Raw genomic sequence first — 41,527 nt, 5'->3', positions numbered from 1 at the left:
AGTCTACTATTAGGTGTGAGAGTAATTTTGAGAATACGTAAGTATTCAGGAGATATTTTAACTTTATAGAGGGAGGTAGAAAAATGAATGCACTAACCGAACTGAAATCTTTTATTGAGAAAGTGAATAAGAACCCTGAACACATAGAAAACGAGAAAGATCGTGTGTTTCAATTTGACTTAACGGATGCTGGTTCCATTCAAATTGAATTTAAAGAAGGTCGCGCACATTTGTATGAAGAAGTTTTAGCGGAAGCAGATGTTGTATTAAAATTGTCGGAGAAGCACTTACTTAGGTTATTAGCGAATGATTTAAATACGACAATGGCTTTCATGACGGGTCAATTAAAAGTAGCTGGGAAAATGGGGCTTGCTTTAAAGCTTCAAGAAATAGTGAAAACGTATCAAGCGGGTTAATGTATAAATGTATCGCTAGTGGAGAAAAACAAACTAATTTTAGTTTGTTTTTTTGCTTACTTGAGAAAGTTGTGCGGATTAGCTATGATAATAAAAAGAAAAGAAAGGTCCTAAGGTAGGCAAAATGAGAAATATTTTAATCATAGTAGGACTATTAGCTACATTATTACTTATGCCTTTTTCAACCTATCAAGTGGAGTCTGTAGATGCTCGTTCGTTCGTTTATTTAAACAGTTTAGATTCATGTACATTCATGATTGAAATGAACCAACCTTATTTTCCATCAATCATAAAAAGTATAGTAATAGAAAATAACAACGTTCTTGTTGATATAACTGTATATATGAATGAATTTCTACGTTCATTTATAGCGACATTAAAAACAAATTTCAACCTTTTAACAATAAAATATCAAAGTACCTTTATGGTTTCCTCGTTTGTTTGAGAACGAAATCGTAAAGGAGCTAAAGAGAAATGTTAAAAAAAAGAGTGAATCGTGAATTAACTGAACCAATGATTGGGTTACTTTTTGGGCTGGTAATGATGATTATCGTTTTTTTAATTGTACATTTTGTTTTTGGATTTAAAGCTTTTTCTTGAAAAAGTCAATAAAAAAGGGTGACATAGATTCAATCTCTATGTCACCCTTTTATATTCTTATATTAAAAATAAAGCAAACACAACCCCGACAACCCCAACTAGTGAAAGGATATAAACTGGTTTCACTGGCATTTCTCCATTACGTTCCATTGCTTTACCGAACATATAGAAAACTAACGGGTGAACCAAAAATGGCATTGAGAAAATAAACGGAATAAGTAATGCAGCATCCATACCAAACATTTCACCTTGTATGGCAGCAAATAGACCAAAATGTGATATCGCCGATGTTTGCGCCATTGCCGTATATTCAAATGACATCGAACTTAAACTTAGCAAGGCAAGACCACCAAAAACGGCACAGATCTGCCAACCAAAAGAAAACTGCATTAATGCTTTTACTTCTTTACGGTCATCTCCATTTGCTTTTCTTAAATTGATTAAGGATAAGGCGGTTAAGCCAACACCAATGGCTACAATAATAGCTGTTGGTCCAAGCCATAATGAACCACGCTCAGCACTAATTGCTAGAATGGAAAAGACAAAAATATGACCAAAAAACGGAATGTTAATCATAATCGGGGCACGTTTTGCCGCGACTTTCCCAAAATCTCCAGCTGTGCAAGCTCCGGTTAACCCAGAGTGAGAAAGAGAGCCTGCCATACCAGGTGCTAAATTGCGAGTATTGGCCGTTTTGGCAATGAACATAATGAGTGAAATTCCACCAAACATCCAAAAAAGTTGACCGAAAAATCCGTATGCTAACACGGAGTTCATCCCTTCTATGGCAAAGGCATCTCCAATTCTAGAACCTCCGACCATAAAGTTAGCTGCGAGGACAACTGGAATACCCGCAAATAAAAGGGCACGAACGGTTGGCCCGAAAGTCCAATTATAAAAGATCGCTCCAATTGCTGCTGAAATCATCATAGCGAAGAAAATTTGCGGAAGCGCAATGATAGAACTAAATAATTGTGCAATATGATAAGACAAAATTAATACAATAATGATTAGAGCTAATTCTATAAGCCCTTTACGGATATAAGCATGTTTGTTTTTTATTTGAGCACGGTTATCAATTAAGATAACGGCTAATACAATCCCGATATAAGCGATCAAAGGGTTATAAACGTCTATTCCTTGTGCTTGTCCCTGAAGGATCATTCTTGTGAAGCCTTCAATTCCAAGTAATAAGAAAAATGCTCGGATGATAAATATGAATTGAGTGCGACTAGTTCCTAAAAGCGTTTCTTCATCAGAGGCTACAACAATATCATCGACTTCTAAATCTTTGTTACCTAGAATCTTTCTAAGCTCTTGCCCACCAACAAAAAAGGAAACAATTAGAGCGATGATAGTCGTTCTCGCCATTAAGTCAACAAAAGGGAATTCAACTAATCCAGGTGTAGCAATCCCAACATTGACTAATATAAATCCAAGTAATAGTCCAAAAATAACAATAATTAAAATAGGAGAAAATCTCGTACCTGCTACAACCGTTCTAGAGATGAGAACCATAGGCACGAGGAAAAATAACAAAATCCAAAACTGGTTAATAACTTGTAAATGAGTAATTTGTTCAATAATTTCCATTACATAAACTCCTTCAATCAAATTTGCTTATAAATCTTACCCCATTACGTTAAAAGAGTAAATTCGTGAAAGCCTATACACGTATTACACAGAATAGTAAATTATCTTGGTTGTAACTATTACCCAACTTTGTTCGTTTTATTACAAAAAAAGAGGTGGGTTATGAGTAAATTAAGGTTAATATTAGCGTTGTTTGGATTAGTATTTGTTATATTAGGATGCAGTAACCAAGATCAATCAACAGAGTCTCGTGCTTTATCAATGGATGGTGGGACGGAAGACTCTTATAAAGCTGTCTCGAATATGAAAGAAATGGATATGGAAATGGAGATGGCTGCGGATGATGGAGCCTTACTCACAACGGATTTCAGTAGTGATCGTATGGTTATTCATCATGGAAATATTTTGATCGAAGTGAACGATTACCTTAAAGCTAGAAATGAAATCCAGGGGAAAGTAAAAAGCATTGGTGGCTATGTCGTGGAATCCTACTATCATGAAGGCATAGATGGTCAACTAAATGGCTCCATGATTGTCAGAGTGCCAAAGGGAGATTTTCAACCTTTACTCGAACATTTGGCTACTCAACAGTGGAAAGTGATCGAACAACAAACATCAGGAAACGATGTAACCGAAGAGTTTGTGGACTTAGAATCTAGGTTGAAAGCAAAAAGGGTTGTGGAAGAACGATTATTAGGTTTTATGGATAAGGCCGATAATACTGAGAACTTATTAAAGATCTCTAATGAGTTAGCCACTGTGCAAGCAGAGATTGAGCAAATGCTTGGAAGAAAACAATACATTGAAAATCAAGTGGAATTTTCAACCGTTTCGATTCATATTCAAGAAAATAGTTTGTCTGCGACCATTCAAGGGGAAAATTTAAATACATGGGAGCGCGCACAGAAGCTCTTTATTGAGACGATTAATGCAATGATTCGAGTAAGTTCAGGTATTGTTGTTTTTTTCGTTGGATTAAGTCCTATTCTGCTACCCATTGCTTTGTTTATAGGGGCATTCCTTTTATTTATGAAAAAAAGAAAAAATAGGAGTTAATGAATGAAAGCTGTGGAGGACAATTCTAGTTCTCGACAGCTTTTATCTGTGGTAAGGTTAAAAATATAAAGGGGAGAGATGAGTGACAAAACAAAAAACGTTCATCATAATAATGCTCATTGGTTTAATTAGTGTTCTTCCTCTTCTAAATAAAAATGAAGAAGTTGTAGAAATGAAGGAAGTCGAAAAAAACGACCAACATCTGATCGACTCTTCCCTCCATATCAAAAAAGCGACGCAACAAGAGTGGGATGCAATAAAGCTTGATAAAACACCAGGACTGAAATGGGCGCGTGAGCAAGGCTTAACCAGAGAATACGAAGAAGAATGGCTATATGAAAATGGAGAAGGAACATTACGAATAGAAGAAATTTGGTATACACCTCACCAAATACATGTATTCTATAGTGTTGACATTACTGAAGAGATCGAAGAAGAGTTTGACCTACCAACATGGACGGCTACATTAAGCCTACCCGGCGATGAAGAAGTCCCGAACTGGGGAGGGTATGATGATAATTGGACAGTGGAAGATAATCGAATGGTTGATGGACGATATCATAGTCGTGTAACTTACGCACCCTTGCTGGCTAAAAATGGTGAAGTGGTAGAAGAAATAGAAGAAATGTCTTTTACCAACATGATCGTTTTTAATCGAACGAAGCGTCATATAATTGAAGATCAAACTATTGCTGTTAGTTACAATTCTAATGAAGTAAACATCATTGATGTTGAGATTAATGAGGTTTTTTCAACGGAGGAAGTTGATGTTCATTTACACTCGTTCATGGTAAGCCCCGTACATATGATGTTGAATCTTGATGTTGAAAATAAAAAGATCGATCGAATGGAGCACTTGGGGTTTACACTTTCAACAGATAAGGGTGAGCAGAGATATGGGTATTTTTTTAGAGGAATGGATGATGAATCGACACTCATCTTTGCACCGTTCACTCAATTACCTAATGAAATTGAAATCGAGTTACATACGGCTGGATTTATGAGCGAAGAGAAAGTAGAATTCACGATTCCAATTGAGAAAGATGATTTAATGGTTCATTTACAAATGGAAAAACAATTTGAATTGAACGAAGAGATAGGCTCTGTTTTAGGAATAGAAATGGGGTTACGTTCAGTGTCTTATCGAGAAGGGAGCTTATTTTGGGAGGTTCAATTAGAACACGAGGGTTCTGCTATTCATCTTTTGCCTTCTTCGCTTAGGACAAGAGCTATGTTAAACGATAATGATCAAGAAAAACTCGCTAATTATTTGTCTTATTCCATAAATGATTATGAACCACTCGGAGATGAGTTTTATGGTTCGACAGGGATTGGGCCTGATTTCGTTACCGCTGAGGTAATGAATATCTCTTCGATTGAAGCGGATGATCTTCAAGTGAAAATTGATAATATTGGATATGAACAAATGATTGAACAAAAAAAGGTAATTAAGATCGAGTAGGAGTTGTGCATACTTCTACCCTTATTTTCAAACGATATAATGGAGGTGAAGCCTATGAATCGTCCAATGATAACAGCATTAGCAACAATTGGGATCGCACAATCTTTAAAGATTCCAATCAATAAAGCACAAACTGGTGAATGGGATCCTCGTCTTCTGTTTGAAACAGGAGGGATGCCTAGCTCACATTCAGCAGGGGTAACCGCACTAGCAACCTATGTAGCATTAGACCGTGGTGTACCTTCTGTCGATTTTGCCTTGTCTACAGTATTTGGATTAATTGTCATGTATGACGCGCAAGGCATACGAAGACAAACAGGTGAACTAACACTAAAAGTAAATAAAATGGATGAAGAACTACAGCAATTAAAAGGGATACATGAACAAGTTACGAACCGAGAAAAATCGGTCAAATTACGTGAACGATTAGGTCATCTGCCTGAAGAAGTAGTTGGAGGAGCCATGTTAGGTGTGTTAACTGGGACCCTTAGTTATTTAATGTCACGTTAGTGAAACCATTTTAAGATGTTGATCGTTCTATAAGTGAAAAGAACAACATCACTTATGGAGGAACTAAATATGAAAAAATTAATAATGGTTAGCTACATGGCATTTATGTTAATAGGTCTAGTAGGTTGTGGCACGGCTACAACGGATGAAACCGAGGAAGAAGATGTTGTTTCAGGTGATGTAGGAGTAGAAGTGGAGAACGATGTTGGAGAAGATCCTTTAGCTTCAGGTGGAATAGATGCCTCCGAGATCAAAGAAATTTCAGTAGAAGTAGAAGGCGAAACTGAAATGAGAAAAGCTCAATTCAACAGAAGTGGTCTAGGTTACTCCATCTATGTATTAGAAGATTACCAATTGGTTAGTGAAGAACCTGAACGTGATGTGATTTTCTCTACTTATGATGATCGTTTTTTTACTCGTATTAACGTACATGGTGCTGGTGCAGACGCAGATCAAATTAAGAACACAATCATGGAGCATGCGAATGGAGAGATCGAAGAAGATGTTGAGATCCCCATAGCTGATGCTGAATTTGCTTTACATGAATTAGTGGAATCCAACGGAGAGATTACATCTATTACGTATGTGGCAAAAGAGTATAACGGTCAGTTAATCGAATTTACGATCTTCCTTCCTAATAAAGAACCAGCAGAAGGCGCTGGTCCGAGTATGTGGGCGATGCTCGAGACGGTTGATTTTTAAGATTCATGTAAAAAGGCCAAATCGTATGAGATTCGGCCTTTTTTCGGTGTGTCGTAGACCGAAAAAAGAGCGTTGACCGATATGTAAGCAGAAGTGTCTGATATATGAATTAAAGTGATCGAAATAGTTTGGGAAAAGGCCGATAAAATAAAGCGTAAAACTGTTAACTTCTAACGATGCACCCGTTCTGTTTAACCTATAGTAATAAATAAAAAAAATAACGCTCACATGTATGAGCGTTAGTAATCAGAATTCCACACAATTTCTCCGTATTTTTGCTCATAATCAACCTCAACATCAAAATCATGCTTCTCATAAAAATGGATGAGTCTGTCAAGATGGATTTCTAGTATTGTTTTTATGGAAAATGTTGATTTATCAGGGGTTACAAGGTTGTATATAAATGGGCTGACATCTACTTAATAGAGGAATTTAATAGTTTTAAAGACAAGTTTGTGATTTTTTGTGACTTGAATTTTGATAAGAGTGCCTTTCTTAGGTGCTCTTTTTTTTATTCTCAAAAGGAGGCATTAATAATGAATTCAATAAAAGGCTATTCATCTTTACCTGAGGTACTTAAAGAATTGTTTAATCGAACTTACAAACTTCACATGGGGGCTATGAGCACTGCTTCAAGAGAAAAGTACACTATTGATCAAATAAAGCACGTTAAATGGGATAACACCATACGTTGCCTAAAGGTTTTCTTTAAAAATGGAGATTGGTGGCATTACAACACTAGCGGAGAGTGGTATTGAGAGGCAGGATATTTAATAAAAAAGGATTGTAGAAGCTGCAACTTCTGCAATCCTACATCTGCAGTACGAGCAGACATCCATAAACTAACCTTATTTTATAAAACTATAAATATAAGGTCAAGTCTTGCTCGTATTGTGTTCATTTTTAAGATCACAATTACAGGAGGGCTTTTTATTATGCAAAAAAGAATCATGATTTCACAAAACGAATTTCAAAAGCTACGTCAGTTCAAACAGTTTACTAATGTTTCAGAAATGAACAAGCATATCAACGCACATTGTAAAAATTCATCTCTTAACCGTAATGAACGTCAATTCTTACGCTTATTGTCTCAATACTCGACTTTTGAAGCGCACACAGGAGTTAGTTGGAGGAAAGTTTCAGAGTTAGCTAATGAACTAGAATTGTCAGAGCGTTCAATCTCTAGATACACGGCTAAATTAGTTGATATGGGTGTGCTTCAAATTGTCGAGACATATTCCCTTACCAAATCAAGAAGAGCCAAGCAGGGGGCTAATATCTACGTTATATTGCAATGTGAAAGCATTAAATGTGAAAAGAAGCTAAGGGATGACAATAAGGCAAGCTTAATTAAAACTCAAAAACAATCTAATACTTCTAAAGCAATACGTAAGCCAGAACCGACTATTCAACAATTAGATGAGTCTTATGTTCCTAACCACATACCTAAAGACTTCGTTACTGCTTTGAAGCCCTATTACAATGCTGACATGATATTTAAGTTGTGGGGTAAAGTTCTTCTCGCAGCTACCAAAACAGGCATACATGACATTCTAGGCATGTTAAACACTATTATTAGCACATTTAAGGGCTGTGTATTCTACAAGAAATCGAATCGCATCAAAAAGGACTTTGTGGGTTATGTGTATTCAGCGTTTGTGAGAGTCATGGGTGAACAAAAGAGACGTGAGGTAAATAACCTTCCTAGTTGGTTAGAGGTGTCAGCATGAGACTCCTAGGACGCTTAAAATCAATCGAAACAGATAAGGTAATCGTTGTTGTTTCTGCTGTCATTGTTTCACTATTTATTTTTTCAGTTTGGTCAATGGAGGTCTTACTATGAATAAACCACTGGCTATATTATATGAAAATATTGAAGAGGACTATGAGGAGTTTTTAGCGTAACACTCTGTGGCGCTAAATTACAGTGAATGAGCGTTTTGACATCTTGTAAAATTGCTACTTATCAAACCGACACATTGTAGGAATGTTCAATTAGCTTTATCTTTCCACCCACATACTTATCGGTGGGATCAGTATGTCATTCATTAAAAGGGTTGTTTTATTGAAAATTGAAATACATTTATGTCTTTATGAAATGTGCAAGTGTCCACTCTAATAATACAAAATGAACTATCAACCCTTTAGCAGCTAAATTATTCGGAAAAGGTCATTCTGATTGTTGAACCGTTGTATTTTCAATTGGGCGAAATCAGTAAAAACCGAACAATAAAGAATGTTGTTATGTTGTATTCTATTAAAAGTTTAGCGAAACACGAATTATTTAATTTATTAAATGAAATAAAGTTCGGAAATAGCTTGCTTTCTATTTTGAGGGATGGTATATTTAATTCACAAGCAAAGTTCTTATCTGCAACATTACATAGTGTAAAAATATACGACAAAACAATAGGAGGTTTTATGACAGTAGATCAAGCGTTGGAGAAATTGAAGGAAGCAGGAGTAACTGATAGCATCCAAACGGTAAGACGGTGGCTTAGGGAAGGTAAGATCAAGGCTCATAGGAGTGAATATAGAAAAGCGGGGTTTCTTGTTGATGCAGAGGATTTGAATAGGTTCATCAATGAGAGAACTGGAAGAGATAAGGTTGCTGAAATTAACACTCTTAAAACAAAGCTCAACCACTACACAACGAAATATAGTCAATTGCAGAATGATTATGAGCGATTAGACAATGAGCATACTGAACTATTGAAAAAACAACTTAACAAAAAGAAGATGTTAGTCAGTGAAGATAGATACACTAACGAGTTTATAAATGTTTTCTACAATCTGATTGACTCAATTAAGAAAAAGATTATGAACGATAGGATATCAATTGATCTTGCCTTCTTAATTGCCAATCATTTTGAAATAGACGAGCAACAGGAAGTTGACCTTTCAATATGGTGGATTAATGAACAGAAGCACTTTAAGAAACATATAGCATTCTTTAGTAATTTTGTTAAGGTAGGAGCTAAGTTGACTCATGTTGAGCGTTATATGGGTATGATCAGAAAATACGATTTAACCCATTTCCTAAAAGTTGATACTGTTGATTGGGATAAATTTCATACCATATTAATCAATTGGGCTACTGAAGATCGTGACGTTCATGAAGCATTAGATATAATCGAAAAACAGTTTAAAGAAGATAAAGAGAAGTCAGAGAAGCAATATGATGAGTGGTATAAAAACGCTTCAAGTGGTATTAGTAGCTTTTCACCTGAAATCAATTATCGTGAAAAACTTGGTTTATCCTCCACAGCTACCAATGAGGATATTAAAAGGGAATATAAAAAGTTGATTAAAATACTTCATCCTGATAAGGGTGGGAATGCGAAGATGTTCCAGAACATAAAGGAAGAATTTGATGAGTTTAGGAGCAGTATCTAACATTACATAATGAAATATTACACAATAAAACAATTAGAGGAGTGATTGAATGGCAGATGAATCTAAAATTTTTAAGTTGCAGCTATTATCAGATGAAGTAGTAAGAAATCCAAAATTAAACTCAAAGGCATTTGTTGCTTTCGCTAAACTCTGTGAGATGTACGGAAAGAGTAAGAATGACATATTAGAAGTTGATCACAAGGCATTCAAAGGCTATTTATCCGTATCAGACAATAGAAGCTTCAAAGCGGTATTGCATAATTTGTACGAAAACAATTTGATATTAAATGAGATTGAAACTCTGCCTAGAAGGTCTGCTCTAGAGATCCACATCAATAAGGATATGACACCATTACATAATAAAAACATGTTCACACAGCTTGATATAAGGCTCTTAGACAAGAAAATACTTGATGAGATAGGTACTATTGGTATTCGTTTAATGTATTACTATGAGTCGCGTATCAACCGTTTAGAGTTACATAAAGATCATGCTTATGCTTCTATTGAAACAATATCTAAGGATACAGGGTTTGCTAAGGATACGATTGGAAAATATAACGAGATCCTAGAGAAACGTAAATTAATTTGGATTAAGAAATTCAAATTAGAGCATGTTGGTTGGTATGACGAAGGAAATTATATTGATTTTGCTAGGTACGCAAATCACACCTATGTGAAAGTGGGAAACATACCAAAATTACTTACTGGATTGTATGCTACAAGCAGTTTTTAAAACCCTTATGTAGCAAGGGGTTGAACCATGTCCTATTTACTACTATATAACATAATTCAACTACCATATAAAAAAGATGAACTACTACATAATGAAGATGAACTACTAGACTCTGTCCTATTCAGTACCGTAGTAGGTAGGCGCTAAGAAGAGTATAGATATATAGATACAGTAATAGATACAAAGTAGATACAGTATAAGATACATATTGTATTGTCGCGCGCACAGTCGTGCTTACGTCAATACGGAGGATTGATTGTTATTATTAATTTTAAATTTGAGGAGTGGTGTTATTGTCAACAAATTTACAGAAGCAGGTTTATATCATGAGTTTGGAAGGTGCTGATTTATATTCACATATGCACAGAGGAACATACATAAAACGTGATTATAGTGGAATGATACCATATTCACTTGAATTGATTCAATTACATAAAGAAGGAATACAAACGTTTCCTAGCAGTCGCAATGAGAATAAGCTACTAAGTAATGATGTTATCAATGTCAAATTTAATCAAAAGGTGAAATCTGCTTCAAACATGATTAAAGACTGCAAAAAGAAATTGAAGAAATCCAACCTTGAAATTAAGAAAATGAAGGATAAATATAGAGGTGATAGTAAATTAACGATTAGTCAATTTAGAGAAGATCTTAAGCCTAAGTTGAAACCTAGACGTAATTTAGAGAGACGTATAGCTCAATTAGAGGGTGTGGTTGGATTAGATAATTGGCAAGAGGTTAAGAATGAACCACTTAGAAAAGAATTGTATGAGGATGGATTCTCTATTACAAATGTTGATAAAGATAACAACATTACTATTGATAAGTACGTAGTATACAAACGATCTAGTGCTAAGAGCAGAACAGGGCAATGCTTGATGATCAAGAAGCACCTTTACGATAACATGATTAATTGGTCTCGAATGGGATTAACATTTCCAGAAGATAAAGAGATTGATTTGGCTTCATTGACTGCTTATGAGTCTCTTGTCGGCTCAAGCATTGAATCAACAGTAACAATCGATCCTAACAGAATATTATTAATATCTGATGTTAAATCAAATTTCACTGAGGAAGCAAATGTAGTACGTAAAAGTGATGATGGTTTCTTAGAAAGCTTTACAGAGTCAACTAAGATTAGTAATGACTTGTGGGATGGTCAATCATTACTGGATGTTAAATACTTTGAAGAGGGTAAGGGTATGAAGCTATTGCGTAATCACTTCTTTAAGTCAGCAGCGTTTAATACTAATATTCAAGAGTTTCTTCAAGCTAAGTGTCCAGAGCATATTGATTATGAAGAGTGGGAATTAACAGATATGCCAGGAAATGGAATTAAGGCTATTGACGTGGACATGATTACGACTCCTAACTCATTAAAAGCCTTAAAATTCAGTAGTGTTATTGGCTCGAATAATGATATGTGGGATTACTGGAAAAAAGTTGTTGAAGCAGATGGTAATGCATTTGGTGTCTGTAAAAATGAGAAGGTTTCAAAGTATATTATTGATGGTAACATCATGCAACAGACTTCATATCAAATGTTGAATAGTACACCTCTTAGCAAAGGTGATATGGATGAGCTTACAGTTTTTGAAAAGGAGTACATAGAGCGACTCAAGAATGATGATGATGTTTTCATTAAGCATATAAATTCGGCAAAGACTAGTCAGAATAGCAATGAAATGTTTGTTGCTCTGTATGAGAAAAACAATAAAATTGTAAATACTAAAGTGTTTAAAGAGTTTCGCAAACGTATCATTAAGGATCATGTAAATCATGTTAAAAAAGGTAAGGTGAGATTATCGGCAGATTATGTAGTTATGATTGGTAACCCTGTTGAAATGCTTTATCATGCTATTGGTCAATTTGATACGGTAAATGTTGAATCATTATCATTAAAGGATAATCAAATACATACAACACTTTTTGATTTTGATAAGAAGCTGGTAGGCTATAGAAACCCACATACCAGTCCATCTAATATTCTCGTAAGTAATAATAAAAAGGTAAAAGAGATAGAGGATTATTTCAACTTTACAAAGAATATTGTTGCGGTCAATGCAATCAAGTTTCCTATTCAAGACATACTTAGTGGTTGTGATTATGACTCCGATACTTTGCTCTTGGTCGATTCTAAAGGTGTATTGCTACCGATTGCTGAGGAATGTAGACGTAAATATAAAGTGTGTATTAATAAAGTCGAATCAGAGCCGAAATATTACACTCCAACTTGGACTAGCATGTATGAAATTGATAAAGAGCTTGCTAAATCAAAAGACACTATAGGAAATTGTATTAACGCTGGTCAACTTTGTATGAGCCGATATTGGGATTTAAAGGCTAATAATGGAGATAAGAAACAACTGGAGAAACTATTGAAAAAGATAGATGTCGCAACTGTTCTCTCAGGTATCTGTATAGACTTAGCAAAGAAGATGTATGACATTGAAATTAGTGACGAGATTGAGAAAATAGAGGCAGAATTAGAGCTTAAAACAGATAATGAAGGCAACATAAAGAAACCTAACTTTTGGGTTAAAGTGAGCAAGAATAAAAATACTAAACATAATGTCATGGATTATGATACACCAATGGATTATTTAGTGGCAGTTATGGATAGTTTACCAGATGCAGAAACTAGAAAAACAAGTCAGTTATCTAAATTACTGAATGATAACAATGACAGAAAAGCCAATTACAAACAAAAAGAAAAGGTTGAAGGTTATGTGAAAGTGATGCAAAAGGAAATTGAAGGTGTACATAAAAAATATGCAGGCATTAGTGATGATGAGGATCTAAAAGAGAAGAAGAATGAACAATTAGAAGAAGTTGGTCAAGAATACGCTTCAAAAATCTGTAAGTTGAAAATCAAGCCTAATACAATGCATTCGCTTCTCATTTCAATTGAAAGCGGTAATAGTGATATTGCAGTTCGGTTAATGAATACATTATATACTACGCAAAAGGACACATTTCTAAACGCATTCAAAGAGGCAAAATAAAAAAGTCAGACACTACTAAAATAAAACTATCAAAAAACATAGTTAAACACTTGCTTTTTTGATAGTTTTTTAGTAGGGAAAATGGTGTGCATATGGGTAGAGGTCGGAATGCGAAGCGTGCATTTGTCGCAGTATTGAAAGTCTATAAAGATGAGTAAATGACTTCCTCTAGTGAAAGGAGTGGATGAGAGATCATCTACTCTTTATTTTTTTGTTATAATTGAATGAAATTATGGCTAATTATAGTATAATGCGTGATTGTCAGAAATGCAAGTGTGGATTTGTGTATTTATTGGGGACTCCACATCCCTTTTATTTAGCGCATATAGGATTCATTAACATTATGTTAGTGGGTCTTATTATGCGTTAGATACTGTGGATTCTGCAATAAGTACATAAGAGATTATGTGCTAAATAATAAAAGTGGAGGTTTTATATTATGATGAAGACGTTTGAAAAGGTGTTTAGTTTTGATGGTGTTAATGTAAGGACGGTTGTTGTTGATGAAGAGGTTTATTTTGTGGCGAAAGATGTTTGTGATGTTTTGGATATTAAGAATACTACCCAAGCTATCCAGAAATTAGATGATGATGAACGGGCTATGTTTAACATAGGTCGTCAAGGTGAGGCTAATGTAGTTAATGAGTATGGTATTTACAACCTAGTTTTTTCTAGTCGTAAAAAGGAAGCTAAGGAATTTCAACGTTATGTAAGACATGAGATTTTACCGTCAATCAGAATTAATGGAATGTACGTTGATGATGATGCTACGAGCGCTCAGAAATTGTTTAACTATAATATGCTAGATGAAACATTTATGAATTGCTCAATTGAAAAATTAGCGGATACGTATAGTGACTGCATTGAGTATTACACTGATAATAAGGTTCGTTTACCTTACATGAAGTCTCGTGACAATAGACGTTCTGATAAAAAGCATACACTTGCTGACAGTAAGATTATGATCATGAAGAAGATCCAGAAAGTATTAGAACAACGTGAAATGGAATATAAGAAGAAGCTTACATTTGAGTTTGTGAGTGTGGTTAGTGATGTCTTGAAGTTGATTATTGAGGATATTAAAGAAACGCAGCACAGAAAGACCAGAGGGAAGTTGTCTGTGCTTAATAAACAATTGAAAGAGAAAGACAAAGAGCCAGTAATGTAGTTTTTTATTATATTGAAAATGTACATACTTAAGACGAATTATACAGTTATCATAACATATAGGTTAATACATAGCAAGGACGTTTCACAAAAAAGTGGAGCGTCTTTTTATTTTGATAATCTCTGCTATTTCAAAAGGAATATGAGTTGAAAAAGTGGACATGATACCTATTACTATTTAACAGGAAATATGTCACAATAAAATAAATACTTCGCTGAGACTAATGGGAGGAAGTTGCCCCTCTCCTCATATTGACATTAATACATAATAAAAACTATACCAATGTGAATACTAAAGGAAAGGGAGGTTTATCATGTGTTTTACAAAGAAATTCGTTAAAAAACCAGTTATTGTTGAAGCTTATCAAGTTTTTGAAGAAGTAAAAATTGAAACATTAGAAGGAACTATGATAGCCTCTCCGTGCGACTGGATAGTAATTGGTATTCATGGTGAAAAATATCCAGTAAAACCAGATATTTTTGAAAAGACTTATCGAGCCATCGAATAAACCTTAACTATTTAATGCTTTCTTGATTGACTCATACGTGAAGCTCATTGCCCAAACAGCTCCAACACCATAAAGGTTTGTAGGAGTCTGGTATGTACTCTTAATCTTTACAGCAACAATTTTTTTGCCTAATTCAACAGCTTTATCAATTTCCCACTTAACCCAATCACTGTTATGTGTATTTTCACCAACTAGACATAGGAATACGGAACTATCAGAAATTTTCTTTTTTATTACACTTTTTATGTAAGTTGCATTGTCTGAATTAATTGACACTCCAACAGAAGTATCGTCAAATTTAATATCGAAAAAACCATTATCGTTACTAGACCATGCCACCAATAAGTTTTTATGGTTTGTGTCTTCTTTGGCGGAATGATAACTTACGAATACTTTTTTAGCCATTTTATTTTCCTCCATTTTCTCTGTTATTTAGGTTTGCCCAGTTTACATTTTCTTTTGAGATAATGCTTTCGACTCGCTCAACTAATGATTTAAATGAGTTTTCTGTATCATAGACTCCTGTCTTTGTAAGATACATGTATTTCTCTTGTCTTAAAGTTTCACAGATGCTTCTATACTCAATCCAATTTTCATGATACTTTGATAATCCAAGCCACGCTTCAATGCCAGTTATTGCTACCCCTATTATGCTAACAACTATAACCAAAAATTTAAAATCTGGAACAAAACTAACAAATAAAGGAATGGAAGCAGAAAGTATAATTACGATACCTTTAAGGCGTTTATAAAGCTTCTGTGCTGAAATACTCTTGTTGTCGTACCAATTAATCTGGTCCTCAAGTCTTATTTGGATATATTCTTCTTCAGTAATGTCCAATTGTAATCTTTCACACCTCCTATATATTTGACAATATAATTCATTTATTACTATTATCTTACAAATTATAATAAAGAGGAAGTGCTTTTTGAAAGAAGAGGTAAATTTAAAATTATTAGTATACAAATGTAAGGGAGGTTTAATTACGTGTTTTGTTGTGGGTTAGTTATTAATAAAGACTTTGTTCTTGGAATCTACCGATTTTTTCTATGAGTTCGTCTGATAAAAGGTTCTGTAAGTCTGTTACAGATGAGCTTTCACAGTAAGTTGCAAGTGCATAATACTTAGCGAATAGACCTTCAAGTTCTTCAACTTCAGTACGTTTGCGAGACAAATGATAATTCATTAATTCGATAGCTACATCAAATGAATTTCTTTGAATAGGTGTTGGATTAACTTTAATTTGTTCAGCCATACATAATCACCTCCTTAATTTACAATATTCTACAAAAAACAAGGAAAATCCTTCTTGGAAGTCGAATTATTAGTTTTTAGGAGGTGAAGTTTTTGATGGAAGTAATTATAGAAACAACTGAAGAATTAAATCAGGAATATGCTAATGCTATTAAACAAACGTTAGTGAAGGAAATCAATGACCGTTTTTCATCACAGCTAAAACTTAATGATTTGGATAAGATTGTAGCGTCATTAAATTTTGGAGTCAGCCTTAATCAATTTCAAGAAGAAAATGGCTTGCCTGTCGAACACACAAATGATAAGTTAGCACAAGCGGTGGCTAAGACTCTTCATCTAAGAAAAGATAATCAAGTTAAAAGTGTAATATTTATTCGATTAGAACTCATCTTAGAGATGTTTCTTGAAGAGAACACCGGGTATGGGTATCACTTTTTACACCATGAATTATGTCATGTTCATGATGATTGGAATAAAGAATACTTGATGAAAGATTTTATAGATCAATATCGTAAAGATACTGGTAGTGAATTGCAGAATATTTTACTTAGGCATTCTATGACTATATGGAGTGAGTACATAGCAGTGAGACTGTCTTCAGAATCCTATCCTAGAAAGGAATTTGATTTTTTTATTCCACATTTATTCAACCTCATTAGGAGAGCTAAAGAAGAAATTCCGAATGAAATAGATAATTATAGATTTAATGGAGACATAAACAAGTTATTCATAAGAGCGCAAGAGCTTATAAATCCAGTAATGAAATTTACTGCAACTGTCTTAGGATATATTCATGGATTGAATATAAATAATGAAGCAATTCTAGATGGATTAGATAATACGTTTATTATTGACATCTGGACTCAACTAGATAAAGAATTTAATAGACTGTTTAATTCTTATCCAGATTGGGAAAGTATTGATCAATTTGACATTTTAAATTCGTTAATTTTAAGTGTATTAAATGATTTTGGGATTTATCCAGAAGACACAAGCGTAGGATTGTATATTAGTGTTCCGTAAGCATCCATTCATTAAGTGGATGCTTTTTCTATTTGTGGTGATTTATCCCTACTTTTGTTAGAATGATAGTAATGAAAAAGGAGGGGTTAAATTGAACTATGATGCTATGATAGCTGAAAAGAAAGAGGAAAAACAAAAAGTATTAGATCAAATGGAAATTCAGAAAGAAATTTTTCTTGATGAGCTCTCAAAATTTACTATTGAATGGTTTGAAAAAGAAACTTTATCTACAATAAAAAGTAACTCGGAAAAAGTTATTGAATTAGGTGAAGATCAGGCGAGAGAGTTGAAAAGCAAGATAGAAGAGCTAAAAAAAGGGACTCCAGAATTAGTGAAGCAGTATTTAGAGGAAGGTCACCTATGGTGGCACAGTAATGAAGACAAATTTTCCTATTATTCGGGCAGTCGAAGACTATTAGAAGCACATGATAAGAAAATAAGATTAATGCTTGGAGAATTAGGAATTATCTTAATTGAATATGGGCTAGCTAAAGCAAAATCAGAATTCGGTAGCAACTTCTCTACAAGTAGCTGGACTCAATCAGGTAGCTCTAAAGTTAAATTTTCTTATGGTATGGATTATTCTGATAAATTATACAGTATTAATAACCAATATATAGAATTAATAAGAAAAGCTCAAGAAATTAATGATCAAATCAAAAAAGTAGAAGAAAAGAAAAATAGAGAAAATGTTGAAGGATGGTGGAAATCACTTTAACAAAATCAATATTTAATAGTCACTCTTAATGAGTGGCTTTTTCTTTGGACGAAATTAAGAATTATCTCTTTGAATTGGGGAAACATGAATAAAAAGGGAGATGATTCTAATGGATATTAATAAAATTATCGCAAAATTAGGAATGGAGCTTGTGGAAAATAGGATTGAAACAGATGCTTTAAAAGAGCTTCTAGTTAAAAAAGAAATATTAAACGAAGAAGAATTCAATTCCTTCTATGAAGAAATTCGTGAAGAAAAGATTGAAGCTTATTCTGCTGAATTGTTAGAGTTGAGTATCGATGAGTATAATGCAATGACTAGGGCTGAAGATGAATAAAGACGGTGAGAGCATCTATTCAAACGAGTGGATGCTCTTTCTTATTTGAGAGAAACTGTGCAACAGAAATATTAGTCTGTTCAAAATAAAAAAGGTGAATTCAGCTTTTAATCTGAAACTTCACCTAAGACAATTACCAATAAAATTAATAAAATGCGTATTAAACGATCTTTTGTAACTGTTTTTAAAAGAGCAGTAAGAACAATTCCTGTAATAGGATGGACCTCAGCCTGAACAATTACCAATATGTCTAACAAAGTAATAATAGTATCAATTATGTGATAATCATGTTCATTATTCATATAGATTTTCCCTTTTTTATTAGCGTATTTTATTTTAGAAAAAAAGTGTGTACTTTTCTAATTTGAGGGCTAAATAAAATGAGGTTTTACAATATTGTTGCACAGTACGGATATTATGCTCAAAGTTAGGAGGTCGAATAATGGAAAGTGTAACTAAAAGATTAGATAAGATGCTGGATTATTACCGTCAGCGTGGAGTGGATGTTGATAATACATTGGAGTTAATGAGAGATGATGATTATAGGCGAGAGTGGTTAGATAAGAGATATGCTGAAGCTTTGGGGAAATGTAAGTGAAACCATTTGCTGAGAAATTCTATAAGTCTGTAGCGTGGCGCAAATGTCGTGACGCTTATTTTGTTTCTCAATATGGAGTGTGTGACAAAAGAGGGGAAGAATTGCTACTTAGTCGCTGATATTCGTTTAAGTAATCATCTAATTTTTGGCTAAGTATAATAGTTTTAGTATGATTAAGTCCATTCTGTTGAGCGGTTAAAATCATTAGGTTTCGTGTTGACTCAATTTTATTTTCTAAGTCCGTAATAATGAACTGTTTATTTTCCATTACAAACCTCCTGTTCCAAATTATAGGTCGTCTACCTATCTATACGCAGGAGTATTTCCTTTTAAGGGGGTAAAGAGAAAAAAGATGATAAAAAATTTTAATTTAGGAGTTAATTAAGATCAGATGAAGAGGAGGCTGAATGATGATTACTGATGAAAGGTATGATCAATACATAGAGATGTTCGATAAGATGATAGCTAAGAATCATGAGCATATTGCAGTGTTGCATGAGATGAATGCTAATTTGGATAAGATGTTGGAGAGATTGAAGTGAGTTATGAATTAGTTTGTGATCACTCTAACTGTGGTGAGAAGTTTATTCTAACATCCGATGATATTAAACGAGAAAAATTAGGTGTTTATAACGGTGAAGTCTGTTATAAATGCTTTTTTATTTGCCCTCGTTGTGGTACTCAATATATTGCTCAAATTGAAAGCAATAGCATTAATGGACGTATTGAAACAATTGAGAATCTATTAACAAAGAGACGTAGACAAGTAGAGGATGATGAAATAAGTAAAGCTAAGCAAACAGATAAGACCATTCAAAGTAAGAAAGAAGCTTTATTGATGAAGATGAATAAGATTCGTGAGCAATTTGGAATTGATACTTTAGGAGGTTAGTAATGTACAATCAAATATTCGGTAGCAAAACTGTAGCCGAGAAGATATTGACCGTTGTTTCAATGCTTATGAGCATGTGCTTGTTTATTGCTGTTCCGTGTGGAGTTGCTTGGTTAATTAGTTTATTTGGTGTGAGTATTAATTATCTTATTCCTACTGGGATAGGGTTGTTTTTCTATGCCTTCTTATTGGTAATTGCAATGTTGAAGCTTAAAGCATTTAAGCGAATTACTCAGAACATGGATGAAGAGTTTGGTAAATTCTAATGATTATTCTTGGTGCAATTCTTACGTTGCTTGTGACAATTCCTATCCTGTTTTTCTTAGTTATACAGAATGGAAAAGCAAGAAGTAATGGCAATGTTGAAGCTATGTGGCTGTGGTAGAAAGATATCTATCGCATTGAGTAGGTGTGATGATTGTCAGAGTAAGCATGAGGATAAAAAGAAGGATAGACATAAGGCTTATGACAAAGTGAAGAGAGATAAGGATACACAAGCATTCTACAATAGTAAGTCATGGAAGATTGTAAGAAGAGATGTAGAAAGCAGAGACAATCATCTCTGTCAGTTGTGTTTGAGTAAGAAGAAGATAAAGACTATGAACCTTGTACATCATATCAAGGAACTAAGAGACTATCCGAAGCTAGGATTAATGAGAAGTAACTTGATTAGTTTGTGTGCAGTGTGTCACCAGTATGTACACAGAGAATACGAGAATGGAAACAGAAAAGTAATGGAAACGGAATTACAGAGAATTGTAGAGAGAAAGGAAACGTAGGGGGGAGTTGTGTGAACTTTTGACACAATTCTATGAAACCGCCTGCCCCCCTTTCTCTCGCAAAATATCCGTTTTTGGAATCTTTTAAAGGAGGTGTAATCAGATGTCAGGAAGAAACAAGCAGCCGTTGTCCGTTATTCAAGGAAAAGGTAAATCTCATCATTTAACAAAGGAAGAAATTATGAAGCGTCAAGAGCAAGAAGAGGCTGTCAGAGGCTTTACAGATAATATTTCTTCACCAAGTTATTTAACAGCTACTCAGAAAAAAGAATTTGATAATTTAGCTACCGAGTTAGTTAGATTGGAGATATTCAGCAACTTAGATATTGATAATTTAGCACGTTATATTGATTCAAGAGACCAATATATAAAGCTAGTTAAGCTAATCAGGAAAGTTAAACCTACTGACGATTTTAAGGAATATGCAACAATGCAACGTACAAAGAATTTACTCTTTAATGAATGTCGTTCAGCAGCTAGTGATCTAGGATTTACAATTACATCTCGCTTAAAATTGGTCATCCCAGATAAGGGTGAAGATAAACCTAAAAATAAGTTTGACAGGTTTGCGAAGTGATGACAATGCACAGAACAACACAATATGCAATTGATGTAATTGAAGAGAAAATAGTTGCTGGTCGCTCTGTGAAATTAGCTTGTCAAAGACATTTAGATGATATTAAAAAATCTAAATTAGCACCTTTTATGTATAGGTTTGATGAGGAAAAAGCATCGGTTATCATTGATTATGCTGAAACTTTAATTATCGGTGAAGGTGAGGAAAAACAACCTTTAATATTAGAGCCTTTTCAAGCATTTATTTTTGGCTCTTTACATGGTTGGGTACATAAAGAAACAGGCTATAAGAGATTTCGTTCTAGCTATATACAAATTGGAAGGCAACAGGGGAAGAGTATGCTTAATGGTGTACTTGGTACTTTCTACGGTAACTTTGATGGTTATAATTATGGACAAATTTTTTGCACGGCAACTAAGCAAAAACAAGCTATGATCGTTTTAAATGAAATGATTAAGTTTATACGATCTGATGAAGACTTAGACGAAATGTTTAATATCAAAGAGTACAAGAGTGAAATTGATTGTTTGATTACTAATTCAACTATTACTGCGTTGAGTAGAGATACAAATTCAATTGATGGATTTCGACCTTTACTAGGGATTGTTGATGAATTTCATGCTCACAAGGATAACCAAATGTATAAGCTGCTTGAAGGTGGTACAGGTAACTTAAATGAGTGTCTCATTTCTGTTATTACTACCGCTGGATTTGATTTGAATTCACCTTGTTATGAAATGTACGAATACTGTAAGAAGATTTTAGAGGGTGTGCACTCTAATGACTCAAGATTTGTCTATATTGCAGAACTTGATAAAGATGATGACATTTGGGATTCGAGCAATTGGATCAAGGCTAACCCTTTAACATGTAAAATTCCTGAAGGTGTAAAGCGAATGGAGGATATAGCAAACACAGCCAAAGAAATGGGAGGCAGTGAGCTAAGAGATTTTATGACCAAACGTTTAAACACTTGGGTTCAGTTTGCCGACAATCAATACATGAATATGGAACATTGGAAGAAATGTGAGTCAGATAAGACATTAGAAGATATGCGTGGAAAGACTGCTGTATCTGGATTAGATTTAAGCTCAGGTGGGGATTTAACAAGTTTATCTCTTGTGTTTCCTTATAATGATGATAATGTTAGAAAATACTTTATCCATTCACATTCTTTTATTCCTAAAAATAAAGTAGCCGAACATATACAAAGTGACCATGCACCTTATGACATGTGGATTCGTGACGAGTTGTTGACAATCACTGAAACTCTAGGTGGTATTAAAACAGATTACAAATATATAATTGCGTATCTTAAAAAAATCATAGAAGAATACGATATTGATTTAGAGCTGATTTGTTATGATCCACATAATAGTTCGGCTTTTTTGTATGACCTTGAAGAGTTAGGCTATGACTCATTGTCAATTGTTCAATCTGCAAGAAATCTTAATGATGCAACTGTTGATTTTAGATTAGAAGTGGAAGCTGGAAATGTTGAGTATGATAAGCGAAATAAATTACTAACGTGGTCAATAACAAATGCTAAAACAGTGTCAAACTCATTTGGAGAAATAAAGATTGATAAGGATTTACAAACAAAGCGCATTGATCCAGTTGATGCAATAATCGATGCGTGGACACAAGCAATGCAACAAGAATTAGATATGTCTCAATTTGTTACGGATGATTATCTTGATAAATTGGGATGGTAGAAAGGGGGTGAAATATTGGGGATTAGAGACTTTTTTAATCGTTTTTCACCTAATAATGCAGTGCAATTGAATTCACCAGACCTCTTAAAGATGTTGGGACTTGATTCATCCGTTTCAAGTAACAGACTAAGCGAAGTTAGTTATTTTACAAGTTTGCGTCTCTTGTCTGAGAGTTTAGCGAAGCTACCATTGAAGATGTATCAAGACACAGAGGATGGCACAGAAGAAGTACATGGTAATGACCTATACAATCTCTTAAAGAATAGACCGAATCCTTACATAACACCAAGTTCTTTCTGGGCGGCAGTTGAGTTAAACCGAAATCATCATGGAAACAGTTATGTTTATATATCAACAAGTGGTTCAAAGATTAAGAGTCTATGGATACTTCCATCTGATCAAGTTGAAATTTGGGTGGATGATGCAGGGATTTTTAATAAGGAACATGCAATTTGGTATATCTACACTGACAAACAAACCAGTCAAAGGTATAAGTTTAGACATGATCAAGTCTTACATTTTAAAACGTCAATGAGTTTAGATGGTATTAGTGGTTTGGCAATAAAAGATATCCTACGTTTGACTGTGGAAAATGCTCAGAGGAATACTAGCTATTTGAATAACTTTTATAAGAACGGACTGATGGGTAAAGCGGTTGTTTATTACACAGGTGATTTGAAAAATGCTCGTAAAATGGCTGAGAAAATTGAAGGATTTGCTTCAGGTACTAGTAATGCAGGAAGGATTGTTCCTTTACCTGTAGGATTTCAACTACAACCATTAAATATCAATATGACAGATGCTCAATTCTTACCAATTAGTAAGTATACTGCTCTACAGATAGCTGGAGCCTTTGGAATTAAACCGTCAATGATTAATGATTACGACAAAGGTAATTATGCCAATGTTGAGTCACAACAGCGTGACTTTTATGTTAATACTTTGCTTGCAATCTTAAAATCTTATGAGGAAGAAATTCAATTTAAACTTTTGACAAATGATGAAATAAAAAATGGTTACAAGTTTAAATTTAATACTCATGCTATCCTACGTGCCGACTTTGAGAAACAGATGGAAGGGTTAACCAAGGCTGTAAATAGTGGTATCTATACCAGGAATGAAGCACGTGAGAAGCTTGATTTACCACGTAATGAAAACGGAGATGATTTAACTGTTAACGGAACGTTCATTAAAGTTGAAGACGTTGGTAAGCAGTATGGAATCGATAATTCTGTGGAAGGAGGTGATAATGAGTGAATTGGATGAAGATCAAAAATGAAACTGAAAAGTCTGCTGACCTTTATTTTTATGGAGATATCGTTTCATCTTGGATGGGTGCATGGGATGATACAGACCAGTATCCTGAACAGATTAGGGACTTCCTTGATGGAGTGAAGGGTAAAGACTTAAATATCTTTGTAAACAGTGGTGGAGGCTCTGTATTTGCAGGGTTAGCCATTTACAATATGCTTAAAAGACATCAAGGATATAAAACGGTGTACGTTGATGGTTTAGCAGCGAGTATCAGTTCTGTCATTGCATTAGCTGGTGATAAAGTTGTTATTCCGTCAAATTCCTTTCTCATGATACATAAGCCGTGGTCAGGTATTTCAGGAGATGCAAATGCTTTTCGTAAAATGGCTGATGACCTTGACGCTATTGAAGAAGGTATTATGAATGTCTATTCTGACAACATCAAAGAAGGTGTTGACGTTGAAACAATTAGACAAATGGTACAAGACGAGACATGGCTTAATGGAAATGAAGCATCTAAATATTTTAATATTGAAGTTGCTGAGGAAAATAAGGCTGTTGCATGTGTGTCTGATCTATTTAAAGATTACAAGCACATACCTGAAAACATAGTAAAGAGCAAGGCTGATGAGAAAGAAGAATTACATAACAAAATTAAAGCATTGGAATTGGAGCTGGAATTAATCTAGGTCTATTTTTTTTATGTCAAAAAACAAAATTAAAGGGGAAATGAAAAATGCCGAAAGAATTACGTGAACTATTAAACAAGATTAATGCAAAGAAAGCTGAAGCAAAAGAATTGTTGAATGCTAAGAAAATTGAGGAAGCAAAGGCTCTAACTGAAGAGATTAAAGCACTTAACTCTGAATTAGAACTAGCTACAATCATTTATGAAGAAGCAAAGAACGCAGTACCAGATGAGCCGAAAGCACAGAAAGCAGCAGCGGATATGTCACTAGTATTTGCTAAAGCTGTTGTTGGAACTGCTACAGAAGAAGAGGTTAAAAACCTTATGTCTGAGGGTGCACCAGAAAAAGGTGGAGTAACTGTTCCTAAGGACGTTCAAACACAAATTATTGAATTACAACGTAAGTCATTTGATATTCGAAACTATATCAATGTTGAACCTGTAAGCACTATGAAAGGTTCTCGTCCAATTGAAGCTAATCAACCAGAAGCTGTTGGTTTTGCATCTACAGATGAAGGTGCAGCAATCCAAGCACTACATGAGCCAGAATTCGATGAGTTAGAGTACATTATCCGTAAATATGCTGGTTTCATTCCACTTACAAACGAGTTACTTGATGATACTGCTGAGAATATCCTTGCTTACATTATTAAATGGATGGCAAAGAACGAATTGAATACATACAACTATCAATTCTTTAATGGTACTGGAGTTAAGTCTTCACAAGGTATCATGAATGTTGCAGAACTAGATGGAGCAAAAGAAGCCGTTGACTTCACGGGAACACCTCATTCAGTAATCAAGAAAGTTAAATCTACATTGAATGTGGATTTAGAAGATATTGATAGTGATAGTGTTGTTATTATGACAAATGCTTCTGGTTATGACTTCCTTGATAGTCTTGAAGATAAGCAAGGTAAGCCTTACTTACAACCTGATGTAACGAAAGCTTCAGGATATTCTTTCTTAGGAAAAGAAATTGTTAAAGTACCTTCTAAATTCTTAGCAAATGTTGATGATGGTGTAGATATTCGCACGCCATTCGTTATTGGTGATTTGAACTTACTTTACACAATGTTTGACCGTAAGCAAATGAGTGTTGAGTCATCTAAGATTGGTGGAACTGCTTGGAGAGAAGATAAGACAGAGGTTAAAGGCATCTTCCGCTTTGATGGTCGCTTAGTTGATACAGAAGCAGTTAAGATCCTTATGGGTAAATTAGCTTAAAGAAAGCAGGTGAATAACCTTGACTGAGGAAGAGGTACTTGCACTGGTGAAACAATATTCTAGGGTAGATTTTGAGGAAGATAACTTTTTGTTGTCTTCCCTAATTTCATCTGCTGAAGAATATATTTTTAATGCAACAGGGTATACGATTATTTATGAAAAAGAACTTGAAAAGTTGGCTGTGGCTTTGTTAGTTAATCATTTTTACGAGAATAGAAATATAGTTGCTGATAAATACATTTATCAAATGCCTAAATCAATAGAGTCTATCTTACGACAATTAGAATATTGTTATGATGACGATGAATAGTGGCAAGTTAAATAGACGTATCTCTATTAAAGAAGAAAAGAAGATTAAGGATATTGGTGGAGGTCAAACGACACAGCCTTTACCTATTGCCGATACATGGGCAAGCATTAATACACTAACAGGTCGTGAATTTTGGCAAGCGCAACAAATGGAAGCAGAAGTGTCACATAAGATAACCATTCGATATAGAAAAGGTATCAAACGTTCGCAAGTAGTTTTCTATAATGAGAGAAAGTTTGATATTGAATATATCTTTAATCGTGATGAAGCTAATAAATTTCTCGAATTGTATTGTTTAGAGCGAGTGTGATTGTATGGCTAGAAATATTACTGTTGTAGTTGAAGGTCAAGCTGAAACTGTTAGAAATATTGGTATTTTTGATATGGAGTTAAAAAGAGACTTCACTGGATTAGTAAAGACCACCTCTCAAACTGTATCAAAAACAGGTAAAGCAAATGCACCTGTTTCTAAGGTTCCAAAGTCAAAAGGAAGAAATGGAGATTTAAAAGCTTCTATTCGTCCTAAATATTTTGATAATGGGCTATCCTCTACAGTTGTTCCAAGAAAACCAAGGGGAGCACATAGACATTTAGTTGAATATGGTACTAAGCCACGAAGGAATAAACGTGGTGCGAACAGAGGGAAAATGCCAGCTAATCCTTTTATGTCAAGTGCTGAGAGCGCAAGTGAATCTAATTATAATAATGAAGCAAGGAGAATAGTTGATCGTGACAAAACTATATGACGCACAAGTGTCTGTATTTAAACGATTGGAATCTAATCTTGAATTAATGGAACAAATTACAGACACTTATGATTATGTCCCTTCAGAAACAGATTTTCCTTATATCGTTTTAGGACGTGCATATTCAACTCCTGAAAAAACAAAAACGACAGATGGAGAGCGAATTGAAATCACCCTAGATATTTGGAGTATATATCAAGGGAAGAAAGAAACAGTCGAAATTATGAAATTAGTAGAAGCATCTTTAATTGAGGATTTACTCATTGAGGATGCTCTTGTTATTTCTCAAGAAGTGAAAAGTAGAGAAGTGTTAGAAGAAGCTAATGATTTGTATCATGGCACAGTAATTTTTGAAATTTTATTAGACTTGGAGTGAAGTGAAAATGGCAAAGAAAGTACAAGGGGTTAAATGTAAGGTATATATTGTTGAGAGTTTAGACGAATTAGACCGAAAAGTTTTAGGTGGGCAAAGAAGCGCTACTTTAAATAGATCTGCTGAAACACTTGATGCAACATCAAAGGATAGTGCAGGAGGTTGGAAAGAAAATGAGGCAGGATTTAAAGAGTGGTCTGTAGATACTGATGGTTTGTTAATTCAGTCTGATGAAGCTTATGACCTCTTGGAAGAACGTTTCAATAATTCTGAGAAAGTTGGAGTTATTATTGAATTACCAAACGGTAAAACATACGAAGGAATGTCAGTTATTACTGATTTTCCGATTGACTTACCTTATGATGATTTAGTTACTTATACGGCAGCATTTACTGGTGATGGAGAATTAGCTAAAGTCGCAACAGCACCAACAGGAGAATAAATAAAAAAGGGGATAATTTGAATGAATAAAACAGCGATACAAACAAACAATGACACATATTTACTACGTTTTTCAATTAATGCTCATTGCGAAGCAGAGCAACTTCTTGGATTTCCTATTACACAATTAAGTGAGGATACAGCAGGAATGACAACGTTCCGTACTCTTTTATTTGTAGGGCTAAAATTTGGTGGAAATCCTGTTCCTATGGATAAAGCAGGAGATATCATGGAAGAGGTAATTCAAGATCAAGGAATGGATTATTTCTCAGATAAAATTAGTGAGGCTATTAATAAAGGATTGGCTCAACAACAAAATTCAAATTTCAAGCAACAACATAATTCAAAAAAGAATTAACTCACGATGAGATCATTGCCGAGGGTGTTCTTTCTTTTGGATTATCCCCACGAGATGTCGGCAATTTAACTTATCGTGAGTTTAATACAATGATGGAATTACATAATGAACAAATGAAAAATAATTACGAGATGCAGAGGAATGTAATGTATAATGCATTGATTAATTCTAAACGTGGAAAGAACTCACGTATTATTCCTCTTTTCACAGAAAATGATGAGAGAACAACACTTGAAATTATGGATGAAAGAAAAGAACTATTCGGTGATGAAATACTCACTAGATAGTTCTTTTTATTCCTCAAAGGCAAGGAGAATCGAGGGACAATATATTGAACGAAAATAAAGAATTAGAAATTATAAAATGTACTAAATGTGGGAAGATGCTTGGTAAATTAAATGGAAGAGCCGAGATCAAATGTCCACGTTGTAAAAAGACAAATCTATTTAATAAAACAAGTTAAATTAACTAATTTTTAGAGGCTCTAGAAGCCCTTATCACATATCGTGAGGGGGCTTCTTTTCTTTTCTCCCTCATGTTAGAGGGGGTGAAAAGAAATGGCTTTAATTGTAAAGATTGGTGCAAATCTCTCTAACTTTGACAAACAGATGAAAAAGTTAACCAAAGACGTGAACACCGTTGGTAGCAAATTAAAAGATGTAGGTGGTAAGTTAACCGCTGGTGTGACTCTTCCTTTAGTTGCTATTGCTGGTGCATCCATCAAAACAGGTATGGAATTTGAAAAGTCTATGTCAAAAGTTGCAGCGATTTCAGGTGGAACAGCCTCAGAAATGGAAATTCTAGAGAAAAAAGCTAGAGAGATGGGGAGTTCAACACAGTTTAGTGCATCCGAAACAGCAGAAGCATTTGGATTTATGGCAATGGCTGGTTGGAAAACTGAAGAAATGCTAGGTGGTATCGGAGGTGTTATGGCTCTTGCAGCCGCATCTGGTGAAGACTTAGCAACAGTATCAGATATCATGACAGATTCATTAACGGCTTTTGGGATGTCTGCACAAGACAGTGGTAAGTTTGCTGATATTTTAGCAGCCGCTTCTAGTAACGCAAATACAAATGTAGGATTGCTGGGCGAGAGTTTTAAGTATGTAGCTCCTGTTGCTGGTGCTCTAGGTTATTCAGTAGATGACACAACAAAAGCATTATCATTAATGGCGAATTCAGGTATTAAAGGAAGTCAAGCAGGAACAGCATTAAGAACAATGATGACTAACTTAGCTAGTCCAACAAAGGCAATGAAAGATGCTATGGACGATCTAGGAATCTCTTTAACTAATAGTGATGGTTCCATGAAGACATTAGACGAGGTTATGCACGATTTAAGAGGTTCTTTTGACGGATTAGACGAAAGTCAACAAGCTTCTTATGCTTCTACCATCTTTGGTAAAGAAGCTATGTCAGGTGCTTTAGCTATTATTAATGCAAGTGAAGATGATTACAACAAATTGTCAGATGCAATTGATAATAGTGAAGGTTCAGCTCAAGAAATGGCTGATACTATGAATGATAATTTAGCTGGTCGATTAAAAGAGATGCAGAGCGCTTTACAAGAGATGGGGCTTGTTATTTATGAGAGACTTCAACCTGCTCTTGAAAAGGTAGTAGAAGTTGTTAAAAGTTTGGCTGATCGCTTTAATAGCCTATCACCTAGAACGCAAACTCTGATTATAGCTTTGGCAGCAATAGCAGCGGCAATCGGACCAATTTTAATGGTCGTTGGAATAATGATTATATTGTTTGGTAAGTTGTCTGCAGCATGTGCAATTTTAGGAATAAGTATGGCAGCGGCTTTTTGGTGGGTACTTGCAATTATTGCGGCATTTGCAGCTATAGTTGCTGTAGTGGTTTATTGGGAAGAAATAAAGACTTTCTTTATAAACTTATGGGATAAACTCAAACAGTTGTTTTTCAGTTCAGTTGAATACTTACGTGGAGTTATTCAGAGTTTGCACGAAAAAGCAAAACCCATCATAGATGCCATAGGTACTGCTTTTTCTAAAGGGTGGAATTTTATAAAACAAGTGACGATGGCTGTATTTAGCTTCATCCTTTCTTATTATAAGGCTATTTGGAGTGCTATTTGGTACTTCATTGAGCCGATTGTCACAAAGATAACTAACGTAATTTCAAAAAGGTGGAATAAGGCGAAAGAAACCACGTCAAATGTGCTTTCAGCAATGCGCATAACGGTTTCTAATATTTTCCAGTCAATCAAAACAACAGCCCAGACAATGTGGAATTCATTAGTTTCAGTAATAAGTAAACCGGTAGAGAGTATCTCATCTAAGGTGTCTTCTGCGTTCTCAGGAATGAAAGAAACAGCTTTAGGAGCTTGGGAAGGCTTAAAATCTGGTATGAAAACGGCTATCAACGGAATTATTAAGCTAGTGAACAAGTTTATTGGTGGATTCAACACACCTGCCAAATTACTTAATAAATTGCCTGGTGTTGATGCACCAATTATTCCAAACATTCCAATGCTTGCTACTGGAGGAAATGTAACAGGAAGTGGGGCATTTATAGCAGGGGAAGCTGGTGCAGAATTAGTACAAAAGAGTGGCTCATCTGTAAAAGTAACACCTCTATCTTCTCAGGAAAAATCAGGTGGTATTGGTGGAGCTTTGGGTGGTAGAAGCAATGGTGGTTCTACATCTATTACTATTCCACTGATCGTTGCAGGAAGAGAGATTGCAAGAGCCGTAGTTGGCGATTTAGACACTGAGCTATTCAACAAACGAAGAGTAAGTTCAAAAGCGAAAGGAGCGTTCAGATGATAACTTTTAATGGTACCGACTTGTCTGAATACGTAATCATCCGAGATATTAAACGAGACATTTCCCCACCTAAGAACCTTGTAACACAACATGTTTCAGGGATGCATGGTGTTTATCTTACAAGAGTGGATACGCTCCCTCATATGGTAGAAGTTTCAATCATGTTTTCTGAACGTGACCTTCCCACCCTTCGTAAGAAAGTTCGAGAGTTTTCAGGAATTATCAATACTGATACTCCAAAACCAATTGTATTTCATGATGAACCAGACGTTTACTACAACGGAATTCTTACAAACGAGACTCCTTTAAATGAGCAATTAGCAATTGGTCAAGCCACTATTACATTTTTATTACCTGACCCTATTGCATGGGGAGACACACAGGAAAGAGCATTAAATGTGTTTTCCAACTCTGTTGACTTTAAAAGAGACAGTATTGCATATACAACTGATTATCAGCTTGTTAGTGTAAACACACCAAGATATGCACCAAGTAATTTTGGAAAGGCGATATTAATTGAAGAAGGTACTACTAATATTATTCCTAATGCTGACCAATTATTTGACTACACATTTAAAGTATTTAATGTAGGTCAGCAAGGCTCTAATATAAGTGGAGGGGTAGCAACAATTGAATTTACAAGAGATGGAGTGAATGGTGATTGCAGATTGCAGTCACCTTCTTTTGTTGTGTCAAAAAATCAAGGACACATTTACTCTTTTGACATTAAGCATGATGTTGGAGATTTTGAGTTGTATGCCATAGGTAGTGCTGTTGATGACTTTGCAGAAGGTGAAAAGCCAATTGGCATTCTTTCTGTGAATGGCACTTTTACAGGTAACTATGGTGTGACCTTAATTAACACAAAAGACTTGGGAGATGGCTTTAAAAGGCTAGTTATTTCTTTTCCTTCTAACTTCTTCTCAGCAGGTAGTGGTAATGAAGTTAGAATTAGTCATTGGCATGGTTGGGCAGGTACTGCTTCTTATCAATATCAATTTAGAAAGCCACAGATGGAAATAGGAAAAACAATGCCTACTTCTTTTACAGAGGAAACAAGAGCAGGTGAAAAGTTAGAACTTCCTACAGGCTTCAACATTAAGCATGACTCAGGAACATGGGAACACAGATTTTATGTTTATGACAAGTTGCTTTCCTCTGCAAATACAGGTGATAGGTTTATATGGAATGTAAGAGAAAGTAATAACAATAATGCCTTGTCACTAGCTGTAAATGCAGGACAATTCAAGGTGATGGCAGGTAGCAAGACATATAACATTTCTGTCACTCAAGGATGGAATGAATTAGCTGTTTCTTGGAGTGGAAGTACAATGATTGTAGTTATGAATGGTATTGAGGTTGTTAATGTCAATGATATTTCTATTCCTAGTAACTTAAGTAATGTCATGTATGTTGGTGCTAGTAATGAAAGTCAACAAGCCAATACATTGCATGATTGTGTAAGGATTTCTAATGTATCAAAAACAACAGAGGAATTGCAGAATGCTTATAACACAGTATGGGAAGTTGATACTGCTACATCAATGCTGATGAAGTTTGATGGAAACCTTAACCTAGATAGTGGTGATTACACACAAGTAAACACCTTTGAAGTTGGTGGCACATACAACCCTAGACCTGTATTTACAATCACAACACTTAACCAAACAAATGAATTTGTAATTACATTAGATACAGGTGAGTTTTTAAGGGTGCAAACCACTATCAACCCTTATGATGTAATTGCTATTGATTGCAACAAAAATCTTGTAACAATTAATGGGCAGAGAGCCTTAGAAAACTTGGACATTGACAGTCAATTTTTTGACTTAAATCTTGGTGAAAATACTATCACATTAACAGAAGGATTAAATGCAGAAGTAATTATTAATTACACAGAAAGGTGGGGGTAATCATGACAGTAAAATTACAGATTTTAAATTCTGATTTTAGGTTGCTCACTGTCATCGAGAACACAAATAAAAACCTGCCTTTGCTGTCTGCTACACAAAATGAAAGTCTGCAACCACTAAATGAGTTACTCTTCACAGTACCTGAGAAAGAAGAAGACAGTGTTTACATTAAAATTGGCAACTATGCTCTTTATAGAGATATAGATAGTATTGAGCATCTGTTTATTATTTCAATGGTAGAAGAAGTGGATGCTAATTATAAAAATGTACACTGTGAACACATTAGTACAGAGTTAGCAGATGAACACATAACAGTTATTGAGAAGACACTCACCACAGCTAGTGAGTGTCTTCATTCTATTATGAGTGGCTCTGATTGGAAAGTAGGCATTGTGGAAGATTTTGGATACAAAAGTTTCAATTTGTACTACACCAATAGGCTTCATGTGTTAAATGAGTTTGCTAATACATTTGGTGGAGAGCTGATGTTTGAAACAAGTATTACACTAGGACAGGTTGAAAAGAAAGTACACTTAATAAAAGGCAGGGGAACTTACACAGGGAAGAGATTTGAATATGGAAAAGACATTTTAAACATTAGAAGAACAGTTGATATGTCAGAAGTGAAAACAGCAATCTATGGTTATGGTACTTCCTCATTAGATGATAATTCAAACAAACAAAGGCTGACCTTTAAAGATGTAGTTTGGTCTACTTCCAATGGACACCCTACAAATAAGCCACTTGGTCAAACATTTGTAGGTGACAATACTGCAAGATCTTTGTATGGCAAAAATAATGGACAAACACACAGGTATGGTATGTTGGATGCAGGTGAAGTAACAGACCCTGAGATACTAATAAACTTATCCTATGCCTATCTGAACAGGGTGAATAAGCCAAAAATCACTTATGAAATGTCAGTAATTGAGTTAGAAAGAATTGCAGGGTATGAACATGAAAAGGTAAGATTAGGTGACACAGTGGTGGTACTTGATTATGAATTTAAAGTGCCAATAAAGGTGACTGCAAGAATTATTGAAATAAGAAGAGATTTGCTCAACACCGAGAAAACAGAGATTGTATTAGGGAACTTCAAAGAAATTTTTTCTGATATTTATGACAAGATTAATGACTTGGAAGATGCAATTAATAACAATACAGGTATTTGGAATAACAAATTAGACTCACTTGATTTAGACCATTATGGTGAATTTGGAATGTTGATATACGAAGGTACTACAAGCACTGTGATGGAGTTTAATTTTGCACAGGTCTACATTGAAGTACCTGTTATACATGTGCAGATGCAATTATTAGATGAAGAAATTGATAGTGTAGATGAAGTTGTTACGTTTACAGTGAAACCTATTAATCAAGGTGCATACTACACAGGTGGTAGTATTAAGGTGAACAGGGCAGATAGCACACAAAGAAGATTTGCTATCAATATTCAGTCATTCTGCTCTACTCCATTAGACACTATAAACTAAAGGAATGATGGAAAAGTGACAAAATATGATGATGCAAAGCAAAAGTGCTTAAATTTCATAAAAAATATGCAGGATTTCACAAAGGATTTGGTTAATGTTGAATTTAACCAATCCTATAATGACTTTCATACAGGCTTAGTTACAGGCAGGGTATCTGACTTCTACAATTTCACTTACACCACAAAAGGACAGGAGTACATCAACCTGTTCTCTTCTTTTTATGAGGACTCTTATACAGGCTCAGTCAATGGTACATGGCAAAATATAGACAACCCCGATGATTATCATATTGAATTGTATACATTGGCTGATAGCTATTATCTACAAGCTATTTGTGAATTAAATGCAGATAGTACATGGCATACAAAACAAGCAGTATTAAGTGAAGATGGGGATGTGATAGAACCAGCAGAGATTGTCAGAACAGGACCAAAGGAATATAGGCTAGTCAATAAAACAACAGGAGAAATATTGGATTATGGCAGGAAGTACATTGTTGAATACGCAGCAAGAATTATTACACTTACTGATGTTGAGTACCAACTAGGTGATGTGAAAATATGGGCAGATAATTTATCATTCAATTTTACACCTGTCACAGAAGGATTGAAGATAGCAAGAATAATCAGAAACAGCAATGATGAGACAATTGGTGATACTTCTTATGGTTTAAGTGCATTTATTGGAAAACTTCCTTCCTCTTATTTAGTGCCTGAAGATGACCCACAGTATGACAAAACAGGTTCAACAGCACTTGGGCAGTATGGATACAAACTACAAGAGAGGGTATTTATTTATGATGTTGGTTTAGCATTGATTGTGTTTACCTTATCAAAGGATTATGAAAGATGTAACTTGATGCTAGACAGAATGAAAGCAGAGCAGAACATGGATGGCTCATGGAACTTCTCTTATGACAAGTACATTGGTAGATTATTTCATGATTACATTCGAGTTGGTGCAATTGGTTGGCTTGGGTGGGGTATGTGTTACTACATGCTTGAGTCTGGAAACAGAGTCTACATTGATATAGCTGTAAAAGGTGCTAATTACTTGCTAAATAGACAAGTGACTGACCCCAATGATCTCAGATATGGACTGCTGAGAGGTGGCTTTGGTGCTTATGGTGCAGACTATTCTTATAATGAAATTGAGATTGAGTGGTGTTCTACAGAGCATAACTGTTCTTCCTTGCAATATTTGTGGGGCATTTATTGGCTAACAGGTGATAATAATTACAGAAAAAGTGCTGAAATGATTGAGTATGCACTGAAAAATACATTGTATGACAATGAAGAGAAAAGGTTTTATCAAGGGGTTAATGCAACTGCACTTGATAAAGCATGGGCATTAGACTGTACAACATGGGCAGGAATGGCTTGTTTATCTTTCAGTGATGTAAACACTGCTGATACTTGTATGAATACTGCAAATGAAGTTTATTTGACATCTGACAATATTAGATTGAATGACCAATTAACTCATTACAATATGACATATCAATTAGAGGAAGCTGTAAAAGGGCATAAGCCTTATGCAGACATTACAGCTGATTATGCTAATGCACCTGATATTGTTTGGACAGAGGGAACATTAGGGAGTATTGCTTTGTTGCTGAAAGTGGGCAGAAGAGAAGAAGCATATAAACTAATAGATGAAATGATTAGACTTTTGGAAATGGAAGGTACTAATGGAGGTCTTGTGTACGTAACTGAGACATGGGGTGAGTTACCTTGGGAATTTCATGTGTGGGAGTCTGTAGTTAGTTCTGCATGGCTATATATTTGCTTAGTAGATCCGAATGCTATTTGGTCATTTCATACGAAGAGGGTTATACCGATTCAAGCTTCTAAAGATCAACGAGTTTTCAAAACAATGACTACTAAAAAAATACCGAATGAGTAAGAGAAGCTTTTACTCATATTTCAAACGTGAGGAGGAGTAATAGCTTACTCTAAGAAACGGAATGAGCAGAAAGACAAAACAGAAGCCGAATAAGGCTTTTTTTTATTTTGTGGAAAATTTTAATTTAATGAGGAGGAATAAATATATCAACTGTATTATGTGGGTTAGTTAATATTAAAGTAGATAAGATTAGGTAAAATAAGCAGGATAAATGCTTCCTTTTGGTGAATGATTTGTTGAAAGGTGGCGATTATACATGTCTAGTCAGGAAGAGTCAAATTATAGCTTTATTATAGGAGATAAGAAGTTTGAAGAGTTCATCGATGATTTGAACGACGGTTCTGTTCTTGCAATTATTTTGAGAGCACATCTATATATCGAATCAAAGTTATTGAGGTTATTAGAGCTTTCTTTTAAGAGACCGAAAGAACTAGATCTAAATAAGATGAACTTTTCCATGAAAGTGAAACTTTTAGCTGCTATGGATGTTCTAACTATCTTTGAGAGAGAATCTATAAATAACTTAAATAAAATCAGAAACAAGTTGGCTCATGATTTAAATTACGAAGTAAGTCAAGATGATATTGAAGATTTATTAAAGTTTGAACATGTCACTCGAAAACAGTTAATTTCTACCTTGGGTTCAAACGACGATCTATTATTAACGTTAAGAGCACTTTTATCTTTTATCTATGTAGATTTAGAGTATAAAATAACCAAGTATGAAAACGGAGAACATTTAACAGATCAATTCTGAACCGATTAATAAAGTTAGACCAATCCTTCGGGGTTGGTCTTTTTATTTTGCCGAAAGGAGTGAAGACGTGGAAAGATTAGATTTATGGTTTAAGTCAGCATTGCTCTTTTTTGGTGGTTTGTTTTCATTGCTTGTAGATAATTTTGGAATGCCTTTTGCAATATTAGTAGTTGTTCAAATTGCAGATGTAATTACAGGATTAATGGCGAGCAGAAAAGAAGGAAAGCGTTGGAGAAGTGCTATTGGGATAGCAGGATTCAATAAAAAAGTTGGATTATTAATCTTAATTGGACTTGTATACCTTATTGAAGTTAATTTATTTGGAACTAATGCTATTGGTGGCTCAATTGCAACAGTTTACATAGGTATGGAGCTATTAAGCAACACAGAGAATCTAGATCGAATTGGTGTATATATTCATCCGAAAATTAGGGATTTTATTGACGTGATGAAAGGGAAGGAGAATAAGTTTGAAAAAGATTAAAATTTTTATTGATGCTGGTCATGGTGGAACTGATCCCGGTGCAGTAGGTAATGGCTTACGAGAGAAAGATTTAACATTAGCTATTGCTAAAGCTTTAAAGAAGTATTTAGAGCAGTACGAGAATGTAGAAGTTCGTCTAAGTCGTGAAGATGACCGCACTTTGACATTAAAACAACGTACAGATATGGCTAACGCATGGGGAGCAGATTACTTCATCAGTGTGCATATTAATGCTGGTGGAGGTACTGGTATTGAAACATTTATCTGGAATGGTAATGTGAGCGCTGCTACTCGTAACAATCAAAATGTTATGCATAGTGAAATCATGAAAGCTGTCGGTAATGTACGTGACAGAGGGAAAAAGACACAAAATTTTCATGTTGTACGTGAATCAAATATGCCAGCTATTTTACCTGAATTCATGTTCATTGATAATGCTAATGATGCTCAATTGTTAAAAGATCCTGCTTTCTTGAATAAGTGTGCGAAAGGTATGGAGAATGGTTTAGTATCAATCTTTAATTTAAAGAAAAAGGTACAACCAACACCAACACCTATGCAAACACAATCTAATACAAACAAATTGTATCGTGTACAAGTTGGAGCGTTTGCTAATAAAGCTAATGCAGAAGCGCTTGCTAATGAATTAAAAAGTAAAGGTTATTCAGTATTTATTGCTGAGTAATAGTAAAAAGCCCTTTATTGTTGGGTTTCCCTTATAAGCATATAGTTTGATGAATACCAATCAAAGTCTATCACGTCCAGTTAATTTCTTTTTGTTATTTATGAAAATAAAAAACTTCTTAAAGTGGGGTTGGGATTTTATGTTAAAATAAAACAAATAGAGTTCACTATTGATTCACTCGTGATATATGGTGAGTAGAAAAACTGACAATAAGTAATAAAGGGATGGGTTCAGTATTGAATGATAAATTATTAACAAAAACAAAAATGTCGGAGTTAGTTGGATGGTCTGAAGCAAATGGTAGAAGATGGGTGAAAAATTTCAAAGAATATATACCCACTGAATCCAGTCGGAATAGAGTTATGTACACTATGGAGTCATTAAGAATAATGACATTCCTTAAGAAATTGAATGAAACAGGTTTAACAATTCCAGAAATCAAACAAATTTTAAATAAAGAGGGACTTCCAAAAAATGAAAAAGAAGAGCAGCAATTAATTGAAAAACACAAAGTAGCACGGGGACATAAAGATTACAATGAAGATATAAAAGATACTATCCCTTCTACTGGGGAAATGATGATTCCTTATTTGGAGCTACTTAGAGATGGAAGTGCATATTCAGCTAGTGAAATTACAGAAAAATTAGTCAACTCCTTTAAATTAAGTGAGGAACAAAGACTAATGAAGTATGAAAATAACTCAGATATTATATTTCTTTCTAGAGTACGAAGTGTAAGGTATAGCTTAAAGAAAGAAAATTACATTGATGAAGTTAATAAGCTTACATATCAAATTACCAATGAAGGTCTTGAATTACTTAACGAGAGCAAAGGTGAGATTAAAGAGGAAATTGAAGAGTTAGAAAAGGTAATAGATCCTCTAACAATTGTTAAAGAGAAATTGGATGAATTAAAAAATGAACTAGCTGATAATTTATTGAAGCAATTAAGAAATGTTCATTGGATGAAGTTTGAGGATATAGTGGTTGAGCTACTAACCGTTATGGGGTATGGTGACGGTAAGGTTACTCAAAGATCAAACGACGAAGGGCTAGATGGTGTAATCAAAGAAGATAAACTAGGTCTTGATAATATCTATGTTCAAGCTAAACGTTATGCTGCCAATAATTCTGTTGGTCGAGATGTTGTTCAAAGCTTTTCAGGTGCTCTAGATGGAAAGGGAGCAAGGAAGGGGGTATTTATTACAACCTCTTACTTTACTGATGGTGCGAGAAAATATGCTGAACGATTAGAAGCCAAGAAGATTATTTTGATTGATGGTTTAGAACTATCAAAGTTAATGATTGATCATAATGTTGGAGTTGATATTAACCATACTTTTGTGGTTAAGGCTATTGACTATGATTATTTTAAAGATGAATAATTTAGTAGATGGGGGTTTATCTTGTTAGTTGTCTTATTGATGACTAGTGAGGTAAGCCCCTTTTTTCTTTTGGAAATATTGGAAATAGTTATATAACTTGTCTAAATGCTGTGATAAGATTCAATTACTAGAAAAAATGTGAAAGGAAGAGTGTGTATGGATTACAAAAATAGTATTGCGAAAATATTATTTTGGATAGGTATATTTCAAATTGTTATAGGTATAATCCTAGCGTTTTCCTTAAGTACTGTTGATGTAGGTTATTATTCAAGTAGTTATGAGATTTCATGGGGAACATTTTTCACTATTTTTGCGAGTAGCTTTGTAGCAGGTATGATACTTATAGGGTTTGGTGAATTAATTGAAAGGCAAACTGAAACAAATACACTTCTAAAGAAAATGATTAAAGATCCAATTCATCAAGTTGCTTCAGCTAAAGAAGTAACTACAGAGAGTGTAGTTTCGAAAAGTGAGAATGAAGAAGAAGATAATTCAATTCAAGTCACTCAACCTGAGTTAATCGACTGGGATATTGAACCTGATGATCTAACAAAGATACATGATTATTTTGAGGGAAAAGGGCGGAGTGTTTCTGATATCATAGCTACTCCAAACGAGTTTATGTATGTGGTGTTTACAGATCGGTCAAAACATCTTATTAGCATGGATAGGGGATTTTCTAATCAAGTAATGGAGTTAGATTTTAAAATTTATCCTAAAATTACTCGATGGCTTATAGAAAATCTGAAGGAGTAGACGAGAAAAAGCCCTCACTACCATCATTGTGAGGGCTTCCTTACATGGTTAATTGAATTGTTGTGGGTATTCTTCACTGTATAGAACCATGTAATTATTGTATTTACAAAAAAAGTAATTATTATTCATGTGAAATAATACACTATATCCTATTGTCTTTTGTCAAATTTTAGCTACTACAAAAGAAAAGGAGTGTTTCCATGAAACGAACTTTTGCATCAATTGTTAAACTTTTTGAATCTAAACTAAATCGAAAGCTAACCGATGCTGAATACCGTGTACTCTATTCAAACTTTGTTAAGTCTTCTCAAGATCGTAAATAAGATTTCTTTTCTGTTCCACTCCATAACAAAAGCCCCCACTATGGAAGGCTTTTGTTATGTCTGTTGAATTGTTCATGGAGGTTGTTCGGTATTTTGAAGCATGTAATTTTATAATAAACAAAAAGAGCAATTATTATTCATGTCAGATAATCGCTTAATTTTGTTGATTCCTGTCTAAAAATGAATATTATTAAGAAAAGGAGGCTTGACCATGAACCTATTTCTTGATGAACTTTTATCAAAACACCCTTTAACACCTACTACACGTGAGCATAATGCGTATACTTTGATCTTTGAGATCGAGAACTATGTACGAGGCTTACTACTCGGACATGGGATTAAATTCTATGGCGATAAAACACCGTTACACATACTAATCACACTCCTAGATAAGATTCCCTCCCAAAGAAGTCCAATTTCCCAAGAGGATAAACTAAAGCTTAATAGAATTATTGATGTACGTAACAAGATTTGTCACATGAAAACAATTAGCGAAAGAGAGTATGACTTACTTGTTGAGTGTTGGACAGCTTTGTTTGTGAAGAATAGCGCATCTTTTAAAGTTAACCTCTTACTCAACTAGAGCTTTCC

At 34.5% G+C, this 41,527-nt stretch carries 52 protein-coding genes (1 of these 52 running past the window's edge); 45 read left to right on the top strand and 7 right to left on the bottom strand.

Annotation, left to right across the window (positions count from 1 at the left end):
* Window positions 1-83 precede the first annotated feature (83 nt).
* The 3 genes from PQ474_RS17190 to PQ474_RS17180 all read left to right on the top strand — a co-directional run bounded on the left by PQ474_RS17190 (window position 84) and on the right by PQ474_RS17180 (window position 1,016).
* Window positions 84-416: an SCP2 sterol-binding domain-containing protein gene (locus tag PQ474_RS17190; RefSeq protein ID WP_273845795.1), complete on the top strand. Its 333-nt coding sequence runs from the start codon at window positions 84-86 to the stop codon at window positions 414-416.
* A 124-nt stretch (window positions 417-540) separates the two neighbouring features.
* On the top strand, window positions 541-861 hold the full coding sequence (locus PQ474_RS17185; RefSeq protein ID WP_273845793.1) for a hypothetical protein: 321 nt from the start codon (window positions 541-543) through the stop codon (window positions 859-861).
* Window positions 862-890: 29 nt separating this feature from the next.
* Window positions 891-1,016: a hypothetical protein gene (locus PQ474_RS17180; protein ID WP_273845791.1), complete on the top strand. Its 126-nt coding sequence runs from the start codon at window positions 891-893 to the stop codon at window positions 1,014-1,016.
* Window positions 1,017-1,073: 57 nt separating this feature from the next.
* Here the strand turns inward: PQ474_RS17180 and PQ474_RS17175 are convergent, their stop codons facing one another.
* Window positions 1,074-2,609 carry a hypothetical protein gene (locus PQ474_RS17175; RefSeq protein ID WP_273845787.1) on the bottom strand — a complete coding sequence of 512 codons (1,536 nt, stop codon included), beginning with the start codon at window positions 2,607-2,609 and terminating at the stop codon, window positions 1,074-1,076.
* Between the two features lie 162 nt (window positions 2,610-2,771).
* Here PQ474_RS17175 and PQ474_RS17170 point away from each other — a divergent pair, with 162 nt between their 5' ends.
* From PQ474_RS17170 to PQ474_RS17120, 11 genes are all read left to right on the top strand, one after another.
* Window positions 2,772-3,665, top strand: a complete 894-nt coding sequence (locus PQ474_RS17170) for a DUF4349 domain-containing protein (protein WP_273845786.1) — start codon at window positions 2,772-2,774, stop codon at window positions 3,663-3,665.
* 82 nt (window positions 3,666-3,747) lie between these two features.
* Window positions 3,748-5,127, top strand: a complete 1,380-nt coding sequence (locus PQ474_RS17165) for a hypothetical protein (protein ID WP_273845785.1) — start codon at window positions 3,748-3,750, stop codon at window positions 5,125-5,127.
* 54 nt (window positions 5,128-5,181) lie between these two features.
* Window positions 5,182-5,637, top strand: coding sequence for a divergent PAP2 family protein (locus PQ474_RS17160; protein ID WP_273845783.1), 456 nt, complete (start codon window positions 5,182-5,184; stop codon window positions 5,635-5,637).
* Window positions 5,638-5,706: 69 nt separating this feature from the next.
* Window positions 5,707-6,339, top strand: a complete 633-nt coding sequence (locus PQ474_RS17155) for a hypothetical protein (protein ID WP_273845781.1) — start codon at window positions 5,707-5,709, stop codon at window positions 6,337-6,339.
* A 536-nt stretch (window positions 6,340-6,875) separates the two neighbouring features.
* Window positions 6,876-7,097, top strand: coding sequence for a hypothetical protein (locus tag PQ474_RS17150; protein WP_273845779.1), 222 nt, complete (start codon window positions 6,876-6,878; stop codon window positions 7,095-7,097).
* A gap of 177 nt (window positions 7,098-7,274) precedes the next feature.
* A complete protein-coding gene (locus PQ474_RS17145) occupies window positions 7,275-8,069 on the top strand; it encodes a helix-turn-helix domain-containing protein (RefSeq protein WP_273845777.1) in 795 nt (264 codons plus the stop codon).
* A 691-nt stretch (window positions 8,070-8,760) separates the two neighbouring features.
* Window positions 8,761-9,735 (top strand): DnaJ domain-containing protein, encoded by a 975-nt coding sequence (locus PQ474_RS17140; protein ID WP_273845775.1) that lies wholly within the window; start codon window positions 8,761-8,763, stop codon window positions 9,733-9,735.
* 49 nt (window positions 9,736-9,784) lie between these two features.
* A complete protein-coding gene (locus PQ474_RS17135; protein ID WP_273845772.1) occupies window positions 9,785-10,471 on the top strand; it encodes a hypothetical protein in 687 nt (228 codons plus the stop codon).
* Between the two features lie 293 nt (window positions 10,472-10,764).
* Entirely contained in the window at window positions 10,765-13,476 is a 2,712-nt protein-coding gene (locus PQ474_RS17130; protein WP_273845769.1) for a hypothetical protein, read from the top strand.
* A gap of 439 nt (window positions 13,477-13,915) precedes the next feature.
* Window positions 13,916-14,644, top strand: a complete 729-nt coding sequence (locus PQ474_RS17125; RefSeq protein WP_273845767.1) for a BRO-N domain-containing protein — start codon at window positions 13,916-13,918, stop codon at window positions 14,642-14,644.
* Window positions 14,645-14,957: 313 nt separating this feature from the next.
* The gene (locus tag PQ474_RS17120; protein WP_273845765.1) at window positions 14,958-15,152 is read left to right on the top strand and encodes a hypothetical protein; all 195 of its coding nucleotides are present in this window, start codon (window positions 14,958-14,960) and stop codon (window positions 15,150-15,152) included.
* Window positions 15,153-15,155: 3 nt separating this feature from the next.
* Here the strand turns inward: PQ474_RS17120 and PQ474_RS17115 are convergent, their stop codons facing one another.
* The 3 genes from PQ474_RS17115 to PQ474_RS17105 all read right to left on the bottom strand — a co-directional run bounded on the left by PQ474_RS17115 (window position 15,156) and on the right by PQ474_RS17105 (window position 16,408).
* A complete protein-coding gene (locus tag PQ474_RS17115) occupies window positions 15,156-15,557 on the bottom strand; it encodes a TIR domain-containing protein (RefSeq protein WP_273845762.1) in 402 nt (133 codons plus the stop codon).
* 1 nt (window position 15,558) lies between these two features.
* Window positions 15,559-15,993: a DUF4231 domain-containing protein gene (locus PQ474_RS17110; RefSeq protein ID WP_273845761.1), complete on the bottom strand. Its 435-nt coding sequence runs from the start codon at window positions 15,991-15,993 to the stop codon at window positions 15,559-15,561.
* 169 nt (window positions 15,994-16,162) lie between these two features.
* Complete coding sequence (locus tag PQ474_RS17105; protein WP_273845759.1) at window positions 16,163-16,408, bottom strand: hypothetical protein; 246 nt, start codon at window positions 16,406-16,408, stop codon at window positions 16,163-16,165.
* A 92-nt stretch (window positions 16,409-16,500) separates the two neighbouring features.
* On the opposite strand from PQ474_RS17105, the gene PQ474_RS17100 reads away from it, so the two are divergent.
* The 3 genes from PQ474_RS17100 (at window position 16,501) to PQ474_RS17090 (ending at window position 18,485) form a co-directional block, all read left to right on the top strand.
* Window positions 16,501-17,430: a hypothetical protein gene (locus PQ474_RS17100; protein WP_273845756.1), complete on the top strand. Its 930-nt coding sequence runs from the start codon at window positions 16,501-16,503 to the stop codon at window positions 17,428-17,430.
* 91 nt (window positions 17,431-17,521) lie between these two features.
* A complete protein-coding gene (locus PQ474_RS17095; protein WP_273845754.1) occupies window positions 17,522-18,148 on the top strand; it encodes a hypothetical protein in 627 nt (208 codons plus the stop codon).
* 109 nt (window positions 18,149-18,257) lie between these two features.
* Window positions 18,258-18,485 (top strand): hypothetical protein, encoded by a 228-nt coding sequence (locus tag PQ474_RS17090; protein ID WP_273845753.1) that lies wholly within the window; start codon window positions 18,258-18,260, stop codon window positions 18,483-18,485.
* A gap of 107 nt (window positions 18,486-18,592) precedes the next feature.
* Here PQ474_RS17090 and PQ474_RS17085 read toward each other — a convergent pair whose 3' ends face one another.
* Complete coding sequence (locus PQ474_RS17085) at window positions 18,593-18,787, bottom strand: hypothetical protein (protein WP_273845751.1); 195 nt, start codon at window positions 18,785-18,787, stop codon at window positions 18,593-18,595.
* Between the two features lie 140 nt (window positions 18,788-18,927).
* Here PQ474_RS17085 and PQ474_RS17080 point away from each other — a divergent pair, with 140 nt between their 5' ends.
* Window positions 18,928-19,083 (top strand): hypothetical protein, encoded by a 156-nt coding sequence (locus tag PQ474_RS17080; protein WP_273845749.1) that lies wholly within the window; start codon window positions 18,928-18,930, stop codon window positions 19,081-19,083.
* 67 nt (window positions 19,084-19,150) lie between these two features.
* Here PQ474_RS17080 and PQ474_RS17075 read toward each other — a convergent pair whose 3' ends face one another.
* The gene (locus tag PQ474_RS17075; RefSeq protein ID WP_273845747.1) at window positions 19,151-19,351 is read right to left on the bottom strand and encodes an aspartyl-phosphate phosphatase Spo0E family protein; all 201 of its coding nucleotides are present in this window, start codon (window positions 19,349-19,351) and stop codon (window positions 19,151-19,153) included.
* Window positions 19,352-19,493: 142 nt separating this feature from the next.
* Between PQ474_RS17075 and PQ474_RS17070 the strand changes: the two genes are divergently transcribed.
* The 27 genes from PQ474_RS17070 (at window position 19,494) to PQ474_RS16940 (ending at window position 41,519) form a co-directional block, all read left to right on the top strand.
* Window positions 19,494-19,625: a hypothetical protein gene (locus PQ474_RS17070; protein WP_273845743.1), complete on the top strand. Its 132-nt coding sequence runs from the start codon at window positions 19,494-19,496 to the stop codon at window positions 19,623-19,625.
* A complete protein-coding gene (locus PQ474_RS17065; RefSeq protein WP_273845740.1) occupies window positions 19,622-19,975 on the top strand; it encodes a hypothetical protein in 354 nt (117 codons plus the stop codon). The genes PQ474_RS17070 and PQ474_RS17065 overlap by 4 nt, the downstream gene beginning before the upstream one ends.
* Window positions 19,976-19,977: 2 nt before the next feature.
* Complete coding sequence (locus tag PQ474_RS17060; protein WP_273845738.1) at window positions 19,978-20,241, top strand: hypothetical protein; 264 nt, start codon at window positions 19,978-19,980, stop codon at window positions 20,239-20,241.
* A gap of 69 nt (window positions 20,242-20,310) precedes the next feature.
* Window positions 20,311-20,754 (top strand): HNH endonuclease, encoded by a 444-nt coding sequence (locus PQ474_RS17055; RefSeq protein ID WP_337956374.1) that lies wholly within the window; start codon window positions 20,311-20,313, stop codon window positions 20,752-20,754.
* A gap of 103 nt (window positions 20,755-20,857) precedes the next feature.
* The gene (locus tag PQ474_RS17050; RefSeq protein WP_273845733.1) at window positions 20,858-21,331 is read left to right on the top strand and encodes a phage terminase small subunit P27 family; all 474 of its coding nucleotides are present in this window, start codon (window positions 20,858-20,860) and stop codon (window positions 21,329-21,331) included.
* A 5-nt stretch (window positions 21,332-21,336) separates the two neighbouring features.
* Entirely contained in the window at window positions 21,337-23,046 is a 1,710-nt protein-coding gene (locus PQ474_RS17045; RefSeq protein ID WP_273845804.1) for a terminase large subunit, read from the top strand.
* Window positions 23,047-23,067: 21 nt separating this feature from the next.
* Window positions 23,068-24,303 carry a phage portal protein gene (locus PQ474_RS17040; protein ID WP_273845802.1) on the top strand — a complete coding sequence of 412 codons (1,236 nt, stop codon included), beginning with the start codon at window positions 23,068-23,070 and terminating at the stop codon, window positions 24,301-24,303.
* On the top strand, window positions 24,300-24,989 hold the full coding sequence (locus tag PQ474_RS17035) for a head maturation protease, ClpP-related (RefSeq protein ID WP_273845731.1): 690 nt from the start codon (window positions 24,300-24,302) through the stop codon (window positions 24,987-24,989). The genes PQ474_RS17040 and PQ474_RS17035 overlap by 4 nt, the downstream gene beginning before the upstream one ends.
* Before the next feature lie 47 nt (window positions 24,990-25,036).
* Window positions 25,037-26,215: a phage major capsid protein gene (locus PQ474_RS17030; RefSeq protein WP_273845729.1), complete on the top strand. Its 1,179-nt coding sequence runs from the start codon at window positions 25,037-25,039 to the stop codon at window positions 26,213-26,215.
* Between the two features lie 19 nt (window positions 26,216-26,234).
* Window positions 26,235-26,525, top strand: a complete 291-nt coding sequence (locus tag PQ474_RS17025) for a head-tail connector protein (protein ID WP_273845727.1) — start codon at window positions 26,235-26,237, stop codon at window positions 26,523-26,525.
* A complete protein-coding gene (locus PQ474_RS17020) occupies window positions 26,512-26,835 on the top strand; it encodes a phage head closure protein (protein ID WP_273845725.1) in 324 nt (107 codons plus the stop codon). Before PQ474_RS17025 ends, PQ474_RS17020 begins: the two co-directional genes overlap by 14 nt.
* 4 nt (window positions 26,836-26,839) lie before the next feature.
* A complete protein-coding gene (locus PQ474_RS17015; RefSeq protein WP_273845723.1) occupies window positions 26,840-27,271 on the top strand; it encodes a hypothetical protein in 432 nt (143 codons plus the stop codon).
* Complete coding sequence (locus tag PQ474_RS17010) at window positions 27,255-27,647, top strand: DUF3168 domain-containing protein (RefSeq protein ID WP_273845721.1); 393 nt, start codon at window positions 27,255-27,257, stop codon at window positions 27,645-27,647. The genes PQ474_RS17015 and PQ474_RS17010 overlap by 17 nt, the downstream gene beginning before the upstream one ends.
* A 7-nt stretch (window positions 27,648-27,654) precedes the next feature.
* Window positions 27,655-28,086 carry a phage tail tube protein gene (locus PQ474_RS17005; RefSeq protein ID WP_273845720.1) on the top strand — a complete coding sequence of 144 codons (432 nt, stop codon included), beginning with the start codon at window positions 27,655-27,657 and terminating at the stop codon, window positions 28,084-28,086.
* A 21-nt stretch (window positions 28,087-28,107) separates the two neighbouring features.
* Window positions 28,108-28,443, top strand: coding sequence for a hypothetical protein (locus PQ474_RS17000; protein ID WP_273845718.1), 336 nt, complete (start codon window positions 28,108-28,110; stop codon window positions 28,441-28,443).
* 89 nt (window positions 28,444-28,532) lie between these two features.
* On the top strand, window positions 28,533-28,730 hold the full coding sequence (locus PQ474_RS16995; protein ID WP_273845716.1) for a hypothetical protein: 198 nt from the start codon (window positions 28,533-28,535) through the stop codon (window positions 28,728-28,730).
* A gap of 270 nt (window positions 28,731-29,000) precedes the next feature.
* Entirely contained in the window at window positions 29,001-31,235 is a 2,235-nt protein-coding gene (locus tag PQ474_RS16990) for a phage tail tape measure protein (RefSeq protein WP_273845715.1), read from the top strand.
* A complete protein-coding gene (locus PQ474_RS16985) occupies window positions 31,232-33,148 on the top strand; it encodes a distal tail protein Dit (RefSeq protein ID WP_273845711.1) in 1,917 nt (638 codons plus the stop codon). The genes PQ474_RS16990 and PQ474_RS16985 overlap by 4 nt, the downstream gene beginning before the upstream one ends.
* Window positions 33,149-33,150: 2 nt before the next feature.
* On the top strand, window positions 33,151-34,641 hold the full coding sequence (locus PQ474_RS16980; RefSeq protein WP_273845709.1) for a phage tail protein: 1,491 nt from the start codon (window positions 33,151-33,153) through the stop codon (window positions 34,639-34,641).
* Window positions 34,642-34,656: 15 nt separating this feature from the next.
* The gene (locus tag PQ474_RS16975) at window positions 34,657-36,546 is read left to right on the top strand and encodes a hypothetical protein (RefSeq protein WP_273845707.1); all 1,890 of its coding nucleotides are present in this window, start codon (window positions 34,657-34,659) and stop codon (window positions 36,544-36,546) included.
* Between the two features lie 256 nt (window positions 36,547-36,802).
* A complete protein-coding gene (locus PQ474_RS16970) occupies window positions 36,803-37,303 on the top strand; it encodes a hypothetical protein (protein WP_273845705.1) in 501 nt (166 codons plus the stop codon).
* 67 nt (window positions 37,304-37,370) lie between these two features.
* Window positions 37,371-37,787: a phage holin family protein gene (locus PQ474_RS16965; protein ID WP_273845703.1), complete on the top strand. Its 417-nt coding sequence runs from the start codon at window positions 37,371-37,373 to the stop codon at window positions 37,785-37,787.
* Window positions 37,774-38,472: an N-acetylmuramoyl-L-alanine amidase gene (locus PQ474_RS16960; protein ID WP_273845701.1), complete on the top strand. Its 699-nt coding sequence runs from the start codon at window positions 37,774-37,776 to the stop codon at window positions 38,470-38,472. Before PQ474_RS16965 ends, PQ474_RS16960 begins: the two co-directional genes overlap by 14 nt.
* A 236-nt stretch (window positions 38,473-38,708) precedes the next feature.
* Window positions 38,709-39,857, top strand: a complete 1,149-nt coding sequence (locus PQ474_RS16955; protein WP_273845699.1) for a restriction endonuclease — start codon at window positions 38,709-38,711, stop codon at window positions 39,855-39,857.
* Window positions 39,858-40,013: 156 nt separating this feature from the next.
* Complete coding sequence (locus tag PQ474_RS16950) at window positions 40,014-40,613, top strand: hypothetical protein (RefSeq protein WP_273845696.1); 600 nt, start codon at window positions 40,014-40,016, stop codon at window positions 40,611-40,613.
* Window positions 40,614-40,813: 200 nt separating this feature from the next.
* Window positions 40,814-40,936 carry a hypothetical protein gene (locus PQ474_RS16945; RefSeq protein WP_273845693.1) on the top strand — a complete coding sequence of 41 codons (123 nt, stop codon included), beginning with the start codon at window positions 40,814-40,816 and terminating at the stop codon, window positions 40,934-40,936.
* Window positions 40,937-41,147: 211 nt separating this feature from the next.
* A complete protein-coding gene (locus PQ474_RS16940; RefSeq protein WP_273845692.1) occupies window positions 41,148-41,519 on the top strand; it encodes a hypothetical protein in 372 nt (123 codons plus the stop codon).
* Here the strand turns inward: PQ474_RS16940 and PQ474_RS16935 are convergent.
* On the bottom strand, window positions 41,516-41,527 hold the end of the coding sequence (locus PQ474_RS16935; RefSeq protein ID WP_273845689.1) for a hypothetical protein. The gene runs 138 nt beyond the window's last position; the window shows 12 of its 150 coding nt (coding positions 139-150); the start codon falls outside the window, past its right edge; it ends in the stop codon at window positions 41,516-41,518. The two genes, PQ474_RS16940 and PQ474_RS16935, sit on opposite strands and share 4 nt — an antisense overlap.

It is taken from the genome of Halalkalibacter alkalisediminis (assembly GCF_028610705.1).
In the GTDB taxonomy this organism is placed as follows: domain Bacteria; phylum Bacillota; class Bacilli; order Bacillales; family Bacillaceae_D; genus Halalkalibacter; species Halalkalibacter alkalisediminis.
The sequence above is the reverse complement of the archived record's forward strand: the minus strand, read 5'-3'. Positions and strand labels throughout refer to the sequence as shown.

What these genes read in the sequence shown, in the direction of transcription:
- PQ474_RS16950 (WP_273845696.1), top strand. Translation starts at nt 40,014, where the DNA reads ATGGATTACAAAAATAGTATTGCGAAAATATTATTTTGGATAGGTATA.
- PQ474_RS16985 (WP_273845711.1), top strand. Translation starts at nt 31,232, where the DNA reads ATGATAACTTTTAATGGTACCGACTTGTCTGAATACGTAATCATCCGA.
- PQ474_RS17135 (WP_273845772.1), top strand. Translation starts at nt 9,785, where the DNA reads ATGGCAGATGAATCTAAAATTTTTAAGTTGCAGCTATTATCAGATGAA.
- PQ474_RS17145 (WP_273845777.1), top strand. Translation starts at nt 7,275, where the DNA reads ATGCAAAAAAGAATCATGATTTCACAAAACGAATTTCAAAAGCTACGT.
- PQ474_RS17075 (WP_273845747.1), bottom strand. Translation starts at nt 19,351, where the DNA reads ATGGAAAATAAACAGTTCATTATTACGGACTTAGAAAATAAAATTGAG.
- PQ474_RS17170 (WP_273845786.1), top strand. Translation starts at nt 2,772, where the DNA reads ATGAGTAAATTAAGGTTAATATTAGCGTTGTTTGGATTAGTATTTGTT.
- PQ474_RS16940 (WP_273845692.1), top strand. Translation starts at nt 41,148, where the DNA reads ATGAACCTATTTCTTGATGAACTTTTATCAAAACACCCTTTAACACCT.
- PQ474_RS17000 (WP_273845718.1), top strand. Translation starts at nt 28,108, where the DNA reads ATGAATAAAACAGCGATACAAACAAACAATGACACATATTTACTACGT.
- PQ474_RS17020 (WP_273845725.1), top strand. Translation starts at nt 26,512, where the DNA reads ATGACGATGAATAGTGGCAAGTTAAATAGACGTATCTCTATTAAAGAA.
- PQ474_RS17160 (WP_273845783.1), top strand. Translation starts at nt 5,182, where the DNA reads ATGAATCGTCCAATGATAACAGCATTAGCAACAATTGGGATCGCACAA.
- PQ474_RS17125 (WP_273845767.1), top strand. Translation starts at nt 13,916, where the DNA reads ATGATGAAGACGTTTGAAAAGGTGTTTAGTTTTGATGGTGTTAATGTA.
- PQ474_RS17180 (WP_273845791.1), top strand. Translation starts at nt 891, where the DNA reads ATGTTAAAAAAAAGAGTGAATCGTGAATTAACTGAACCAATGATTGGG.
- PQ474_RS17155 (WP_273845781.1), top strand. Translation starts at nt 5,707, where the DNA reads ATGAAAAAATTAATAATGGTTAGCTACATGGCATTTATGTTAATAGGT.
- PQ474_RS17105 (WP_273845759.1), bottom strand. Translation starts at nt 16,408, where the DNA reads ATGGCTGAACAAATTAAAGTTAATCCAACACCTATTCAAAGAAATTCA.
- PQ474_RS17175 (WP_273845787.1), bottom strand. Translation starts at nt 2,609, where the DNA reads ATGGAAATTATTGAACAAATTACTCATTTACAAGTTATTAACCAGTTT.
- PQ474_RS17045 (WP_273845804.1), top strand. Translation starts at nt 21,337, where the DNA reads ATGCACAGAACAACACAATATGCAATTGATGTAATTGAAGAGAAAATA.
- PQ474_RS17030 (WP_273845729.1), top strand. Translation starts at nt 25,037, where the DNA reads ATGCCGAAAGAATTACGTGAACTATTAAACAAGATTAATGCAAAGAAA.
- PQ474_RS16990 (WP_273845715.1), top strand. Translation starts at nt 29,001, where the DNA reads ATGGCTTTAATTGTAAAGATTGGTGCAAATCTCTCTAACTTTGACAAA.
- PQ474_RS16970 (WP_273845705.1), top strand. Translation starts at nt 36,803, where the DNA reads ATGTCTAGTCAGGAAGAGTCAAATTATAGCTTTATTATAGGAGATAAG.
- PQ474_RS17080 (WP_273845749.1), top strand. Translation starts at nt 18,928, where the DNA reads ATGGAAAGTGTAACTAAAAGATTAGATAAGATGCTGGATTATTACCGT.
- PQ474_RS17085 (WP_273845751.1), bottom strand. Translation starts at nt 18,787, where the DNA reads ATGAATAATGAACATGATTATCACATAATTGATACTATTATTACTTTG.
- PQ474_RS17185 (WP_273845793.1), top strand. Translation starts at nt 541, where the DNA reads ATGAGAAATATTTTAATCATAGTAGGACTATTAGCTACATTATTACTT.
- PQ474_RS17140 (WP_273845775.1), top strand. Translation starts at nt 8,761, where the DNA reads ATGACAGTAGATCAAGCGTTGGAGAAATTGAAGGAAGCAGGAGTAACT.
- PQ474_RS17115 (WP_273845762.1), bottom strand. Translation starts at nt 15,557, where the DNA reads ATGGCTAAAAAAGTATTCGTAAGTTATCATTCCGCCAAAGAAGACACA.
- PQ474_RS17120 (WP_273845765.1), top strand. Translation starts at nt 14,958, where the DNA reads ATGTGTTTTACAAAGAAATTCGTTAAAAAACCAGTTATTGTTGAAGCT.
- PQ474_RS17055 (WP_337956374.1), top strand. Translation starts at nt 20,311, where the DNA reads ATGGAAAAGCAAGAAGTAATGGCAATGTTGAAGCTATGTGGCTGTGGT.
- PQ474_RS17070 (WP_273845743.1), top strand. Translation starts at nt 19,494, where the DNA reads ATGATTACTGATGAAAGGTATGATCAATACATAGAGATGTTCGATAAG.
- PQ474_RS17015 (WP_273845723.1), top strand. Translation starts at nt 26,840, where the DNA reads ATGGCTAGAAATATTACTGTTGTAGTTGAAGGTCAAGCTGAAACTGTT.
- PQ474_RS16980 (WP_273845709.1), top strand. Translation starts at nt 33,151, where the DNA reads ATGACAGTAAAATTACAGATTTTAAATTCTGATTTTAGGTTGCTCACT.
- PQ474_RS17150 (WP_273845779.1), top strand. Translation starts at nt 6,876, where the DNA reads ATGAATTCAATAAAAGGCTATTCATCTTTACCTGAGGTACTTAAAGAA.
- PQ474_RS17190 (WP_273845795.1), top strand. Translation starts at nt 84, where the DNA reads ATGAATGCACTAACCGAACTGAAATCTTTTATTGAGAAAGTGAATAAG.
- PQ474_RS17090 (WP_273845753.1), top strand. Translation starts at nt 18,258, where the DNA reads ATGGATATTAATAAAATTATCGCAAAATTAGGAATGGAGCTTGTGGAA.
- PQ474_RS17005 (WP_273845720.1), top strand. Translation starts at nt 27,655, where the DNA reads ATGGCAAAGAAAGTACAAGGGGTTAAATGTAAGGTATATATTGTTGAG.
- PQ474_RS17060 (WP_273845738.1), top strand. Translation starts at nt 19,978, where the DNA reads ATGTACAATCAAATATTCGGTAGCAAAACTGTAGCCGAGAAGATATTG.
- PQ474_RS16995 (WP_273845716.1), top strand. Translation starts at nt 28,533, where the DNA reads ATGATGGAATTACATAATGAACAAATGAAAAATAATTACGAGATGCAG.
- PQ474_RS16945 (WP_273845693.1), top strand. Translation starts at nt 40,814, where the DNA reads ATGAAACGAACTTTTGCATCAATTGTTAAACTTTTTGAATCTAAACTA.
- PQ474_RS17050 (WP_273845733.1), top strand. Translation starts at nt 20,858, where the DNA reads ATGTCAGGAAGAAACAAGCAGCCGTTGTCCGTTATTCAAGGAAAAGGT.